This is a genomic window from Streptomyces bacillaris (assembly GCF_003268675.1).
GTDB lineage: Bacteria > Actinomycetota > Actinomycetes > Streptomycetales > Streptomycetaceae > Streptomyces > Streptomyces bacillaris.
Genome location: NZ_CP029378.1, coordinates 4,126,290 through 4,183,960, shown reverse-complemented (window position 1 = coordinate 4,183,960; position 57,671 = coordinate 4,126,290). Strand labels below are relative to the sequence as shown.

Annotated in this window: 44 protein-coding genes and 5 pseudogenes (2 of these 49 cut by a window edge); 25 read left to right on the top strand and 24 right to left on the bottom strand. The window is 72.5% G+C overall.

Annotated elements, in window-relative coordinates:
- A protein-coding gene (locus DJ476_RS18095; RefSeq protein WP_103419382.1) for a VanZ family protein crosses the window boundary here: on the top strand, window positions 1-517 show its 3' portion. Its footprint begins 47 nt before the window's first position; only the last 517 of its 564 coding nucleotides appear in the window; its start codon lies beyond the left edge, outside the window; its stop codon occupies window positions 515-517.
- Between the two features lie 7 nt (window positions 518-524).
- Here DJ476_RS18095 and DJ476_RS18090 read toward each other — a convergent pair whose 3' ends face one another.
- The 5 genes from DJ476_RS18090 to DJ476_RS18070 form a co-directional block, all read right to left on the bottom strand.
- Complete coding sequence (locus DJ476_RS18090; RefSeq protein ID WP_112491029.1) at window positions 525-1,172, bottom strand: hypothetical protein; 648 nt, start codon at window positions 1,170-1,172, stop codon at window positions 525-527.
- The gene (locus DJ476_RS18085; RefSeq protein ID WP_404827516.1) at window positions 1,162-2,742 is read right to left on the bottom strand and encodes an ATP-binding protein; all 1,581 of its coding nucleotides are present in this window, start codon (window positions 2,740-2,742) and stop codon (window positions 1,162-1,164) included. The genes DJ476_RS18090 and DJ476_RS18085 overlap by 11 nt, the downstream gene beginning before the upstream one ends.
- Before the next feature lie 104 nt (window positions 2,743-2,846).
- A complete protein-coding gene (locus DJ476_RS18080; RefSeq protein WP_070204259.1) occupies window positions 2,847-3,530 on the bottom strand; it encodes a response regulator transcription factor in 684 nt (227 codons plus the stop codon).
- Between the two features lie 32 nt (window positions 3,531-3,562).
- On the bottom strand, window positions 3,563-5,143 hold the full coding sequence (gene murJ / locus DJ476_RS18075; protein WP_112492555.1) for a murein biosynthesis integral membrane protein MurJ: 1,581 nt from the start codon (window positions 5,141-5,143) through the stop codon (window positions 3,563-3,565).
- Window positions 5,144-5,256: 113 nt separating this feature from the next.
- Complete coding sequence (locus DJ476_RS18070; RefSeq protein WP_112491027.1) at window positions 5,257-6,492, bottom strand: lipid II:glycine glycyltransferase FemX; 1,236 nt, start codon at window positions 6,490-6,492, stop codon at window positions 5,257-5,259.
- Between the two features lie 419 nt (window positions 6,493-6,911).
- Between DJ476_RS18070 and DJ476_RS18065 the strand changes: the two are divergent.
- Window positions 6,912-8,140 (top strand): annotated as a pseudogene (locus tag DJ476_RS18065) (Ig-like domain-containing protein).
- 65 nt (window positions 8,141-8,205) lie between these two features.
- Here the strand turns inward: DJ476_RS18065 and DJ476_RS18060 are convergent.
- On the bottom strand, window positions 8,206-9,738 hold the full coding sequence (locus DJ476_RS18060; protein WP_112491026.1) for a cryptochrome/photolyase family protein: 1,533 nt from the start codon (window positions 9,736-9,738) through the stop codon (window positions 8,206-8,208).
- A gap of 190 nt (window positions 9,739-9,928) precedes the next feature.
- On the opposite strand from DJ476_RS18060, the gene DJ476_RS18055 reads away from it, so the two are divergent.
- On the top strand, window positions 9,929-11,038 hold the full coding sequence (locus DJ476_RS18055; RefSeq protein ID WP_112491025.1) for a spore photoproduct lyase family protein: 1,110 nt from the start codon (window positions 9,929-9,931) through the stop codon (window positions 11,036-11,038).
- A 6-nt stretch (window positions 11,039-11,044) separates the two neighbouring features.
- Here the strand turns inward: DJ476_RS18055 and DJ476_RS18050 are convergent, their stop codons facing one another.
- Complete coding sequence (locus DJ476_RS18050) at window positions 11,045-11,647, bottom strand: GNAT family N-acetyltransferase (protein ID WP_112491024.1); 603 nt, start codon at window positions 11,645-11,647, stop codon at window positions 11,045-11,047.
- A 214-nt stretch (window positions 11,648-11,861) separates the two neighbouring features.
- On the opposite strand from DJ476_RS18050, the gene DJ476_RS18045 reads away from it, so the two are divergent.
- The 5 genes from DJ476_RS18045 to pcaB are packed head-to-tail and all read left to right on the top strand — an operon-like array spanning window position 11,862 to window position 18,603.
- Complete coding sequence (locus DJ476_RS18045) at window positions 11,862-12,866, top strand: NADPH:quinone reductase (protein ID WP_103419389.1); 1,005 nt, start codon at window positions 11,862-11,864, stop codon at window positions 12,864-12,866.
- A gap of 55 nt (window positions 12,867-12,921) precedes the next feature.
- Window positions 12,922-13,464 carry an SRPBCC family protein gene (locus tag DJ476_RS18040; RefSeq protein ID WP_112491023.1) on the top strand — a complete coding sequence of 181 codons (543 nt, stop codon included), beginning with the start codon at window positions 12,922-12,924 and terminating at the stop codon, window positions 13,462-13,464.
- A gap of 38 nt (window positions 13,465-13,502) precedes the next feature.
- Window positions 13,503-15,083: a class I adenylate-forming enzyme family protein gene (locus DJ476_RS18035; protein ID WP_070204253.1), complete on the top strand. Its 1,581-nt coding sequence runs from the start codon at window positions 13,503-13,505 to the stop codon at window positions 15,081-15,083.
- Window positions 15,080-17,068, top strand: coding sequence for an FAD/NAD(P)-binding protein (locus tag DJ476_RS18030; protein WP_112491022.1), 1,989 nt, complete (start codon window positions 15,080-15,082; stop codon window positions 17,066-17,068). Before DJ476_RS18035 ends, DJ476_RS18030 begins: the two co-directional genes overlap by 4 nt.
- Window positions 17,065-18,603, top strand: a complete 1,539-nt coding sequence (gene pcaB / locus DJ476_RS18025) for a nitrosuccinate lyase (protein WP_112491021.1) — start codon at window positions 17,065-17,067, stop codon at window positions 18,601-18,603. Before DJ476_RS18030 ends, pcaB begins: the two co-directional genes overlap by 4 nt.
- Before the next feature lie 458 nt (window positions 18,604-19,061).
- Here the strand turns inward: pcaB and DJ476_RS18015 are convergent, their stop codons facing one another.
- The 5 genes and pseudogenes from DJ476_RS18015 to DJ476_RS17995 all read right to left on the bottom strand — a co-directional run bounded on the left by DJ476_RS18015 (window position 19,062) and on the right by DJ476_RS17995 (window position 24,380).
- The gene (locus tag DJ476_RS18015; RefSeq protein WP_103419392.1) at window positions 19,062-19,787 is read right to left on the bottom strand and encodes a DsbA family oxidoreductase; all 726 of its coding nucleotides are present in this window, start codon (window positions 19,785-19,787) and stop codon (window positions 19,062-19,064) included.
- The gene (locus tag DJ476_RS18010; protein WP_112491020.1) at window positions 19,784-21,667 is read right to left on the bottom strand and encodes an anthranilate synthase family protein; all 1,884 of its coding nucleotides are present in this window, start codon (window positions 21,665-21,667) and stop codon (window positions 19,784-19,786) included. The genes DJ476_RS18015 and DJ476_RS18010 overlap by 4 nt, the downstream gene beginning before the upstream one ends.
- Window positions 21,667-22,290 carry an isochorismatase family protein gene (locus DJ476_RS18005; protein WP_019763954.1) on the bottom strand — a complete coding sequence of 208 codons (624 nt, stop codon included), beginning with the start codon at window positions 22,288-22,290 and terminating at the stop codon, window positions 21,667-21,669. Before DJ476_RS18005 ends, DJ476_RS18010 begins: the two co-directional genes overlap by 1 nt.
- 61 nt (window positions 22,291-22,351) lie before the next feature.
- Window positions 22,352-23,122, bottom strand: a complete 771-nt coding sequence (locus tag DJ476_RS18000; RefSeq protein WP_103419394.1) for a 2,3-dihydro-2,3-dihydroxybenzoate dehydrogenase — start codon at window positions 23,120-23,122, stop codon at window positions 22,352-22,354.
- Window positions 23,123-23,203: 81 nt separating this feature from the next.
- Window positions 23,204-24,380: pseudogene (locus tag DJ476_RS17995) on the bottom strand (3-deoxy-7-phosphoheptulonate synthase).
- A 576-nt stretch (window positions 24,381-24,956) separates the two neighbouring features.
- Here DJ476_RS17995 and DJ476_RS17990 point away from each other — a divergent pair.
- The 3 genes from DJ476_RS17990 (at window position 24,957) to DJ476_RS17980 (ending at window position 29,507) form a co-directional block, all read left to right on the top strand.
- The gene (locus tag DJ476_RS17990) at window positions 24,957-26,645 is read left to right on the top strand and encodes a carboxylesterase/lipase family protein (RefSeq protein WP_112491019.1); all 1,689 of its coding nucleotides are present in this window, start codon (window positions 24,957-24,959) and stop codon (window positions 26,643-26,645) included.
- A 68-nt stretch (window positions 26,646-26,713) separates the two neighbouring features.
- Window positions 26,714-28,570, top strand: a complete 1,857-nt coding sequence (gene asnB / locus DJ476_RS17985) for an asparagine synthase (glutamine-hydrolyzing) (RefSeq protein ID WP_112491018.1) — start codon at window positions 26,714-26,716, stop codon at window positions 28,568-28,570.
- A 52-nt stretch (window positions 28,571-28,622) separates the two neighbouring features.
- Window positions 28,623-29,507 carry an arylamine N-acetyltransferase family protein gene (locus DJ476_RS17980; RefSeq protein WP_019763959.1) on the top strand — a complete coding sequence of 295 codons (885 nt, stop codon included), beginning with the start codon at window positions 28,623-28,625 and terminating at the stop codon, window positions 29,505-29,507.
- Between the two features lie 66 nt (window positions 29,508-29,573).
- Here the strand turns inward: DJ476_RS17980 and DJ476_RS17975 are convergent, their stop codons facing one another.
- Both DJ476_RS17975 and DJ476_RS17970 read right to left on the bottom strand, forming a co-directional pair.
- Entirely contained in the window at window positions 29,574-30,797 is a 1,224-nt protein-coding gene (locus tag DJ476_RS17975) for an MFS transporter (RefSeq protein ID WP_112491017.1), read from the bottom strand.
- A 157-nt stretch (window positions 30,798-30,954) separates the two neighbouring features.
- The gene (locus DJ476_RS17970) at window positions 30,955-32,040 is read right to left on the bottom strand and encodes an alkene reductase (RefSeq protein WP_103419399.1); all 1,086 of its coding nucleotides are present in this window, start codon (window positions 32,038-32,040) and stop codon (window positions 30,955-30,957) included.
- Window positions 32,041-32,206: 166 nt separating this feature from the next.
- Here DJ476_RS17970 and DJ476_RS17965 point away from each other — a divergent pair, with 166 nt between their 5' ends.
- The 3 genes from DJ476_RS17965 to DJ476_RS17960 all read left to right on the top strand — a co-directional run bounded on the left by DJ476_RS17965 (window position 32,207) and on the right by DJ476_RS17960 (window position 37,232).
- Window positions 32,207-34,909 carry a helix-turn-helix transcriptional regulator gene (locus tag DJ476_RS17965; protein ID WP_103419400.1) on the top strand — a complete coding sequence of 901 codons (2,703 nt, stop codon included), beginning with the start codon at window positions 32,207-32,209 and terminating at the stop codon, window positions 34,907-34,909.
- Window positions 34,910-35,316: 407 nt separating this feature from the next.
- Window positions 35,317-35,976: a GAF domain-containing protein gene (locus tag DJ476_RS35645; protein ID WP_318294729.1), complete on the top strand. Its 660-nt coding sequence runs from the start codon at window positions 35,317-35,319 to the stop codon at window positions 35,974-35,976.
- Window positions 35,976-37,232, top strand: coding sequence for a PucR family transcriptional regulator (locus DJ476_RS17960; protein ID WP_318294728.1), 1,257 nt, complete (start codon window positions 35,976-35,978; stop codon window positions 37,230-37,232). Before DJ476_RS35645 ends, DJ476_RS17960 begins: the two co-directional genes overlap by 1 nt.
- A gap of 80 nt (window positions 37,233-37,312) precedes the next feature.
- Here DJ476_RS17960 and DJ476_RS17955 read toward each other — a convergent pair whose 3' ends face one another.
- The 6 genes from DJ476_RS17955 to DJ476_RS17930 all read right to left on the bottom strand — a co-directional run bounded on the left by DJ476_RS17955 (window position 37,313) and on the right by DJ476_RS17930 (window position 44,013).
- Complete coding sequence (locus tag DJ476_RS17955) at window positions 37,313-38,539, bottom strand: IS701 family transposase (protein ID WP_079167615.1); 1,227 nt, start codon at window positions 38,537-38,539, stop codon at window positions 37,313-37,315.
- A gap of 632 nt (window positions 38,540-39,171) precedes the next feature.
- Window positions 39,172-40,155 (bottom strand): D-alanyl-D-alanine carboxypeptidase family protein, encoded by a 984-nt coding sequence (locus tag DJ476_RS17950; RefSeq protein ID WP_112492554.1) that lies wholly within the window; start codon window positions 40,153-40,155, stop codon window positions 39,172-39,174.
- 180 nt (window positions 40,156-40,335) lie between these two features.
- Entirely contained in the window at window positions 40,336-41,610 is a 1,275-nt protein-coding gene (locus DJ476_RS17945) for an ATP-binding protein (RefSeq protein ID WP_112491016.1), read from the bottom strand.
- A 3-nt stretch (window positions 41,611-41,613) separates the two neighbouring features.
- Window positions 41,614-42,378, bottom strand: a complete 765-nt coding sequence (gene cseB / locus DJ476_RS17940) for a two-component system response regulator CseB (RefSeq protein ID WP_112491015.1) — start codon at window positions 42,376-42,378, stop codon at window positions 41,614-41,616.
- A 28-nt stretch (window positions 42,379-42,406) separates the two neighbouring features.
- Window positions 42,407-43,276 carry an endonuclease/exonuclease/phosphatase family protein gene (locus tag DJ476_RS17935; RefSeq protein WP_318294727.1) on the bottom strand — a complete coding sequence of 290 codons (870 nt, stop codon included), beginning with the start codon at window positions 43,274-43,276 and terminating at the stop codon, window positions 42,407-42,409.
- A 404-nt stretch (window positions 43,277-43,680) separates the two neighbouring features.
- Entirely contained in the window at window positions 43,681-44,013 is a 333-nt protein-coding gene (locus tag DJ476_RS17930; protein WP_318294726.1) for a hypothetical protein, read from the bottom strand.
- 93 nt (window positions 44,014-44,106) lie between these two features.
- Here DJ476_RS17930 and DJ476_RS36250 point away from each other — a divergent pair.
- Window positions 44,107-44,331: pseudogene (locus tag DJ476_RS36250) on the top strand (hypothetical protein); the annotation flags it as partial.
- Here the strand turns inward: DJ476_RS36250 and DJ476_RS17925 are convergent.
- Window positions 44,297-45,258 (bottom strand): annotated as a pseudogene (locus DJ476_RS17925) (carbon-nitrogen hydrolase). The pseudogenes DJ476_RS36250 and DJ476_RS17925 sit on opposite strands and share 35 nt — an antisense overlap.
- A 140-nt stretch (window positions 45,259-45,398) precedes the next feature.
- Here DJ476_RS17925 and DJ476_RS17920 point away from each other — a divergent pair.
- Entirely contained in the window at window positions 45,399-46,547 is a 1,149-nt protein-coding gene (locus DJ476_RS17920; RefSeq protein ID WP_103419652.1) for a LacI family DNA-binding transcriptional regulator, read from the top strand.
- 58 nt (window positions 46,548-46,605) lie between these two features.
- Here DJ476_RS17920 and DJ476_RS34560 read toward each other — a convergent pair whose 3' ends face one another.
- Together DJ476_RS34560 and DJ476_RS17910 are read right to left on the bottom strand one after the other, a co-directional pair.
- Window positions 46,606-47,145, bottom strand: coding sequence for a hypothetical protein (locus DJ476_RS34560; RefSeq protein ID WP_162638734.1), 540 nt, complete (start codon window positions 47,143-47,145; stop codon window positions 46,606-46,608).
- A 641-nt stretch (window positions 47,146-47,786) separates the two neighbouring features.
- Window positions 47,787-48,213, bottom strand: a pseudogene (locus DJ476_RS17910) (hypothetical protein).
- A 459-nt stretch (window positions 48,214-48,672) separates the two neighbouring features.
- Here DJ476_RS17910 and DJ476_RS17905 point away from each other — a divergent pair.
- From DJ476_RS17905 to DJ476_RS17870, 8 genes are all read left to right on the top strand, one after another.
- The gene (locus DJ476_RS17905) at window positions 48,673-49,956 is read left to right on the top strand and encodes an ATP-binding protein (protein WP_070200579.1); all 1,284 of its coding nucleotides are present in this window, start codon (window positions 48,673-48,675) and stop codon (window positions 49,954-49,956) included.
- Window positions 49,953-50,357 carry a roadblock/LC7 domain-containing protein gene (locus DJ476_RS17900; RefSeq protein ID WP_028415915.1) on the top strand — a complete coding sequence of 135 codons (405 nt, stop codon included), beginning with the start codon at window positions 49,953-49,955 and terminating at the stop codon, window positions 50,355-50,357. Before DJ476_RS17905 ends, DJ476_RS17900 begins: the two co-directional genes overlap by 4 nt.
- On the top strand, window positions 50,354-50,728 hold the full coding sequence (locus tag DJ476_RS17895; RefSeq protein ID WP_103419653.1) for a DUF742 domain-containing protein: 375 nt from the start codon (window positions 50,354-50,356) through the stop codon (window positions 50,726-50,728). Before DJ476_RS17900 ends, DJ476_RS17895 begins: the two co-directional genes overlap by 4 nt.
- Complete coding sequence (locus DJ476_RS17890; RefSeq protein ID WP_070200578.1) at window positions 50,703-51,293, top strand: GTP-binding protein; 591 nt, start codon at window positions 50,703-50,705, stop codon at window positions 51,291-51,293. Before DJ476_RS17895 ends, DJ476_RS17890 begins: the two co-directional genes overlap by 26 nt.
- Window positions 51,294-51,376: 83 nt before the next feature.
- Complete coding sequence (locus DJ476_RS17885) at window positions 51,377-52,804, top strand: cytochrome P450 family protein (protein ID WP_103419654.1); 1,428 nt, start codon at window positions 51,377-51,379, stop codon at window positions 52,802-52,804.
- Between the two features lie 289 nt (window positions 52,805-53,093).
- Complete coding sequence (locus tag DJ476_RS17880; protein WP_112491014.1) at window positions 53,094-54,224, top strand: cytochrome P450; 1,131 nt, start codon at window positions 53,094-53,096, stop codon at window positions 54,222-54,224.
- A gap of 137 nt (window positions 54,225-54,361) precedes the next feature.
- A complete protein-coding gene (locus DJ476_RS17875) occupies window positions 54,362-55,159 on the top strand; it encodes an enoyl-CoA hydratase/isomerase family protein (RefSeq protein WP_112492553.1) in 798 nt (265 codons plus the stop codon).
- A gap of 24 nt (window positions 55,160-55,183) precedes the next feature.
- Window positions 55,184-56,179: a TerC family protein gene (locus DJ476_RS17870; RefSeq protein ID WP_112491013.1), complete on the top strand. Its 996-nt coding sequence runs from the start codon at window positions 55,184-55,186 to the stop codon at window positions 56,177-56,179.
- 123 nt (window positions 56,180-56,302) lie between these two features.
- Here DJ476_RS17870 and DJ476_RS17865 read toward each other — a convergent pair whose 3' ends face one another.
- Window positions 56,303-56,929 (bottom strand): GNAT family N-acetyltransferase, encoded by a 627-nt coding sequence (locus DJ476_RS17865; RefSeq protein WP_103419658.1) that lies wholly within the window; start codon window positions 56,927-56,929, stop codon window positions 56,303-56,305.
- 178 nt (window positions 56,930-57,107) lie between these two features.
- On the opposite strand from DJ476_RS17865, the gene DJ476_RS17860 reads away from it, so the two are divergent.
- A protein-coding gene (locus tag DJ476_RS17860; RefSeq protein WP_112491012.1) for a VOC family protein crosses the window boundary here: on the top strand, window positions 57,108-57,671 show its 5' portion. 237 nt of this gene lie beyond the right edge of the window; 564 of the gene's 801 nt are visible here — the first part of the coding sequence; its start codon is at window positions 57,108-57,110; the stop codon falls past the right edge of the window.

The following is a 57,671-nucleotide window of genomic DNA, read 5'->3' as shown; positions in this document are numbered from 1 at the left end:
GCTGCTCGCCTTCGCCCTGGTGGCTCTCGTGCGCCACCGGCGCGACGCCCCCGGCTGGCGCGGCGGCCCGCTGCTGCTGCGGTCCGTCACCGCGCTCTACGCAACGGCGGTCGCCTCGCTCACCTTCTTCCCCCTCTGGATCTACGGCGGGGCGTACCGCAACGAGGCGGAGTGGATCGGACAGATCCAGCCGGTCCCGCTGCTCCTGGCGGACATCACCATGGTCCCCAACGTGATCATGTTCCTGCCGCTCGGCTTCCTCCTGCCGCTGCTGTTCCCCCGCATCACCCGGGGCCGCACCGTCCTGGCCTGCGCCCTCATCAGCCTGGGCATCGAGGTCACCCAGCTGCTCCAGTACATCGCCTTCGCCCACGGCCGCGCCGTCGACATCAACGACCTGATCGCCAACACCCTCGGCGGCCTCCTCGGCTACGCCACCCTGCGCGCCGCCCAGCGCGCGGCCACCACGCGCGCCGCGCTGGAGAGGGTCTCCTCGCCCGCACAGACGGTGGGCTGACCAGCCGTCACGGTGGTGCGGCCCCCGCCGGGTCCGGTGTCCGCGTAGGGGCGTTCCCGGGGGTGCCGGAGTCGGTGAAGACGACCGATGCGAGGGGGCAGGTGCTGGAGCGGGACGTGCCGTCCTGGCCCTCCAGCTCGACGACGAAACGGCCGGCCGGGTCCCGGCTGAAGGCGATCGTGCAGCTCAACTGGTCGATGGCCGTGGCGTCCAGGCCCTTCAGGGCGATCGGGAGGCGGACCACGACCCGGTCCGTCCCCAGGAACGTCACCCCGACCTCTCCGTCAGGGCGGGCGGCGGGGAGGGCGGTGGTCAGACCGGCGGCCCGGTCCGGCTGTCCGGGTCCGGCGAGCAGCGCCGCGACGACCTTCTCCGTCGGTATGAGCCCGGGGTCGACGGGGCCGGTGTACTCCTCCCCGAACTGCGCTGCGGGCCGGACCGTCCGGATCACCGGCCGCACCGCCCCGTCGGGGGCGCGGAAGAAGAGCATCATGTCGTCCTCGCGGTTGTAGAACGCCTCGACGGTCGCCGGGCCGCCCGCCTCGATGACGTCGGTCCCCCGGATCCCGCAGCCGCCCAGCAGCGGGACGACGGCCACCAGGATGGCCGCCGACGCCGCCCGACGCCCGCGCGCACGGCTTCTGTTACTCCTCATCGCCCGCCCCCTCCGCCCGGAGCGGGATCGCGACCGTGAAGACCGCCCCGCCCTCCGGTCCGTTCCCCGCGCGGATCGTTCCGCCGTGCAGCATCACGTTCTCCGAGGTGATCGCGAGGCCCAGCCCGCTGCCCGCCGAGCGGGTACGGGCCGCGTCGGCCTTGTAGAAGCGGTCGAAGATGTACGGGATCGCCTCGGGGCGGATGCCGGGTCCCCGGTCCGCCACCTCCACGATCAACACCGTTGCCCCGGAGGGGCGTTCCTCGGTGCGCAGCCGTACGGTCACCGGCGCCCCGCCGTGCCGGAGGGCGTTGCCGACCAGGTTGGCGATCACCACGTCGAAGCGGCGCGGGTCGAGCCGGGCGCGGATGCCGGCGGGGAGTTCGGCGCGGACACGGTCGTCCTCGTGCCAGCGCCGGTTCTGGAGGGTCTTGCGGATGGCCTCGGCCACATCGACCTCGTCGGCGTTCAGCTCGGCCGCGCGGGCGTCGAAGCGGGAGATCTCCATCAGGTCCTCGACGAGCACCGCGAGCTTCCCGGTCTCCGCGCTGACCAGCCGGACCGCGCGGGCGGTGTCGGCGTCCAGGTAGTCCGCGTCCGCGCCCTCGTCCAGCACCTCGGTGACGGCGAGCATCCCGGCGAGCGGGGTGCGCAGTTCGTGCGAGACGTCGGAGGCGAACCGGCGGGCCCGCGCTTCCGCCTCCCTCAACTCATGGACGGAGTCCTCCAGTTGACGGGCCGACTCGTTGAAGGTACGGGCCATGTCCGCCAGTTCGTCGTTGCCGCGTACTGGGATACGGGTGTCGAGCCGGCCGCTGCCCATGCTCCTGGCCGCCTGGCTCAGCTCCCGTACCGGACGCAGCACACTGCGCGCGGCGATCAGCCCGGGGACCAGCGCGACGGCGAGACCGGGCAGCGCGCCGTCGCGGGCGGCCGTGAGGAGGGCGTCGACGTTGATCTGCTCGTCGGTCATCCGCATGACGGCGTACAGCACGAGCCCGCTGGGCAGCACGCTGTACGGCCCGGTCTTGAAGACGGTCGGCATGGCGATCGTCAGATAGGGGACGCCGTCCTTGACGACCCGCTCGAAGTGGCCGTACGGGTTGGCCAGCGCGGCGCGGCGCAGCTCGGGGGTGATGACGGTCGAGACGGGGCTCTGACCCGAGGAGACGCGGATCGAACCGTACTCGGCGAACACCACCCACGGGCGCGGCTTGCCCTTGCGGGCGAGGTCGCGCAGGAACTGCTCCGTCCACTCCCGTTCCTCCCCCTCCACTCTCAGGGGCAGGGCGAAGCCCGTCTGCTGGACGTGCTCGCGGAAGGTCGAGACCGCCGTGTCCTGGGCGGTCTTCAGCAGCGCGCTGCGGGCCTCCCGGTAGGTCAGCGTGGCCGTCGTGCCCGCGCTGACGGCGGCGACCAGGAGGAAGGCGGCCAGCAGCCGGGTCCGCAGGCCGAACGCCCGCACCGGCGGGCGGGGCCGGGCCCCGGACCGGAATCGGAATCGCGGCCACCGGCCGCCGGGCGTACGGCCGTCGGGCGTACGGCCGTCGGGCGTACGAGCGCCGGACACGCGGGCGCCGGGCGTACGGGCGCCGGGCGCGCGACCGTCGGACGCGCGAGCGCCGTGCGTACCACCGCCCGCCGTACCACCGCCCGCCGTCCGGGCGGAGCTGCTCACAGCGGTCCGAAGCGGTAGCCGAAGCCCCGCAGCGTCTGGACGTACCGGGGGCTGCCCACCTCGTCCTCGATCTTGCCGCGCAGCCGGGCCACACAGGCGTCGACCAGCCGGGCGTCCGCGTGGTACGTGTGCTCCCAGACGTGTTCGAGCAGCTGCTGCCTGCTGAACACCTGCTCGGGGGCGGCGGTCAGGTGCAGCAGCAGCCGCAGCTCCGAGGGGGCGAGCGCCAGCGGGCGGCCCGCCTTGGAGACCGTCAACCCAACCCGGTCGATGGTGAGTTCGCCGTACACCTCGATGGCCGGGCGGCCCGGCCCGCTGTCGTCCATGCGGCGCAGCACGGCACGGATGCGGGCCTCGATCACCTCCGTACGGGCCGGTTTGACGATGTAGTCGTCGGCCCCGGCCTCCAGGCCGATGACCACGTCGAAGTCGTCGCCGCGTGCGGTGAGCATGATGATCGGCAGCTGGCTGCGCTCGCGGACCCGGCGGCAGACCTGGACGCCGTTCATGCCGGGCAGCATCAGGTCCAGCAGCAGCAGATCGGGGCGGAACTCGGCCAGCGCCGCGAGACCGGCCTCGCCGGTGGCGGTCGCCCGGACGTCGTGGCCGCGGCGGCGCAGCCCGAGTTCGACCCCTTCGCGTACGGAGGGGTCGTCCTCGATGAGGAGCACGCGGGACATCGGTGGTTCTCCCTGGGGGGTGGGGGTGGGGGTCAGGAGCGGGTACGGGTACGGACCCGGGCGACCCGTCGGCGTACACGCGTCAGCAGCGCGTCCAGTTCGGCGAGTCCCAGCGGGCGGGCGAGCAGGGCGAAGGTGACCACGACGACGGCCGCCCCCGCGGTTGCGGCGACCGGCGCCCCGGCCGGTGCCGCGCCCACGGCCGCGAGGTGGCCCAGCGCGGCGGCGGGGACGGCGGCGAGCAACAGCCGTCCGTGGGCACGCGCCGCCGCCGAAGCGCGCAGCGGGCGTACGACGGCGAGCCGGCGGCTCAGCACCCGCGCCGTCACCGCCCACCCCGCGCAGAGCGCCAGGGAGTACGCGGCCGCCATGCCGGTCACCGCCCAGCGGGCGGGCAGCAGCTGGGCGGCGGCCAGGGAGAGCCCGGCGTTGAGGGCGACGATCACCAGGTTGAGGAAGAACGGGGTGCGGGTGTCGGAGAGCGCGTAGAAGGCCCGGGAGAGCACGTACTGCCCGGAGAGGGCGACCAGCCCCGGCGCGAAGGCCATGAGGATGGCGGCCATCGCGGCCGTGTCGGCGGCGCTGGTCCTGCCGTACCCGAAGACGAGCGCCATCAGCGGGTGGGCGAGCGCGAGCAGCGCGCAGGCGGCGGGGACGACGGCCGCGGCGCTGACGCGCAGGGCGTGCGAGACGTCGTGCCGGACCGCGCCCGTGTCCCCGTCGGCGGCCGCCGCGCTCATCCGGGGCAGGAGGGCGGTCACCACGGAGACGGTGATGATGCCGTGCGGGACGACCCAGAGGACGTACGCGTTGGTGTACGCGCCGAAGCCGGGGCCGCCCGCGCTCCCGGCGGCCGTGGCGAGCCGGGTGGTGACCCAGTACGCGGCCTGGTTGGCCAGGACCAGCAGCACCAGCCACCCCGCCGAGCGCAGGGGGCGGGTCAGCCCGCTGCCGCGCCAGTCGAACCGGGGGCGCCAGCGGAACCGGGCCGCGCGCAGCGCCGGGACGAGGGCGAGGGCCTGGACGGCGATGCCCGCGGTGGTGCCCCAGCCGAGGAGGGCGGTCCCGGCGGCGGTGGGCGTGGCGCCCGGCCCCGTACCGAGGGCGAGCGCCAGATAGAGGCCGAAGACGGCCATGACGACCACGTTGTTGAGGACCGGCGCCCACATCATCGCGCCGAACCGGCCGCGCGCGTTGAGGACCTGGCCGAGCAGGGTGAACAGCCCGAGGAAGAAGATCTGGGGCAGGCAGTAGCGGGCGAACGCGACGGTCAGGGCCGCCTGGTGGCCGGTGTAGTCGGTGTAGGCGCCGACGATCGCGGGGGCGGCCCAGACGGCGGTCGCGGTGAGGGCGAGCAGCGCGAGGACGCAGACGGTGACCAGCCGGTCGGTGTAGGCGCGGCCTCCGTCGGCGTGCTCCTTGGCCGCCCGGACCAGCTCGGGCACGAAGACGGCGTTCAGCGCGCCGCCGATGAGCAGCATGTAGACGACGGTGGGCAGGGCGTTGCCGACCGCGTAGCCGTCGGCGGTCGGCCCGATGGTGCCGATCGCCGCCGCGACCACGGCGGAGCGGCCGAAGCCGGTGGCGCGGGCGACGACGGAACCGGCGGCCATGACGGCGCTGCCGCGCGGGGCCGACACCGTCCGCGCGGCCGCCGGCGGCGTCCCGCCCGGGGACGCTTCCGCCTCCTGCCCCTGCTTCAACTGCTTCAGTTGCTTGAGCTGCTTCATCGGCGCTTCAGATAGGCCTGGAAGGCACGGTGAAGCGCATGGTTGGCGCTGCCGCCCAACGGCTTCTCCCATTCCCCCAACGTCTCGACGACCCGTCCCCCGGTGCCGAGCTTCCAGCGCAGCAACCCGTACGCACGTTCGCCCGGATCGAGAGTGGAGGGTACCCCGCGCATGTCGTACATGTCGGCCCCGAGGGCGTGGGCGTCCAGCAGCATCCTCCACTGGAGCGCGTTGGAGGGCCGGACCTCGCGGCGGTGGTCGGCCGAGGCGCCCGTCTGGTACCAGGCCCGGCGGCCGACCGTGATCAGCGTGTGAGCGGCCAGGATCTCCCCCTGGTGGCGGGCGAGATACAGCTTCATCCGCCCCGGCTCCTCGGCGTTGAGCGCCGCGTACTGGCGTTCGTAGTACGCGAGCGAGCGGCCGAGCCGGAACCCGTCCCGGCGCTCGGTGACGGCGAGCAGCCGGCAGAACTCGGGCAGGTCCGCCGCGCTGCCCACGACCACCTCCACGCCCTCCTTCTGCGCCCGGCGCACATTGCGCCGCCACTCCTGGTTGAGCCCGGCCCACAGGTCGTCCGTGGTGCGTCCGGCGAGCGGCACGTGGAAGACGTACCGGGGCTGGGCGTCCCCGACCCCGTCGTCCCCGGTCCCGTCCCCGCCGCAGCGGCTCCACCCCCGGGCCCGCAGCCGCTCCGCGACGGCGGTGCCGAGCGGGTCGACCTCGCTGGCCAGGACGTCGCCCAGGCGTCGGCCCGGACCGGTGAGCGGCTTGAGCAGGGCGGCGTCCCAGCGCCGGTAGGCGGGCGAGGGCCCGATCCGTACGGCGAAGGCACCGGCCCGCCGCAGGTGCTCCAGCAGCGGTCCGAGCCAGCGGTCGACGTCGGGGTCGCGCCAGTCGGCCACGGGCCCTTCGGGGAGGTACGCGAAGTACTTGCGGGTGCCGGGGAACTGGCGCAGCAACACCATGGCCACGCCCGTCAGTTCGCCCGCCTCCGGGTCCGGCCCCCAGCCGAGCAGGAGGGGGCGCCAGCCCTCCTTGACGTCGGCCCAGGACGGGCACTGGAGGAACCCGGCGCCGAGGGCCGTGCCCCGGGGGGAGGCGAGGAAGGCGCGGTAGGTCCGCGCGGTGATGGCGCACAGGGTGACGGGGCGGTTCCCCACCGGGCGCACGGGGTCGGACGACGGCGACGACGACGACGGCGGTGGCGGTGGCGGCACGAGCAGCGCTGACACGGTCTGAGCCTCTCCTTCTCCCCGGACCTCTCGCGGGGCGGTTCCCCGGCTCTCCGGCGGGGCGGTTCCCCGGGCCTCCGGCGGGGGCGGCTCCCCGTGCTTTCACGGGGATGCGGAGGATGCTCACAGCGCTCCATGACCGCTCCGTCCGGCGAATGTGACCGGACCATGACCGTTCTTCACCAGTCGCCGTCACATCGCCCCAACCCCCTCTGACCTCGGGTTTCCCGGCTCTACAGTCACGGCATCGCCTGTACCGACCGCCTCTTCCGTGATGCCCGGAGGTCCCGTTGTCCCGTCCGCCACACACGTCCCTGTCACACACGTCCCAGTCACGTACGTCCCAGTCACGTACGTCCCAGTCACGTACGGACCGCTCCCGTACCGACCGCTCCCGTACGGACCACTCGCGTACGCCCCTGTCCCGCCCCGGCCGCTCCGCCGCCCGCCTCCCCGCCGCTCTCCTGGCCGCCGCCCTGCTGGCCCCGCTCGCCGCCTGCTCCCCCGGCGCCGCAGGAACCTCGGACACCACGGGCACCTCGGGCACCACGGCAGCCGCCAAGGCGTCGCCGGGCGCCGAGGACCGCCCCGTCACCGTCGCCGTGACGCCCACCGGAAAGAAGGTCCCGGCAGGCGAGCCGGTACGGGTCACGGCCACGGGCGGCACGCTCACCTCGGTGACCGTCACCGCCGCCGACGGCCGTACGCTCCCCGGCAAGGTCGCCGCCGACGGCCGGACCTGGACCTCCGACCGGAAGGCCGTCCCCGGGGCCGCGTACGAGGTGAAGACGGCGACCCGGAGCGCGGGCGGCACGGCGGGCAGCAGCACGGCCGCCTTCACCACCGCCCCGGCCACGAAGGTCAACAAGGTCGACTGGCGGCCGGGCGGCGCCACCACCGTGGGCATCGCCCAGCCGATCTCCCTGGTCTTCGACCACCCCGTCAAGAACCGGGCCGAGGTCGAGAAGCAGCTCAAGGTCACCACCTCGAACGACACCGAGGGCTCCTGGGGCTGGCTGCGCGACTGGTCGGGCCGGGACCGGGTGGACTGGCGCCCCCGGACGTACTGGAAGCCCGGCACCCGGGTCACGCTCGACGCCGAGCTGAACGGCACCGACTCGGGCGCGGACGGCGGCTGGTTCGTCCGCGACTACCGGACCGCCTTCACCGTCGGCGCCGGGCAGATCGTCAAGGTCGACCTGGACCGCCACCGGCTCTCCCTCGTACGGGAGGGGAAGACGCTCCGCCACATACCGGTCTCCGGCGGCACACCCGGCGGCGACAAGCGCTCCTGGCGCGGAACCGCCGTGCTCATGGCCAAGGAGGGCACGATCAACATGAACTCCGAGACGGTGGGTCTCGGCAACGCCTACGACAAGATGGTCGACCACTCCATGCGGCTGACCTGGTCGGGCATGTACGCCCACGCCGCCCGTGGAACGCCAGGTTCTTCGGCCGGTCCAACCAGAGCTCCGGGTGCATAGGGATGAGCGACGCGGACGCGGCCTGGTTCTACGCGCAGGTGCGGCCGGGCGACCCGTTCGAGATCACCGGCAAGGACACGAAGGGCGTGGTCGCCCCGGGGAACGGCTTCGGCGCGTGGAACCTCTCGTGGGCCGAGTGGCAGAAGAAGAGCGCACTGCGCTGAGCCCCGGTCGGGCGGTCAGGACCGAGGCCCGGTCGGCCGGTCAGCGCTGAGCCCCGGTCGACCGGTCACGGAGGCGTGTCGCCCCGGTCCGCCGCCGTCTCCAGCAGCTCCCGCAGGTCCTTGAGCCGGTCCAGGCCCTTCACCGCACGAGCCGTGCGGTGGTTGGCGGCGAGGCGGGTGCGGTGGCGGTGCAGGAAGGCCCAGTAGCCGGTGGTGTACGGGCATGCCTGCTCGCCGGTCCGGTCGGTGGGGCGGTAGGCGCAGGGGGCGCAGAAGTCGCTCATGCGGTGGATGTAGGCGCCGCCCGAGGTGTACGGCTTGGTCGTCATCCGGCCCCCGTCGGCGTACTGGGACATGCCGACCACGTTCGGGAGCATCACCCAGTCGTAGCCGTCGACGAAGCAGCGGTGGAACCAGTCGGTGACGGCCGCCGGGTCCCAGCCGTCCTGGAGGGCCCGGCTGCCGAGCACCATCAGCCGGGGGATGTGGTGGGTCCACCCGGTGTCCCGCACCTGGGCGAGGACGGTGGAGAGGCAGTGGGCGGTGACCGCGTCCGCATCCAGGTCGAGGAACCAGCCGGGCAGCGGGTCCGTGTGGCGCAGGGCGTTGCGGTGGCGGTACTCCTCCCCGAAGTGCCAGTAGAGGTGCCAGACGTACTCGCGCCACCCCGCGATCTGCCGGACGAACCCCTCGACGCTGTTGAGGGGCGCGTCGCCCTCCCGGTACGCCTCCTCGGCCAGCTCCACGCACTCGGCCGGGTCCAGGAGGCCCAGGTTCAGGGGTGCGGAGAGGAGGCTGTGGCTCAGCACCGGGTCGGCCGCGAGCATCGCGTCCTCGTGGGGGCCGAAGCCGGCCAGCCGGTGGGCGACGAAGTGGCGCAGCGCGGTACGGGCCTCGCGCCGGGTGGCGGGGAAGAGCCTCGGGCCGTCCCGGCCGACGAACGCGACCTCGCCGTCGCGCTCCCAGCGGTCCAGGTCGTGGCGGACCTCTTCGTCGATCTCGTCCTCGGACGGCCGCCAGGGGCCCCGGACGTCGAGGGTGTCCTGTCCCCGGGGCGGCGGTTCGCGGTTGTCGTGGTCCAGGTTCCACCGCCCGCCGACGGGCCGGTCGCCGTCCATCAGCAGCTCGTGGCGCTCGCGCACCCAGCGGTAGAAGCCCTCCAGCCGCAGGTTCCCGCCGCCTTTTCCCCTCCCTTCGGCTTCGCCCTTCCCCGCCCACGCCGCGAAGTCGTCGTGGCTCACCAGGAAGCCCTTGGCGGGGAGGATCTCCACGTCCTCCAGCCCGCGCACGAACTCCAGCGCCCGGCGGGAGGTGGGGTGGCAGACCGTCAGGGGCCCGCGCCCCCGGACGGCCTTCTCCAGCCCCTCCCCGTACGTCTCCGTCCGGACATACGTGACCCGGTCGCCGAGTTCCGCCGCGCGGTGCCGCATCGCGGAGAGGATCAGGTGCGCCTTGGCCCGGTGGAAGCGGCGTCGGCGCAGCACCGAACGCGCCTCGATCATGACCACCGGCGCCCGGTCGTCCGGGCCGCCGTGGCGCGGGTCGAGGAAGTGCGGACCGAGCTGGTCCCCGAACAGCCAGTGCGGGCGTGGTGCCATGGGGGGAGCCGCCTTCCGTGTCTGGGCCCGACGATCGTGGCAGCCCGCGCCCGTCCCCGTACGCCGACACTCCGGCACCGGCCTGCCGGGCCCTTCCCCGCCGTGGCCCCCGTAGGGTCGGGGCCGTGCACCAGCCCCCGACCGGCCCGAACAGCCGGAGCAGCAGGCCCTCTTCGGCTGGGAGGAGACCGTGCCCGCCGAACCGCCGGGCCGGGGCGGCGGGTTCCGGGACAGTGCGCGGGCCCGGCGGATGCTCGACGTACGGGAGGTGTACGCGGAGCCCGCCGCGGTCGCCTCGCCGCGCGGGCAGCAGATCCTGGCCCGGCTGCCCGGCGTCCCCGTCACCGAGATCGCCGGGCACTGGCGGGTCCCCTCCCTCCACGGCAATGAAGGCAACATCGCCCGCTGGACCCGGATCAAGACCGAGACCCTGGTCCTGGGCGTCCGGCAGAGCCTCACCACCCGGCCCAACGGCCGCTCGGCCGACTGGATCGCCCCCGGCGCCTCCAACGGCTGCGCGATGGCATGCGCGTACTGCTACGTGCCGCGCCGCAAGGGGTACGCCAACCCGATCACGCTCTTCACCAACATCGAGGCGATCACCGCCCACGTACGGCGGCACGTCCGGGCCCAGGGGCCCAAGCCCGAGCCCAACCAGTGCGATCCGCACGCCTGGGTCTACGACATCGGGGAGAACGGCGACTGTTCGGTCGACGCCCTGATCTGCGACAACACGGCCGATCTCATCGCCGCGTTCCGTGCTCTGCCCACCGCGAAGGCCTCGTTCGCCACGAAGTTCGTCAACCCCGATCTGCTCGCGCTGGATCCACAGGGACGCACCCGGGTGCGGTTCTCCGTGATGCCCCCGGACGACTCCCGGCTGCTGGACCTCCGTACCAGCCCGGTCCCGGAACGCATCGCGGCCGCCGCCGACTTCCTGGACGCGGGGTACGAGGTCCACTTCAACCTCTCCCCCGTGGTGCTGCGCCCCGGCTGGCAGCGCGACTGGGCCGCCCTGCTCGACCACCTCGACGACGTGCTGCCCGCCCGGGTGAAGGCGCAGGCGGGCGCCGAGATCATCATGCTGACCCACAACCAGCAGCTGCACGAGGTGAACCTCGGCTGGCACCCCAGGGCCGAGGAGGTCCTCTGGCAGCCCGCCGCGCAGGAGACCAAGCGCTCGGAGAACGGGGCGCTCAACGTCCGCTACGCCCGCGAGATCAAGCGGGACGCCCTGGCCCGGCTGCGGGAGCTGATCGCCGGGCACGCGCCGTGGCTGCGGATCAGATACGCGTTCTGAGCGCCGTCAGCGGCCTGCGGAGCCCCTGTCCGTGGCGGGGTCCGCATCCGTGCCGGGGTCCGCGTCCGTGCCGGAGCCACCGTCCGTGCCGAGGTCCGGCTCCAGCTCCCGGCCGAAGTGGAACGCGGCCACCGTCAGGCGGCGCGCGTGGTAGAAGCGGTGCGCGTCCACGTTGGTGGTGCCCGAGTCCAGCTCCAGCCGGGCGCACCCCTCCGCCCGCCCGCGCCGCTCCAGCTCGGCCATCAGGCGGGCGCCGACCCCCCGGCCCCGGGACCCGGCCGCCGTCACCAGGTCGTCGACGAACAGCAGCCGCCCCCGGCTGGTCGCCAGCACCCGGTGGGTGGCCGCGCCGAGGGCCCGGCCGGTGGCGGTGTCGTACGCGACGGTGAAGCGGAGCCCCTGGGCGTGCCCCTCCTCCGCGAAGGCGGTGAAGGCGTCGGCCGAGAGCCGCGGGCGCAACGCGCGGATCAGCGGCGCCACATCGGCGGCCATCCGGGGGTCGCCGGGGCCGAGATCGACGAGTACGAGGCCGGCGGGTGCGGGGTCGGCGGGTGCGGGCTCGGCGGGTGCGGGATCCGCGGGTACGAGGCCGACGCGTACGGAGTCCATGGGTTCCGAATCCGCGGGTTCAGGGTCGGTGCGTGTCAGGTCCACGACGTCCAGGCTAGGGCCGCGCCGCGTGTCCGCGGAGGTATCCGTCAGGTCGGATCGGGCGCCCCCGCGCAGGTGCCGCACGGTCCGCGCGGCCCGAGATCAACCGACCTGACAGAGAGTCCCTGCCGGTGGTGACGGGCCCTGTCCGCCGCTGCCAGACTCCGGCACCATGCTCGCCGCTTACATCGAACAGCTCGGTTCCCCCGACACCATCCGGTACGGCGAACTCCCCCAGCCTGTGGCACAGGCGGGCGAGGTCCTGGTGGACGTGAGTGTCGCCTCCGTCAACCACGTCGACACCTTCGTCCGGTCCGGAGCCTGGCGTACGCCCGTGACCTTTCCCTTCGTGATCGGCCGCGATCTGGCCGGCACCGTCGCCGCCGCCGCGCCCGGCACCGGCTTCGAGGTCGGCGAACGCGTCTGGTGCAACAGCATGGGCCACGCCGGCCGGCAGGGTGCCGCCGCCGAGCGCGTGGCCGTCCCCGCCGACCGGCTCTACCGGCTGCCCGACGGGGTCGACCCCGAGGACGCCGTGGCCCTGGCCCACCCCGCCGCCACCGCCTACCTCGCCCTGCACCCGCACGGCCGGGTGCAGGCGGGTGAGACCGTCGTCGTCCTGGGCGGCGGCGGCAACGTGGGCAGCGCCCTCGTCGTCCTCGCCGTGCACGCCGGGGCGCGGGTCGTCGCCACCGCGTCGGCCCGGGACATCGAACGGCTCCGGGGCCTCGGCGCCGACGAGGTCATCGACTACCGCGACCCGGACGTGGTGGGACGGCTCAAGGCCGCCTGCCCCCAGGGCGTCGACGTGTGGATCGACACCTCGGCCCGCAACGACCTGGAGACGGCCGTCGACCTGCTCGCCTGGCGCGGGCGGGTGGTGGTGCTCGCCGGGCTCACCACGCGGCCGGTGCTGCCCGCGGGACCGCTCTATCTGAAGGACTGCTCGGTCGTCGGCTTCGCCATCTCGCAGGCGACGACCGCCGAACTCGCCGCCGCCGCCGAGACCATCGGCACGCTGCTGGCCGCCGGGAAGCTGCTGCCCCCGGCGACGGTGCCGATGCCGCTGAGCGCCGCGGCGGACGCGCACGGCCGGCTGGAGCGCGGCGAGGTCCGCGGAAAGATCCTGCTGAGGGTCGGCGGGGCCGACGCGGAAGTCGCACCGGAAAGAACTTGACGGACCATCGCGGGGTTTGTTGACCCGCGTTCGGCGCGCCACCAGAGTTCTCCTTATGAGCGAATCAGTCATCGACAATTCTCCCCTGTTCGAACTGCGCGCGGACATTGCGGTTTCCGCGACCCCGAAAGAGGTCTACGCGGTCGTCAGCGATTTGCCGCGCAGTGCCGAATGGAGCCCCGAATGCCGGGGCGGTGAATGGATCGGTGGAGAGCCCGCGGCGGTGGGCACCATCTTCCGCGGCGAGAACCTCCGCAGCGAGGAGGTCGTGGCCTGGGCCCCGCTCGTGCGCGGGACCTGGTACACCGAGGCCCGGGTCACGGCGGCCGAGCCGGGTGTGACCTTCCGCTGGATGATGCTCTCGCACGCCCAGGACGACCAGGAATCCGTCTGGGGCTTCGACATCGAGCCGCTCGCCGAAGGCAGCCGGCTGGTCCACCATTTCCGCATGGGAAAGGCGACCGCCGGAATTCACAAGATCGTCTCCGAGCTCGACGAGGATGCTCGTAAGCGATTCGTCGCGGACTGGACCGCCAAGCTGGAACGGGACCTCGACGACACCCTCAAGCGAATCAAGGACGTCATCGAATCCGCATGACGGGTTCCTTCCCGCGTACGTGAAACGGAGTGGGCGAGATGTTTCTGCAACGAATAGGGAACAAGGGCATCCGGCTCGGGACGCTCTTCGACCGGGCGGCCGCCCGGCACCCCGGCAACATGGTGATCCTGGACCACGACCTGGATGTCGCGCCCGAACTGGGCCGCCGCCTGGCCCTGCCCGAGGTGGCCGAGCTGGTCGCCGAGCTGGCGTCGCGGCTGTGGGCCGCCGGGGTCCGCACCGGTGAGAAGATCGTCGTCCACAAGACCGACGGCTTCGACATTTCGCTGATGGCCTGCGCCGCCGCGCGGATCGGCGCCGTACCGGTGCTGCTCTCCCCCAAGCTGGACGGCGAGACCGTCGTCGAGCTGGTGCGCCGGGCCCAGCAGCCCTACCTCTTCACCGACGAGGCCAAGCTCACCGACAGCCTTCCGGCCGAGGTCTTCGAGGTCGCCAAGAAGGTCCTGCTCGCCTCCGGCACCTTCGAGGGCGCCACCCCGCTGGCCTCGTACGCCGGTACCGCACGGGTCGAGCCGATCACCATGCCGCCGGACCACCCGACGCTGATCACCCACACCTCGGGCACCACGGGCACCCCGAAGCTGGCCGTCCACACCGGCCACACCTTCCAGGCCCGCTACCGCCCGCAGGCCACCGTGGTCTCGGCGGTCCGCAGCCGCGAACCGATCGCCATCCACGTCTCGTTCGTGCACTCGCGGATGTTCACCGCCATGCCGATCGCGATCCTCCAGGGCCACCCGCTGATCATCCTGAAGGACGACGAGCCGGAGTCGGTCGCCAAGCTCTTCTCGCAGGTCCCGCCGGGGCTCATCGAGGCCCACCCCAACACCTTCCTGCGCTGGGAGGTGCTGGCGAAGGACCCGCGCGGCCCGCTGAGCAACGTCAAGTACTTCAGCTCCACCTTCGACGCCATCCACCCGCGCACCGTGCACACGCTGCTGGGCGCCTCGCGCCGGAAGCTGCCGCTCTTCGCCCAGGCGTACGGGCAGAGCGAGGTCGGCCCGATCGCGGCCCGTACGTACTCCCGCAAGCGCGGCGCCGAGGCCGACGGCCGCTGTGTCGGCTCGCCGTTCCACGGGATGACCAACGTCCGCGTGGTCAGCCGCGACGGCCGCCCGCCGACGAAGTCCTCGCCGGGCTTCATCGAGGTCCGCAGCGACGGCCGGATCGTCACCTACCTCGGTGAGCACGAGCGGTGGGAGAAGCAGGTCAACGACGGCTGGTGGCGCATGGGCGACGTCGGCTACCGCACCAAGTGGGGCTGTCTGCACCTGCTGGACCGCGAGGTCGACGAGATCCCCGGCGTGGAGTCCACCCTGGAGATCGAGGACAAGCTCTTCGCCCGGATCGAGGACCTGATCGAGGTCATCATCATCCCCGGCCCCGACGGCCGCCCCGTCCCCGTCGTCTCCACTCGTGACGACAAGCCGCTGGACGAGCGGGTCTGGAAGGACGCCGTCGTCGGGCTGCCCCCGATGGCGGACCCGGTCCGGTGGAAGCTGGAGGACCTCCCGCAGACCGCCACCACCAAGATCAAGCGACTCGAACTGGCCCGGCTGCTGGCGGCCGGCTCCAACGGGAACGGCGAACTGTCATGACCAAGGCTCTCCTTGAGATCTGTGTCGTGGGTGCCGGGCCCCGCGGCCTGTCGGTGATCGAACGGCTCTGCGCCAACGAGAGAGCCGAGCCCAGCCACGCCGGGGTCACCATCCACGTGGTGGACCCCTCCCCGCCGGGGGCCGGTACGGTCTGGCGGCCCGAGCAGTCCCGCCATCTGCTGATGAACACGGTGGCCTCGCAGATCACCGTCTTCACCGACGACAGTGCCCGGCTGGAGGGCCCCATCGAGGCGGGGCCCAGCCTGTACGAGTGGGCCCGCGCCCTGGTCGCCCGGGTCGAGGCGGGCCACGGCGAGGCCGACGAGGACGTGCTCTCCGAGGCCCGTTCGCTCGGCCCGGACTCGTACCCCACCCGCTCCTTCTACGGCCGCTACCTGCGCAGCTGCTTCCAGGAGGTGGTGGACCGCGCCCCGGCGCACGTGGCGGTCAAGGTGCACCGCTCCCGCGCGGTGGCCATCGCCGATGTGCACGGGGTCACCGACGGGACCCAGGGCGTCCGGCTGGAGGACGGCACCCGGCTCAACGAGCTGGACGCCATCATCCTGGCCCAGGGCCACCTGCCGACCCGGCTGACCCCGCGCGAGGCGCGGACGGCGGGCCTCGCCCGGATCCACCACCTCACCTATGTGGCCCCGGCCAACCCGGCCGACCTGGACCTCAGCGGCATCAAGCCCGGCCAGCCGGTGCTGCTGCGCGGCCTGGGGCTCAACTTCTTCGACCACATGGCCCTGTTCAGCGCGGGCCGGGGCGGCACCTTCGAGCGCGGCGAGGACGGCAAGCTCGTCTACCACGCTTCGGGCCGCGAGCCGAGAATGTACGCGTTCTCCCGGCGCGGGGTGCCCTACCACTCGCGCGGCGAGAACCAGAAGGGCGCCTACGGCCGCTACTTCCCCCGGCTCCTCACCGTCGAGTACATCGAGAAGCTGCGCGCCCGCTCCGCCGACGGCCAGCAGATCCGGTTCAAGACCGACCTGTGGCCGCTGATCTCCCGGGAGGTCGAGAGCGTCTACTACGAGACCCTGCTCACCGCCCGGGACCGCGCGGCGGACGGCGCCGAGCTGGCCGAGCGCTTCCTGAAGCGGCCGGCCGACGACGACGGGGCGCAGCTGCTCACCGAGTTCGGCATCCAGCCGGAGGACCACTGGTCCTGGGAGCGGCTCTCCAAGCCGTACGAGAACCGGGAGTTCACCAGCCGGGAGAGCTTCCGGGCCTGGCTGCTGGAGTATCTGGCCGCCGATGTGGTCGCCGCCCGCAGCGGCAACGTCAGCGGTCCGGTCAAGGCCGCGCTGGACGTGCTGCGGGACCTCCGCAACGAGATCCGGCTCGCGGTCGACCACGGCGGACTGGCCGGTGACTCCTACCGGGACGAGCTGGAGGCCTGGTACACCCCGCTCAACGCCTTCCTCTCCATCGGCCCGCCGGCCTCCCGCATCGAGGAGATGATCGCCCTCATCGAGGCAGGCCTGCTGGAGGTGACCGGACCGGGCACGAAGATCGCCGTGGACACCGGCGCACCGCAGTACGTCGCGATGTCCACCGAGGTGCCCGGGCCGCCGATCCACTCGACGGTCCTGATCGAGGCCCGGCTGCCCGAGCCCGATCTGCGGCGCACCGACGACCCGTTGATGCGCCATCTGCTGGACACCGGGCAGGCCCAGCCGTACTCCATGGCCGCCTCCCAGGGCCGCAGCTACCAGACCGGCGGGCTCGCCGTCACCGAGCGGCCCTACCGGCTGCTGGACGGCAACGGCGAGGTGCACCCCCGGCGCTTCGCCTACGGCGTGCCGACGGAGTCGGTGCACTGGGTCACGGCCGCGGGCATCCGCCCCGGCGTCGACTCGGTGACGCTCGGCGACTCGGACGCCATCGCCCGGGCGGCCCTGGCGGTGACCCCCGTCGCCAACCGCCCCTGGTCCGCCCAGGTCCAGACCTCGGAAGAGGGTCTCGTCGGGGTGATCGTGTGACCGCCGGAACCCCCGGCCCCGTCGCCGCCCCCGGTGCTCCGGCGCCGGGGGCGGCGGCCCGTACGGCCGACAGGGGCAGGGACACGCCCGCCACGTCCCGTACGGACACCGCCCCGGGCCCGCTCGCCACAGGCACCACGGGCCCCGGCATCGACTCCGGAATCCTCTCCCCCGTCCGCGCGGGCACGCCCGGTGAAGCGGCGACGAGCGACGAGGCGTGGCTGCAGGCCATGCTGGACGCCGAGGCGGCGCTGACCCGGGCCCAGGCCGGGATCGGCACCGTACCGAAGGAGGCCGCCGAGACGGTCACCCGTACCGCCCGGGCGGACGCGCTGGACCTGCGGGCCCTCGCGGTCGCCTCCCGGGAGACGGCCAACCCGGTGGTCTCCCTGGTCGCCGCGCTGACCCGGGCGGTGGCAGAGGTCTCGCCGGAGGCCGCCGAGTACGTCCACCGGGGCTCGACCAGCCAGGACATCCTGGACACCGGGGCGATGCTCGTCGCCGCCCGGACCCTGGAGCTGATCGCGGCGGACCTGGAAGCGGCCGCCGAGTCGCTGGCGGGGCTGGCCCGGGAGCACCGGGACACCGTGCTCCCCGGCCGCACCCTCGCCCTCCAGGCCGTACCGACCACCTTCGGGCTGAAGGCGGCCGGCTGGCGGCGGCTGCTGCTCGACGCCCACCGCCGGATCACCGCCGTCCTCGACGGCGGGCTGCCCGTCTCGCTCGGCGGGGCGGCCGGAACGCTCGCCGGCTACCTGGAGTACGCCCAGGTCGACGGCGACGCCCGGGCCCAGGACGTCGACGGCTACCTGGAGCTGCTGCTCGACGGCTTCGCCGCCGAGACCGGCCTGGCCAGGCCGCCCCTCCCCTGGCACTCCCTGCGGACGCCGATCGCGGACCTCGGCGCCGCGCTCGCCTTCACCACCGGCGCACTCGGCAAGATCGCCATCGATGTCCAGTCACTGACGCGGACCGAGGTAGGCGAGGTGGCCGAACCGTCCGTGGCCGGGCGCGGGGCCTCCTCCGCCATGCCGCACAAACGGAACCCGGTACTGGCCACCCTCATCCGCAGCGCATCGCTCCAAGTGCCGCTGCTGGCCGCCGGTCTGGCGCAGTGCCTGGTCTCCGAGGACGAGCGGTCGGCGGGCGTCTGGCACGCCGAGTGGTCGCCCCTCCGCGAATGCCTGCGGCTGACGGCCGGGGCCACCCACACCGCGGTCGAGCTGTGCGCGGGCTTGGAGGTCCGCCCGGACCGGATGCGGGAGAACCTGGGCCTCACGGGCGACCAGGTGGTGACCGAACGGATCGCCGCCCACCTCACCCCGCACCTGGGCCGCGCGGAGGCCAAACGGCTGCTGGGCGAAGCAGCGGACGAGGTCCGGATGAGCCGCCGCTCCCTCGCCCAGGTGCTGGCCTCCCTCCCCCAGGCGGCGGAACTGCTCCCGGTGGGATCGGAGTTGGAGCGCCTGTGCGACCCGGCCGGCTACACGGGCGCCGCGGGCGCCCTGGTCGACCGGGAGGTGGGGCGGGGCTAGTCCTGCCCGTCCTCCGGATGTACGGATGCGCGGTGGTCTCCCGGAAGGGGGGCCACCGCGCATCCATGTGTCCAGCTCTGATCGCCAACGGCCTCGGGAAAGCGCTGCCGGAGAGGGAGCAGCATGAGGTCATGATGCTCCCCGACGGGTTCAGGCGGTGGAGAGGCGGGCGAGGGTGTCCTGGAGCCGAAGGATCGCCTCTTCGGCTTCCGCGCATTGCTGGAGGGGCGGCTTCCTTCGCCAGTTCTTCGACGTCCTCCCGAATGCCCATGTCCGCGATGCTGTGCCCGTGCCCATCAGCCACAGAGCGCAGGCAGCCCGCCTGCGGTCCAGCCCCATGACGCGCAAGCTCCGGCGCTCCGTCATCGCTCGCAGGGGCGTGACGAACGCACCGGGGGGTGCGCGGCCACGGTCACCGACCGCCCCCGCACACCCCCACGTTCAGAGTCCCTGAGGGCTCACCCCGCCCCGTGCACCCGCCGCAGCAGCTCCTCCGCCCAGGACTCGTCGTACGCCTCGAAGAGCGGGAAGCCGCCGTTCTCCGGGGAGTCCGTCCAGCGGCAGGTCACCCCGGGGTTGTGCACCGTGTAGCCGCCGGGGGCGAACAGGTGCGGGCTGCCCTGGACGTGGGGGCCCTGGGCGATGTCCCACTGGCCGTACACCTCGGAGCGGCCCTCGCCCGCGCGCAGCGCCTTCGCCAGGGCGTCGGCGTCCAGGTGCTCGCAGCTCTCGGCCAGCTCCAGGATCACCGCGTGCACGCCCACCGAGCGGCTCTCGGTGTAGAAGGCGCGGCGCAGGGCGATGTCCAGCTCGTCGGAGGCGCGCAGGCCGCCCACGGCCGGGGACTTGGCGGCCTGGACGGCCTCCAGGGCGGGCAGCATGCTGGAGGGGTAGGTCCACTCGGGGGCCGACCAGCGGCGCCAGTTCACCTCGGGGCGGCGGGCGGCGATGGCGGCCAGTTCCACATCCACGATGAACTTCGGGGTGGGCTCCCGGTTGAACAGCTCCAGCGGGAAGGCCCGGTGGTCGATGAGGACCGGCAGCTCCAGCCGGGCGGAGGCGGCCCGCAGGGTGTGCAGGGCCAGCGCTGCCCAGGGGCAGCCGATGTCCGACCAGATGGTGATGACCGGCCAGTCACCCTCGGTACTGGCGGTGTTGACCAGTTTCGGGTCGTCGCTCGTCATCGGACCGCTCCCTCCGTGCGTCGCAGCAGTTCGGTCAGCAGGTTACGGGTGATGTGCACCCCGTCGCGGGTGAGGACCGACTCCGCGTGGAACTGGGTGGAGGCGAACCACGGGCCGCGCAGCCCGTGCACCTCGCCGGTCTCGGGCGAGCGGCTGACCTCGATGGGGCCGATGCCCGGGCAGTCGGTCTTGGCCTCCTCGGAGACGGCGGCGAAGGTGTTGTAGAAGCCCACCTGTTCGCGGCGGCCGAAGAGGTCGATCTCGCGCTGCACGCCCTGGTTGGGGACATCGCGGCGGATCAGCGGGAGTCCGAGCCGGCCGCTCAGCACCTGGTGGCTGAGGCAGACGGCGAGGAACGGGGTGCGGTTCTCCAGCAACCGGCCCACGGCCGTGTCGAGATGGGCGATCTTCGGGTCGGTGAGGTCGCGCGGATCGCCGGGGCCGGGGCCCATGACCGTCAGGTCGTGGTCGTCGGGGTCGTACGGTTCGTCGAAGCGGCGGACTGTCACTGACAGGCCGATGGCGCTCAGTTGCTGGGCGATCATCGACGTGAAGGTGTCCTCGGCGTCGACCACCAGCACCCGCCGTCCGGCGAGGTACGGGTCGGGAGCGTGCCGGTCCCCGGCGTGGGCGAGCCAGAAGTCCGCGAGGGAGGAGTTCCGTTCGGCCAGGGCAGCCCGGACCTCGGGGTTGGTGGAGAGCCGGGTCTGCCCGCCGGACTCCAGGGCCGCCAGCAGCCCGGCCGCCTTGGCCCGGGTCTCGGCCGCCTCGGACATCGGGTCGGAGTGGCGTACGAGGGTGGCGCCGACGCCGATCCGCAGGCGTCCGGCGGCCGAGATGTCGGCGGTACGGATGAGGATCGAGGAGTCCAGGGCGTGGCCGCCCTCCTCGTCGCGGCCGAGGAGGGCCACGACCCCGCTGTAGTAGCCGCGCCCCTCGGGCTCGTACTGGTTGATGACGCGGCAGGCGCTCTCCAGCGGGCTGCCGGTGACGGTCGGCGCGAACATCGTCTCGCGCAGGATGTCGCGCGGGTCGCGGTCGCTGTGCCCCTCGATGAAGTACTCGGTGTGGGCGAGCCGGGCCATCTCCTTGAGGAACGGTCCGATGACCCGCCCGCCCTCCGGGCAGATCCGGGACATCATCTTCAGCTCCTCGTCGACGACCATGTACAGCTCGTCGATCTCCTTGCGGTCCGCGAGGAACTCCATCATGGCGGGCAGGCTCGGGCCGCTGGGCGCGTACCGGTAGGTGCCGCTGATGGGGTTCATCACCGCGAGGCCGCGGGTGAGGCTGACATGGCGCTCGGGGGTTGCGCCGACGAAGGTGCGCTCCCCGGTGTGGACGACGAACGTCCAGTAGGCGCCGGTCTCCCGCTCCAGCAGCCGCCGGAAGAAGGTGAGCGCGGCCGCGGGGGTGTAGCCGGTGATGTCGGCCGAGTAGGAGCGTTTGATGACGAAGTTGGCGCCCTTGCCGGTGCCGATCTCGTCGGTGACGACCCGGCGCACGGTCTCGGCGTACGTCTCGTCGTCGGTGTCGAAGCCGCCGTCGGTGAGCGCGATCGGGGTGTCCGGGATGCGGCGCAGCGCCTCCGCGACGCTCCGGACCTCCTGGTCGGTGACGGTCATCGCGAGCAGCGGGGAGCCGTCCTCGGCGCCGACGAAGCCGCGCTCGGCGATCTGCCGGTACGGGACGAGGACCAGGGCGTCGTGCCGGGCCTCGCCGTGGGGGCCCGGGGTGAGGGGGACGTCGGCGAGGGTGTCGTACGCGCGCACGTCCCCGACGAGCACGTCGAGCGTGCCGTCGCCGGTGGCCTCCGGGCGGTGGAGCAGGGCGAAGGGGGGCGGGTCGGCCGCGAGTATCCGCCCGAGCAGATCGGTCATCAGCCCACCGCCTCCTTGGTCGTGAGCACGACGGCGCAGCGGTGTGCGGCGTACTCCATGGTCATCCGGTGCCGTTCCAGGGAGAAGTCCCCGACGGCGTCCGCGATCAGGAAGGTCTCGATGTCCTGGGTGAAGGACTCGACGGCCGTCGCCAGGATGCCGACGTGCCCGTAGACACCGCAGATGACGAGCTGGTCCCGGCCGGCCGCGCGCATCCGCTCCAGCAGGTCGGTGCGGAAGAAGGCGCTGTAGCGCCACTTGGTGAGCATCCAGGAGCCGGGCGCGGGCGTCAGCTCGTCGACCACCTCGCGGTCGGCGGGCTCGGCGCGCATGCCCGGCCCCCAGAAGTCCTTGAGCAGCCCGCGCTCCTCGGGGGTCATGCTGCCGGGCTGGGCGGTGTACGCCACCGGCATCCCGGTCGCCAGCGCGTGGGCGCGCAGCCGGGCGGCGTTCGCGAGCAGCGGGTCGCGCAGCTCGGGGGCGAACGGCTGGAGGAAGTAGCGCTGCATGTCGTGGACGAGCAGGACGGCCCGGTCGGGGTCGATGCTCCACCGGGCGGTGTTGTCGGGAAGGTCGCCGCGCTCGGGGAGCGGGTACGGCGGGATGGGGGCGATGCCGGCCATGGGTGGTCCTGGTTCCTTTCGTGGGTGGTCGCGTTCCGGTCGCCGGGCACCGCCCGGGGGATCAGGCGCCCAGGGAGGCGCCGCCGTCCACGGTCAGGTCGTGCAGGGTGATCTGGGCGGCCCGGTCGGAGAGCAGGAACGCCACCGCCTCCGCGACGTCGTCGGGGCGGCCGATCCGGCGCAGCGGGATGCCGACGCGGTACGCGGAGGGGGAGCCGTCCAGGGTGTGCTGCTCGGCCTCCCGGTCGTGCCACATGGAGCGGAGCATCGGGGTGTCGGTGGAGCCGGGGGCCACGGTGTTGCAGCGGATGCCGTACTGGGCGACCTCCAGGCCGAGCGACTTGACGAGCTGGGTCGCGGCGGCCTTGGAGGCGGCGTAGGCGGCCATCCCGGCCCGGGGGGTGACGGCCGCGTTGGAGGTGACGGTGACGATGGCGCCCCGGGCGCGCGGGATCATCCGGTTGACGACCGCGCGCGTCACGTTGAGCACCCCGGTGACGTTGACGTCGAGCATGGCCCGCAGGTCCTCGTCGGTGATGTCCTTGACCGGGCCCAGGCGCAGCACCCCGGCGGCGTTGACCAGCTGGTCGATGGGGCCGATCTGCTCCTCGGCGGCCGCGACCATGGCCTCCACCGCCGCGCTGTCGGAGACGTCGACCGGGAAGTCCGCCACCTGGAGGGACTCCGCGCGGAGCTTGGCGACCTCCTCGGCCAGCCGGGCGGCGTCGCGGTCGACCGCGACCACCGTGGTGCCCTGCTCGGCGAGGAGCCGGACCACGGCCGCGCCGATGCCTCCGGCCGCCCCGGTGACCAGCGCTGTCTGCTCTTCCACCTGAACTCTCCTTCGTACGAGGGTGGTACGGGTGTGCTCACGGGGTGCTGCGTGGGGGGTGGGGCCCGGTGGACCCGCCGGTCAGCCGCGCCAGGCGGCGATGACCGAGACCGCCTGGGAGGCGGTGAGGCGGGGGTCGCAGAAGCTGGTGTACTTCTCCCCGACCTGGTGGGCGCGGGCCTCGTTGCGCACGCACTCGGTGACGTCGTCGGGGGTGGTCTCCAGATGGACGCCGCCGGCGATGCCGCCTGCGCAGCGGACGGCGGTGAGGAAGCCGCGCACCTCCCGCTCCACGTGGTCCAGGTAGCGGGTCTTGAGCCCCTCGGGGTGGTCACGGTGTTGCCGTGCATCGGGTCGCAGAGCCAGCTCACCGGGTGCCCGGCCTCCCGTACGGCCGCCACCAGCGCGGGCAGCCGCTCCCCGACGGTGTCCGCGCCCATCCGGGAGATGAGGGTGAGGCGGCCGGGCGAGCGGGTGGGGTCGAGCCGCTCGCAGAGGGCGAGCAGGTCGGAGACAGTCATCGAGGGGCCGACCTTGCAGGCCACCGGGTTGGCGATGGAGGAGAACAGCTCCACGTGGGCCCCGTCCAGCGAACGGGTGCGCTCACCGATCCACGGCAGGTGGGTGGAGGAGAGCCAGAGGGCGCCCGAGCCGTCCCGCCGGAGCATCGGCAGCTCGTAGTCGAGCAGCAGCGCCTCGTGGCTCGTCCACACCAACGGGTCGATGGCACGGGCCTGTTCGCGCGGGGTGCCGTCCCAGCCGAGGTGGCCCATCATCTCGTCGGCCGCCTCGTAGCCGGTGAGCAGCCGGGCCGGGTCGGGGATGCGGCCCTTGGGGGCGGGTTCGGGGCTGTTGACCATGTGGCCCCGGTAGACGGGGAGTTCGACCCCGTTGACCCGCTCCGTCGGGTTGGAGCGGGGCTTGGCGAACTGCCCGGCGATCCGGCCGATCCGGACGACGGGCCGGTGCGAGGCCAGCTTCATGGCCCGGCCATCAGGTCGAGCACGGCGGCCTTGCGGGCGACGTACCCCGCGCTGGACTCCATGGGGTCCTCGGCGCAGTCGCCCGCCTGGACCACCTGGGCCTCGCCCCGCGCCACCTGCGCGAGGACCGACCGTAAGGCCTGGACGTCCTCGTACCGGACGAGGGCCCGGCGGCCGGACAGCTCTCTGCGCACGTTCTCCAGGTGTTCGGCATCGGGCCACTCCGGCTGCTGGAGTGCGGGCCTGAGCCGGATCTCGGACACGACGTTGTCCACTGGTGCCTCCACGGTCGCATGGCGCGAGCGGGGAACGCTCGCTGTCGGGTGTGAGTCGGTGCGGCGTCGGCGAACCCGTCGCGGGCGTCGTCGGCGACGAGGCGGCGTACGGGACGTGCCCGCGCCACTCGGTTCCGGTGTGACCCGAGCCCGCGGGTCGGAGGGGGCGGCCGTCCCGCCCTGGTCCGGCTGCCGATCCTGGGCCGGACTCCGGTCAAGAGCCAACCAACGGATCAGCAGTTCGTCAGGTGACGCGGATTCCATCAGGTCTACCCGCGTCCAGCGGCCCGGACCTGACGGACTACCCGGGCCGAACTGGGCCACCAAGGAAGAAACGTTGCACCATGAGCCCGCTCCCGACCCCTGCTCTGCGCCCGTTCCGGCGCGAGGGAGTGCCTTGCCGATCAGGGCCGGACGGGCCCGCGCACCCGGTGCGGTGCGTCGCGGGGCACCGCCGCCGTCCCTGTCGCCCGATGCGACGCGGAGGCGCGGCACCACCGCGAGGCGCCCGCCCGGGCGCCCTGGAATCCCGGCCCGATCGGCGCGACACCTCTAGGCCCCTGGAGATCTCTCGTCATGACATCACGCAACAGCTCCGGCCTCGCCCGGCGCACGTTCGTCGTCACCGCTGCCGCCGCCGCGGCCGCCGCGGCGACCGCCGGCTCGGTGGTTCCGGCCGCGGCCGCCACCCCCTCCCACCGGGCCCCCCGGCCCCGCAGCGGTTCGGTGGTCGTCCGTACCACCGAGGGCCGCATCGCCGGTGAGCGCCAGGGCGACGTCACCGTCTTCCGCGGTGTCCCCTACGCGGCCCCGCCGGTGGGTCCGCTCCGCTTCGCCTCCCCGCGCCCGGCCGAGCCGTGGAACGGGGTCCGGGACGCCACGGCCTTCGGGGCGCCCGCGCTCCAGACCGACTACCTGCCGGACAGCAGCGAGGACTGTCTCTACGCCAACGTCTGGACCCCGGGCACCACCGGCCGTCGGCCGGTGGTCGTCTACATCCACGGCGGCGGCTGGTTCCTCGGGGCGGGCAGCGAGCCCGACTACGACGGCGCCAAGCCCGCCGCGCGCGGCGACATGGTCGTCATCAACTTCAACTACCGCCTGGGGCTGCTCGGCTGGGGGCTCCACGAGGAGTTCACCGACCCCCGTACGCAGTCCTTCGCCAACTGGGGGCTCCAGGACCAGGCGGCGCTGCTGCGCTGGGTCCAGGCCAACGCGGCGGCCTTCGGCGGCGACCCGGGCAACATCACCCTGGCGGGCACCTCGGCGGGCGGGTCGAGCACCTGGCAGCTGAGCCTGCTCCCGCAGCTGCGCGGGGTGATCAGACGGGCGGTGCCGATCAGCGTCAAGCACGTCTGGAACCCGGCCAGTTCGACCACCCCGCAGGAGTCGCGCGAGGTCTACGCGCTGCTCGCCTCCCGGCTCGGCACCACCGTCGCCGGACTGCGCACCGTACCGGGTCTCGACCTCAAGGCCGCCTGGGAGGAGCTGTACTCCGGCGACCCGGCCGACCGGCCGGTGACCGGCTGGCGCGAGTACCGGGGCCCGGTGCCCGACGGGCAGTGGATGCGCGGCTTCGACCACGAGCTGCCCACCCCGCAGATACCGATCATGCCGATCTACGCCCGTACCGAGGGTTCCTTCTTCACCGGCGGACCCGGCTACCCCTACCCCGGCCCCCACCCCACCAACGACGCCGAGCTGCGCGAGGCCGTCTTCATGGTTCTGCGCAAGGGCAGCGCCCGGGTCGGCTACCGCGATGTGGACCAGGCCATCGCCTTCTACCGCAAGGCGGCCGTCCGGGGCGGGCTCCCGCAGGACCCGATGTCGATCTGGACCGAGATCTGGGGCGACGGCCTCTTCCGCTACCAGATCGTCCGGCTGGCCGAGCGCCACGCCCGCGAGGGCCGCTCCCCGCAGTACCTGATGGAGTTCGCCCACCCGGTGCGCGCCCCCTTCTCCGGCACCCCGCACGAGGCGACGTCGAAGTTCCTCTTCGGCTCGCACGCGCTGCCCGCCAACGAGCCCGCCTACGGCGACGGCCCGCTGGAACGCCAGGTCTCCGACACCCTGATCGACCTGATCGCCTCCTTCGCCCGCACCGGCCGCCCGTCCGCCCCGAACGCGCCGGTGTGGCCGGAGTTCGCCCCGCTGCGGCCCACCACGATGGTGGTCGGCGGCCCGGACGTCGCCCGTCTCTCCACCACCTTCAAGGCGGACCAGCTCCGCTACTGGGACCGGGCCGGCTGGGTGCCCCGTACCTGATTCGCGCGGCCCGACTTCTCCACAGCGCTGTTGACACGGCTGAACACGAGGAAAGGAACCGAGGCACTATGTGTGGACTCGCAGGCTGGGTCGGCTACGACCGCGATCTGACCCGACTGGGCGCCACCGCCCAGGCCATGACCGCCACGATGGCCTGCCGGGGCCCGGACGACGAGGGCGTGTGGACCGACCCGCACGTGGCCCTCGGCCACTGCCGGCTCTCGGTCATCGACCTGGAGGGCGGCCGCCAGCCGATGCACGTGACCGCGCCCGACGACGGCCTGCCGACCGTCGTCTACACCGGTGAGGTCTACAACTTCCTTGAGCTGAAAGAGGAGTTGAGCGGGCTCGGCCATGAGTTCCGCACCTCCAGCGACACCGAGGTGGTGCTCCACGCCTACCTCCAGTGGGGCGAGGAGTTCGCGGAGCGGCTCAACGGGATGTACGCGCTGGCCATCTGGGACCCGCGCAACGAGGAACTCCTCCTGGTCCGGGACCGGATGGGCGTGAAGCCGCTCTTCTACTACCCGACCCGCGACGGCGTCCTCTTCGGCTCCGAGGCCAAGGCGATCCTGGCCCACCCCGAGGCCGAGGCGGTCGTCGACCGCGAGGGACTGGCCGAGATCTTCGCCATCATCAACACCCCCGGCCACGCCGTCTTCAAGGGCATGCACGAGGTGGTGCCCGGCACCATCGTGCGCTTCACCAAGGCGGGCCACTCGGTCCGCACCTACTGGGAGCTGACCGCCCACCCGCACGGCGACGACCTCGACACCACCATCGCCCGGGTCCGGGAGCTGCTGGACGACATCGTCCGCCGCCAGCTCATCGCGGACGTCCCCGTCGGCACCCTGCTCTCCGGCGGACTGGACTCCAGCGCCCTGACCGCCCTGGCCGCCAAGGCCTTCCGGGACCAGGGGCGCACCGAGCGCGTCAAGGCGTTCTCGATCGACTTCAAGGGCAACGACGAGGCCTTCGCCGGGAACGGCATCTGGCAGGACCCCGACACCCCGTACGCCGTCGAGGTCGCCGAGAAGTGCGGCGCCGAGCACATCATCGTCGAGCTGGAGAACGCCGACGTCCTGGACGAGTCCATCCGCTCCCGGGTGCTGCGCTGCCAGGACCTGCCCATCTCCACCGGCGACATGGAGCACTCACTGCTCCACCTGTGCACCGCGCTCAAGCGCCAGGTGACCGTCGCCCTCTCCGGGGAGACCGCGGACGAACTCTTCGGCGGCTACAACTGGTTCTTCGACCAGGAGGCCGTCGAGGGCGACACCTTCCCCTGGTACGACGCCTGGCGGCGGCTCGGCGGGCTCGACACCATGAAGGAGATCGGCCTCTGGGACCGGCTCGGCCTGGAGGAGTACGTCAAGACGCGCTACGCCGAGGCGCTGGCCGAAGTCCCCCGGCTGGAGGGCGAGTCCGGCCGTGAGGAGCGCATGCGCGAGCTGCTCTACCTCAACATCTCCCGCTGGGAGAACTTCCTGCTCGACCGCAAGGACCGGATCAGCATGGCCGCCAGCCTGGAGGTCCGGGTCCCCTTCACCGACCACCGGCTCGTGGAGTACGTCTTCAACGTGCCGTGGGAGATGAAGACCTTCGACGGCCGGGAGAAGAGCCTGCTGCGCGCGGCGACCGCCGACGTGCTCCCGGAGTCGGTGCTGACCCGCAAGAAGAGCCCGTACCCCTCCACCCAGGACCACGAGTACGTACGGGCGCTGCGCGACAAGGTCGCCGCCCTGCTCCACGAGGGTTCACCGGTGCTGGAGCTGGTGCCGGCCGAGGGCATCCAGCGGCTGCTGGACAAGCCGCTGGAGTCGTACGCCGGGCTCGGCGGGCTCTGGGGGACCCGGGCGGTGATGGAACGGCTCGTCGAGTTCAACACCTGGGTCACCGAGTACGGGGTCCGGGTCGAGGCCTGACATGTCTCCCGACCCGATGCTGTCCGTGCCCCCCGGAAGGAGTGCCGACCTGATGTACGCCATCGCGCCCACGTTCGACATCGACCACTCACCCGAGTGGGGTTCGGACAGGCTCGATCTGGACGCCTATCTGCGGCGGATCGGATACGAGGGTGTCCGGGACAACTCGCTGAAGACCCTTCAGCAGGTGCACCGGGCCCATATGAGCACCATCTCCTTCGAGAACGTCGACATCGCGGTCGGCCGCACGGTCTCGCTGGACATCGCCGAACTGGAGCGGAAACTGGTCCGCTCCGGGCGCGGCGGCTACTGCTACGAGACCAATCTGCTCTTCGCCGCCGCGCTGGACCGCCTCGGTTTCCCGGTGATGCGGATGCTGTCGCGGATCCGGGAGGGCGACACCAGGCGCCGGTTCCGCTCGCACACCTCCCTGCTGGTCAGGACGGCGGACGAGCCGGACACGGTGTGGCTGGCCGACCCCGGCTACGGCTACGCGGGGCTGATCGAGCCGATGCCGCTGCGCGACGGCGCCCGCGCGACCGTGGGGGCCTGGAGCTGGGAACTGGGCGTGGACGACGGCCACTGGGTGCTGCGGTCGCAGGACGGGGAGGGCCGCTGGAGCGACCTCTACGTCTTCCGGCCCGAGCGCCAGTACGAGGTCGACTACCGGGCGGCGCACTACGTCAGCTCCACCCGTCCGGGCTCCCCGTTCGTCAACCGGCTGGTGGCGCAGCGCGGTTCGGAGACCGTACGGCACCGGCTGCGCAACGACGTGCTGGTCACCGACCACCCCGACGGGCGCACCGAGCGTGCCGTGCTCGCCCCGGACGAGGTGGTGGCCGCCCTGCGGGAGAAGTTCGGTCTCACCCTGACCGACGAGGACGTCTCGCTGCTCCTGGGGTTCCTGCAGCGCGGGGAGAGCGCCGCCGCCTGCTGACGGACCCCGCACACGAAGAGAGCCCCGGCACCTGGTGCCGGGGCTCTCGCCGTACCCGCCGGGGTCCTAGAGGAGCGAGACGATGGCCGGTCCGAAGGCCGCGCCGAGCAGGTAGAAGAGGTTGAACAGACCGATGGCTGCGGGCCGTTCCTCGTCGGGCACCGCCTTGGTGGAGTGCACCGCGAAGACGCCCTGGCCGGAGGCGGCCGCGATCGAGGCGAGGGCCTGGGCGAGGAGCAGCAGGATCGCCACGGTGCTCACCGAGGCCAGCAGCACGCCGACGGCGCTGAGGGCGAGGAGGGTGAAGATGACCGGCTGCCGGCCCACCTTCGCCGAGAGGGCCACCACCAGCCAGGAGAGCGCGCCACCGAGCAGCAGCGGCCACACCATGGCCCCGCCGATCGTCCCGCTCGACCAGGAGGTGTGGTCCGAGAGGGAGTTGGGCACCGCGAACATCAGCCCGAAGTTGACCGCCGCGAGCAGGAAGGCCAGCACCGAGGAGATCAGGAAGATCGGGCTGCGGACCACGACGGCCGGGACGAACCCCTGCGGCTTGACCCGCAGGTGCCACACCAGGGCGGCGATCGTCAGCACCGAGAGCACCCCGGCGATCGCCGGGTAGTGCGGGACGAAGACCAGAGCCGTGACCACGGCGGTGAGCAGCACCGCGCCCAGCCCGTCGAAGGCGGCGGTCGAGGTCGGCCGGGTGGAGGCCCGCCCGATGATGACGAGCAGGGCGATCAGGCTGAGCGCCGGCAGGGCCAGGGTCGCCTGCCAGTTGATCGCGTCGTTGACCAGGGAGCCGACCAGCGGCGCGGTGGAACCGACCACCGCGAGCGAGGCGGTGACGAAGCCCATCGAGCGGGCGGAGTTCGTCAGGCTCATCGCGATGGAGGTGAGGCCCGCGGTGCCGAGCGCCTGGAGCGCGCAGCCGATGATGACGGCCGGGAGCGCCGGGACGGCGAGGACCAGCAGGGCGCCCAGCAGGACCAGCGCCCCGCAGCCGGCGAGCGCGGCGCGCGCGCCCCGGTGCCGCAGCAGCCCGGTCATCAGCGGGGTGCCCACCGCGATGCCCCAGCCGAAGGCGGTCACGCCCCAGGTGACGGTGCCGGTGGTGGTGGACAGGTCGCGGGCGATGTCGTCGAGGACCAGCGCGGGTCCGGCGATGCCGAACGAGAGCGGTCCGGCCATCAGCCCCAGCCAGTAGGTGGGGATGCGGGGGGTGTCGGGTGCCGGGTGGTCCGCGCCCTCGGGGCGCGCGGTGCCCGGACCCGCGAGAGATTCACTCACGGTTCCTCCAGGGGTGAGGTAAGGGGCGTCGGCTCCGCCTGCGCGGGGCCCGGCACCGGAATCGCCCGGCGGACCGGGCGTCGTACGGTCGAGCGGTCAGTGGCCGGGCGGGGGCCCGGCCACGGAGCCGTGCGGTGCGGGTGGTGCGGTGGTGCGCTCAGGCGTCGAGCGTCGGGTAGTCCGTGTAGCCCTTGTGGTCGCCGCCGTAGAAGGTGGAGGCGTCCGGCGAGTTGAACGGGCCGCCGACCCGGATGCGGCGCTGCAGGTCGGGGTTGGCGAGCCAGAGCGAGCCGAGGCTGACCGCGTCGGCCAGGTCGTCCTGGAGGACCTCCAGCGCGATCTCGGGGGTCACGGAGGCCTCGGTGCCCGTCTTGTGCGGGTTGAGGATCAGCGTGCCCGGCCACTCGGCCCGGATCAGCTCGGTGACCTCGCGGTGGCCGAACTCCATGACGTGCACGTAGGCGAGGTTGTACGGGGCCAGCGTGCGGATCAGCGTGCGGTACAGCTCGGCCGGGTCGCTCTCGCTGACGCCCTCGCTGGTGGAGCCGGGGGAGATGCGGATGCCCACGCGCTCGGGGCCGATGGCGTCGCTGACGGCCCGCGCGACCTCGTCGGCGAACCGGACCCGGTTCTCCACCGAACCGCCGTAGACGTCGGTGCGCTGGTTGGAGCCGTCGGCCAGGAACTGCTGGATCAGGTAGCCGTTGGCGCCGTGCAGCTCCACCCCGTCGAACCCGGCGTCCACCGCGTGCTTGGCGGCGGAGACGAAGTCCTCCACGGTCTGCGCGATGTCCTCGAGGGTCATCTCGCGCGGGACCGGGTGGTCGACCATGCCGTCGGGGGTGTACATCTGCCCGCCGGTGGCGATGGCCGAGGGCGCCACCGGAAGGGCGCCGTCCGGGTAGAGGCTGGGGTGGCCGACCCGGCCCGAGTGCATGAGCTGGACGAAGATCCGGCCGCCGGCGGCGTGCACGGCGTCGGTCACCCGGCGCCAGGCCTCGGCCTGCTCGGCGGAGTGCAGCCCCGGGGTGTCGATGTAACCCTGACCGATCACGCTCGGCTGGGTACCCTCGGTGATGATCAGCCCGGCCCCGGCCCGCTGGGCGTAGTAGTCGGCGGTCAGGGCGTTCACGGAACGGTCGACGGAACGGCTGCGGGTCATCGGGGCCATCACCAGGCGGTTCGGCAGGGTCATCTTGCCCACGCGCAGGGGGGCGAACAGCTCGTCCATGGTCTCCTCCATCGGGTTGTGATCATCGGGGGATGTCCTGATCACAACGGTAGGAGCGGCGCCCTCGCGCGGAATCCGTAGTCTCTACTGCTCCCGGTACGTATTCACGGGTAAGTAACATGGGACCGTATACCGATGGCATGCGGGCGGGTCTGGTAGCGGGTGGAGGGGGACGTCGGTGCTGTACGGGCGAACCACCGAACAGGAGCGGCTGACGCAACTGGTGGCCGCGGCACGTGCCGGGTGCAGCGGTGCACTTCTGGTACGCGGTGAGGCGGGGATCGGCAAGACGGCACTGCTCGACTGGCTCGCCGAGACGGCGGCCCAGCCGGACCCGGAGCACGGGGACGACGGACGAGAGCTGCGTATCTTACGGGTCACCGGCATCGAACCGGAAGCGGATCTGGCCTTCGGGGGCCTCGTCCAGCTGCTCTGGCCCGTCCAGAGCCGCCTGGACGCCCTCCCCGAGCCGCAGGCCGCGGCCCTGCGGGCGGTCCTGGGCACCGGCGCCGAGCAGCGCGGCCCCGACCGCTTCCTCACCGGTCTCGCGGTCCTCACCGTCCTGGCGGATCTCGCCGAGGACGGCCCTCTTCTCTGTCTGGTCGACGACGCCCAGTGGCTGGACCAGGCCACGGCCGAGGCCCTGCTCTTCGCCGCCCGCCGGCTGGCCGCCGAGGGCGTGGCGATGGTGCTGGCCGGCCGGGACGACGGTTTCTCCGCCCCGGGCATCCCCGAACTGCGGCTGAACCGGCTGGGCTTCGAGGACTCCTCGCGGCTGCTGGCCGACCGGGGCCGGGCCCCGGCCCTGCGCTCCCAGATCATCACCGAGTCCGCGGGCAACCCGCTCGCCCTCATCGAATTCGACTCCGCGCGGCGCGATCAGCCGCACCAGCATGCCCCGTTGCCCGTCGCGGACCGTGTGTTCTCGGCCTTTCGATCACAGATCGGCAGACTGCCGGAGCGCACCCGGCTGATGATGCTCATCGCGGCCGCCGAGGCGCGCGGCGATCTGCCCCTGCTGCTGCGCGCGTCGGAGCTGCTGGGCGTGGACCTGGGTGATCTGGAGGAGGCCGAGCGGTCCGGGCTGATGTACGTCATGGACGGCACGGTCACCTTCCGTCACCCGCTGATCGCCTCCGCCACCTACCAGGGCTCCGTGCTCGCCCGCCGGATCGCCGTGCACCGGGCGCTGGCCGAGGCCGCCGTCGACCCCGACTGCCGGGCCCGCCATCTGCTGGCGATCACCACCGCCCCCGACCAGGACGTGGCGCTGGAGCTCGCCGAGGCGGCCGCCCGCGCCCGGGGCCGTACGGCGTACGCGGCGGCCTCCGGCCTCTTCCGGCACGCCGCCCGGATCAGCACGGAGCAGGAGACGCGGGCCGCCTGGCTGACCGAGGCGGCGACCCTCGCCCTCGCCGGGGGTCATGCCGCACAGGCGGACCGGCTGGCCGAGGAGGCGGACCCGCTCCAGGACGACCCGGCCGTCGGGGCCACGATCGCCTCGGTGCGGGCGGCCGTCGTCTTCGAGCTGGGCGACCAGAGCGAGGCGGCCCACGGGCTGCTGGCCCGCGTCGGGGAGGCCGCGACCCCGGAGACCTCCGGGATGCTCCGTACGGCGGCGGCCTACGGCTGGCTGGCCGGGGACGAGGACACCGTGCGCGCCGCCGGGGCCCGGCTCGCGGCGGGCGGCTGTACGGATCCGCTGGTGGAGGGGCTGGAGCGGCTCTGCGAGGACGACGCCGAGCACGGACTGCCGCTGCTCGCCGGGTTCCTGGAGCGCCGGCTCGACGCGCCCGACACCCGGGACGTGGACGAGCAGGCCGTCCGGATGCTCGCGCTCACCTGCGGCACGATCCTCGGTGACGACGAGGCCGCGCTCGACCTGGCCTCCACGGAGGTGCGGTGGTGCCGCTCCCAGGGCATCATCGGTGAACTCCCGTACGCGCTAGACGTCCTGGCCCAGAACCAGGTTCTGGCGGGCCGCCACCGGGACGCCGAGGCGTCGGTGACGGAGGCGGAGGAGATCGCCCGGGACACCGGGATGCGCCAGCGGCTGGCCCGGCTGGCGGCGGTGCGCGCGCGGATCGCCGCCATCGAGGGGGACGCCCAGCGGGTACGGGAGCTGGCCGAGGCGACCCCCGAGGCGCTGTGCACCGGGGTGGACTGCGCGGGCGTCCTGCTCGACCTGGGGCTCGGGGACTTCGACTCGGCCCTCAACCGGCTGACCCCGCCGCCGCCCGGCCCCGACCGGTACATCTGGCTCTCCCTCTCCACCGCCGCCGACCAGGTGGAGGCGGCGGTCCGGCTCGGGCAGCCGGAGCGCGCCGAGGAGGCGCTGCGCCACTTCGAGAACTGGGCCGCTGCCGGGGCCCGCCCCCGCACCTCCGCCACCATCGCGCCCTGGGCGCAGGCGGTGGTCCTGCGGTGCAAGGCCCTCCTCACCGACCAGCCGGAGCACTACGCCCAGGCGCTGCACCTGCACGAGAAGGGCGGCCGCCCCTTCGAGCGGGCCCGCACCGAGCTGCTGTACGGGGAGTGGCTGCGCCGGGCCCGCCGCCGCAACGAGGCCCGGGAGATGCTGCGTTCGGCGCTGACCACCTTCGAGCGGCTCCAGGCGGAGCCCTGGATGCGCCGGGCCCGGGCCGAACTCCAGGCGTCCGGCGACCACTTGGTGACGGCCCGGATGCTGGCGGACAACCTGATCGACCGGCTGACCCCGCAGGAGCTCCAGGTGGTGCGGCTCGCCAAGGACGGCAGCAGCAGCCGGGAGATCGCCGCGCAGCTGTTCCTGAGCCCGCGCACGGTGGAGCACCACCTCTACAAGGCGTATCCGAAGCTGGGTGTGGGCTCCCGGCAGGAGCTCGTCCTGCTCGACCTCTGAGGCGCCCGCGCGGCCGGGAGAAGGCCGTGAGCAGACCGCGGCCGCACCACGGCGCCACCCGCGACAGAAGCAGACGGAAACGGACGGAAGATGTTCACCTTCCCGTCCGTTTCCGTCGCCGACCGCTGCTCCGGCCCCCTGCCCCACGCTCCGCACGGGTGCCCGGCCACCCCATGGGCCGTCGGCCGATATGGCGAAAAGTGCGCTCCCTACCGCCCCGGGCCGTTCTACGGTGCCCGGACCACCTCCCCCTGAAGATCAGGGCATATTACGCTTCCAAGCGGTGCCGGTGGCGGAGTGGCGACGCGACCGCGTGGGCCGCACCGGGCCGCTGACCAGAGCTGTTGCCGGGCCGCACAACGGGGGATCACGTGTTAAGACACGAAGCCGAGGCAAACGTCGATGCTGTGGCCATACTGGAGCTGCTGGCCTCCGACGCACCGCCTGACCGATTCGAATCGCTCCTCACCCGGGCGCGTTCCTCGGGCATGCCCGGACCGCAGCTGGACCGCCTGGAGAACGCGCGGAAACTCGGCCTGCACATCTACTCCCAGCTCGACCGCCGCCAGCAGCGCGAGGCCAGCCTCTCGGCCCTGGTGGACATCGCCCGCGAGCTGTCCGCCCCGTACGACCTGAAGACCCTGCTCAAGGTGACCACCCGCCGGGCCCGCATGCTGCTCGGCGCGGACATCTCCTACATCACCCTGCTCACCTCGGAGAAGGGCACCGCCCGGGTCGAGGCCAGCGACGGGCACGTCTCGTCGTTCCACGTCGGGATGCAGATCCCGCAGGGGGCTGGCAGCAGCGACGTCCTGACCACCTCGGCGCCCTTCTGGAGCGCGGACTATCTCAGCGACGCCCGTTTCCCCCACCACGAGCGGCTGGACGAGATGGTGCGGGCGGAGGAACTGCGCGGCATCATGGCGGTCCCGCTCTCCCACGGCAGCGGACCGTTCGGCGTGCTGCACGTCGCGGACCGCGAGCCGCGCCACTTCTCGGCGGACGAGGTGTCCCTGATGAGTTCGCTGGGCGATCTCGCGGGGCCGTCATCGAGAAGGCCTGGCTGATGGACCGGACCGCGGCCGAGGTGGAGATGCTCCAGCGCCGCACCGAGGAGGCGGAGGCGGGACACCGCCAGTGGCAGGAGGTCGGTGACCTCCACGAGTTCCTGATGTCCCAGGTGCTCTCCGGCTGCGATCTGCAGACCCTGGCCGAGGCGGCGGCCGACGGGCTCGGGGGCGTCCTCACCATCTGCGCGGGGGACGGCACCGTGCTGGCCTCCACCGCCGGGGAGCAGCCCGACGACGAGCTGATGATCCCCCGGGCGATGATGGACGCCCACGCCGCGGGCAAGGCGGTCCGGGTCAAGAACAGCCTGTGGGCCGCCCCGGTCATGATGGGCGACGAGAACCTGGGCGCGGTCCTCCTGCGCACCGAACGGCCCCTGTGGGACTCGGGCGTCCGGCTGCTGGGCCTGGTGGCGCAGGCCACCGCCGTCCTGCTGCTGCGGCAGAACAGCCACGGCATCGTGATGGAGAGCCAGGCCCGCGACGGCTTCCTGGACGACCTCGTCAACCGTACGCGGTCCACACGGGAGTTGGACCGGCGCGCCCGCAAACTGGGCGTCGCCCTGGAGGAGTCGTACGTCGTCGTGGTGGCCAGCCCGGTCGGCGACGCCCGGCGCAAGGCGATGATCTGGGCCTCCTCCTACGCGCACCGCAACGACGGGCTGAAGTCGGAGCAGGCGGGCCGGGTGGTCTTCCTGCTCCCCGGCACCGACGCGGCGGAGGTCGCCCGCGAGGTGCACAACGACCTCTCGCCGCTGCTCCGGCACCTGGTCACGGTCAGCGCCGCCGGCCCGGTCTCCGGCGCGGGCCCCATCCACCGCAGCTATCTGGAGGCGCTGAGGTGCCTGGAGGTGATGGGCGCGCTGGGGCTCTCGGGCCGGTCGGCAGCCGCCTCCGAGCTGGGCTTCCTCGGCCTGCTGGTCTCCGACGACCACGACGTGGACGGCTTCATCGAGTCGGTGATCGGCCCGGTGGCCCGCTACGACGACCAGCGGCTCACCCAGCTCACCGACACGCTGGAGGCCTTCTTCCACGCCTCCGGCTCACCCACCCACGCGGCGAAGGCCCTCCATGTGCACCCGAACACCGTCGCGCGCCGGCTGGAGCGGGTCAGTGAACTGCTGGGCGAGGGCTGGCACCGGCCCGACCGCGCCCTGGAAGTCCAACTGGCCCTGAAACTCAGGCGGATGAGGTCGGCCCTGATGGGCCGGGAACCGCTCGCCGGAGGACACCGGACCGGCGCCGACGGAGAGTGAGGCGAAGGTCCGCCCACCCGGCCCGGACCGCCACAGGCACCGCACCGGCGCCGAGGGGAAGCAGGCCGGGGTGACTGCCCTCAGCACAGGGCGCGGGCCTCGTCGCCCACCCGGCTGAGGGCGACCACGGTGTGGGCGGCCGAGGCCAGGGTGACGTGCCGGTGCCAGCCGGCGAAGGAGCGGCCCGTGTAGTCGCGGATGCCCACCCGCTCCGCGATCTCCCGGAAGTCGTGGTCCACCCGGTCGACGAGCCGGGTGAGCCGCAGGAGTTCGGCGGCCGGGGTGTCCGTCATATTGGTCAGCCACAGCTCTCCGGGCCACCCCCGCCCGTGCTCGCCCACGCCGAGCAGCACCAGGTCCCCGCGGCGGCGCGTCACCCGCATGGGGCTCGCTATCCGGGTCCGGACCGCCGCGACGAGGCTTCGGCGGGCCGGGCGACCCGGCCGGTGGGCGCGCCAGGCCACCGGCCGGCGCAGGTCCCGGGCGGCGGCCATGATCTGGTGCGCCGTCGACGTACCGCTGCGGCCGCGCAGCAGCGGGTCGGTGACCTCCAGGCGGGTGCTGCCCGGCACCCGGGCCAGCACCTGGACGCCCGCCGCGTGGTACGAGCGCACGGTGGCCGCCGCCTCCGCCGCGTCGGTGGCGTGCCCGTCGAGCACCACCGGGCGGTCCGGCAGCCCCCAGGACCGCATCATGCCCAGGTACGCCTCATGGGCGCAGTCGGCGAGCGACTCCGACGCCACGGCGTCCGGTATCGAGGCCTGGAGCCGGCGGGCCCCGTCCTCCAGCCAGGCGTCCGAGAGGTGCAGCCGCCAGTTGACGGGGAAGCTGCCGGTCTCGGACGCGGCCCACACCCCCACCGCGTACTGGGCGTTGAGGACCTGGCCGGTATACGGAAGGAACTGCCGCTCCACCCCCACCGAGTTCTCCCCGGCCTTCGGGATGACCATGGACCGGACGACCCACGCCTGGGGTGGTGCTACGCGCACCACGTGTTCGGCCAGGGCCCGGCGTACCGGCTTCCACCCCCAGGTGGAGCTGGCGACGAAGTGGTGCAGACTCTGCTCGGTCGCGCTGCCGCCCAGCACGGCGGCGATGTTCCGGATCGACTTGCGGCCCTCGGCCGCGATCAGCGCCTGCAGATAGTTCATGCCCCTGCGCCGCTGGTCACTGCGGGGCAGGGAGAGGAACAGGCGTGAGCCCAGCTCCCCGAGAACGATGTCCTCGACTCCGGAGACATCGAGTGGCAGGCGGTGCTGCTCGTCCGATAAACGGTTGTCTGTATGAAGAGCAGCAGCGGAACTCATCCCTGTACCTTCCCTCTCGGCGATGCTTCTGGGACCTTCGTTCCCTACGGTGCGTGCCGGGCGGGTGGCATGCCTAGGTGCTCCGGACACCGGCTTGGCCGCCGATCCGGTGTCCGATCCACCGACTCCATAATTCGGCTGGGACGACTGCGACCTGGGTCACGTCGGGGATGGTGGCGAGGCACCATGCAACGGATGTGTAACGCACGGATACACGCGCGGATACATGGGGTCCGAGGGGCATCAGCGCACCACAACCCGCTGCCCCGCCGGGTGTGGCCGGACCCCAGCCACAGAGCGTGACACGAAGGCGAGCGCCGCTCACCTTCCGTGCACCCCCGCATCGCGGAACGGCCGGCGACCAGGGGAACGCGGCGTACGGGGGTTCGTCCGCCGCATTTCGACGATGGAGCCGCGCGTCCGGGCGGGACAAGGGCGCACGGGGATATGCCATGGTCGCGACATAGCGCGTGACGCTGCGTCAATTTGCCTTACATACAAGGCGATACGCCCGTGGCGCGTCTCGGGATGCCAGACGCACCAGGGGAGGGGCCTCACGGAAGGCGCCCCACGGAAGGCCTCCCACGTGACGGCGAACGCTTCGCGCACGTCACGCCTCCCGTGCGGGCTCCTCAGGTCCGGGAGGCATGGGACAGCGCGTCCGGGAGGGTGGCGCGGATTTCGGTGATCAGGGCGCGGCTGGCCTCGTGGGCGGCCGCGCTGCCCTCGGTCGGGGTGGTACCGGCGCGCTGGTGGAGGACGACGCCGAGGATCAGGCGCGGGGTGCCGGCGATCTTCTGGGTCGACGCCCACACCAGGTTGCCGCCCGCCGGGGTGGACGAGCCGGTCTTCAGGCCGATGACGCCGTCCCGGCCCAGCAGTTTGTTGGTGTTGCGGAAGGTGACGTCGGCGCCGGGGGCATCGACCGTGCGGGTGGCGACGATCTCGCGGAACGCCGGGTCCTTCATCGCGGCCCGGGCCAGCTTCAGTTGGTCGGTGGCGGTGCTCCGCGTACTCGTCTCCATGCCGCTCACCCCGGTGTACGTGGTGCGGTCCATCCCGAGGGTGGCGGCGGTCTCGTTCATCTTCGCCACGAACGCCTGCTCACCGCCCGCGTCCCAACGGGCCAGCAGCCGGGCGATGTTGTTGCCCGACGGCACCATCATCAGCTCCAGCAACAGGCGTTGGGTGTAGGTGCGGCCCGCGAGGACCGGGGCGGTCGTCTCGACCGAGGAGTACGACTCGTTCGCCGCCTGCTCGTCGCCGGTGATGGCCGCACCGGGGGCACCTGGCCGCATCGGGTGGGCCCGGAGGATCACGTACGCCGTCATGACCTTGGTGACGCTGGCGATCGGGACCGGCCGCTGCTCGCCCCGGGTGCCGAGGCTGCCGATCCCCTCGACCTCCACGCTCGCCTGGCCCTCGGTGGGCCAGGGCAGGTGCAGCGACTTCGCCGCGGCGACGGAGCCGGGCGCGGGGTTCGGGGCCGGGGCGGTCAGGTGGTCGCCGCCGGCCAGCGCGTACCAGGTGCCCATCCCGGTCGCGAGCGCGAGGGCGGCGGAGAGCGGGACGAGGAAGGACCTCCGGCGAGGGGTGGGGACAGGGGCGTGGGGCATGGGCACCTCCGGGGAGAACGTGTGCGTCTTCCGCACGGTCCTCACCCTCCGCGAGCCGCTCTTCCGGGCCGGTGCGGTGCCGTTTCCGCTGCCGCGAGAGTGCGTTGCGGTTCGGTTTCAGTCCACCGCCCCAGGCCGCCTCGGCGCCTCCGGTCGCCCCGGCCGCTCCGGTCACTCCGGTCACTCCGGTCTCGTCGGCCCTTCCGGCCCCTCCGGCGCCAGGTCCAGCGTGGCGATCGCGCCGCCGTCCGGGGCGTTCGCGAAGGTCAGGCGGGCGCCGAGGACCCCGGCCTGGCCCTGGGCGACGGTGAGGCCGAGGCCGTGGCCCCGGCCGCGCTCGCTGGCGCCCGTACGGAAGCGCTGCGGGCCCTGGTCGAGCAGGGCGGGCGGGAAGCCGGGGCCGTGGTCGCGGACCGCGATGCGGGGGCCGGTGACGGTGACCTCGACGGGGGTTCCGCCGTGCCGGTGCGCGTTGGTGACCAGGTTGACCACGATCCGCTCCACCCGGCGCGGGTCGGTCTCCACCAAAGCCGCTTCCCCGGCGGTGACCCGGGTCTCCGTCCCCGTACGCCGGACCACGTCCGTCACCAGCTCGCCCAGCGGCACCGTGTCGAGCCGGGCCCGTTCGGCGCCCGCGTCGAGGCGGGAGATCTCCAACAGGTCCTCGATCAGGGTGTGCAGGGCCCGCACCCGGTCCCGTACGAGCACCGTCGCCTCGTCGTCCTCCGGGAGCAGCCCGGCGGCGGTGACCAGGCCCATCAGCGGGGTGCGCAGCTCGTGGGCGACGTCGGCGGTGAAGCGCTGCTCGTTCTCCAGCTTGCGCTGGAGGGCGGTGGCCATGTCGTCGACGGCGGCCGACATCTCGGTGATCTCGTCCCGGGCCCGCCCGGCGGAGCCGATCCGCGCGTCCAGTTCCCCGTCCGCGATCCTGCGTGCGGTACGGGCTCCGTGGCGCAGCCGCCGGTTGACCGGCTCGGTGGCGAGGGCGGCGAGCGGGACGACGAAGAGGAGCGCGGCGAGGACGGCCTTCACGATGGCGCGGTCCAGGAGCTGGAGGCTGCGGACCTCGGTGCTCATGTCCTCCCGTACGACCAGGAACTCACCGTCCCCGGCCGCCACGGCACCCCACATCCAGTACCAGTTGGGGTCCTTGGCGTCGTACCAGGTGGCGTAGCCCGTGCTGGGGTCCGGCTGGTCGGCCAGGTCCCGCGCCAGCGGCCCGGGCAGCTCGTCCCGGGGCCGTACGTCGATGTCGGGCGGCGCCTGCCCCGTACGGCCCAGCTCCCGCTCGGCCGCGATCAGGCGGGTGATCGTGCGCTCGTGCCCCAGCCGCAGCCCGCGCTCCCGGGTCGCGTCGTGGACCAGGAAGCCGACCACCGCCGCCACCGCGCAGCAGGCGGCAGCGGTGAGCGCGGCGATCTTCCAGCGCAGGGCGCGGGGGTTGAGGAGGCCCATGCGTCAGCTGCGGACGAGTTTGTAGCCGAAGCCGCGTACGGTCTCGATCCTGCCGCTGCCGATCTTCTTCCGCAGCCGCAGCACACACAGGTCCACGACCCGGGTGTCCCCCTCCCAGCCGTAGTCCCAGACCTCGCGCAGCAGCCGGCGGCGGTCCAGCACCGAGCCGGGCGCGGCGGCGAACTCCAGCAGCAGACGCAGTTCGGTCGGGGTCAGCGGTACGGGGCGGCCGTCCCGGTGCACCTCCATGCCGAGGGTGTCCACGGTCAGGTCGCCGAAGACCAGGACGTGGTCGGGGGCCTCCGGCGGCGCGCTCCGGTCCGGGTCGAAGGTGGCGCGGCGCAGCAGCGCCCGGATGCGGGCCACCAGGACGGCGGTGTCCACCGGCTTGACCACATAGTCGTCGGCACCCGCCTCCAGGCCCGCCACCACGTCCAGCGCGTCGCCGCGCGCCGACATCATCAGGACCGGCACGAGGCTCTCCTCGCGGATGCGGTGGCAGAGGCCGATGCCGTCCAGCGCGGGCAGCATCACATCCAGGATCAGCAGGTCGTGCGTGCCCGCGCGGAACGCCTCCAGGCCGTCGAGCCCGTCGGCGGCCACGTCGACGCGGTAGCCGTAGCGCTCCAGGGCGAGTTGGACGGCGCGCCGGATCGTGGCGTCGTCCTCGACGACGAGCACGCTGACGGGGTCGGGGACCCGGGGTTCCGGCACGATTCCTGCCTGGTCGTGGGGGTGGGAGGGGGAGGTGAGGGGTGCTTTGTGCATCGTAGGCGGGCGGGGCGGTGGCGACGGTTCAGAACCGCAGCCTGGCCGCCACCGGGCGGTGGTCGCTGCCGGTGGCGGGCAGGGTCCAGGAGGCGAGCGGGGTCACCCCCTTCACCAGCACGTCGTCGATCCGCACCACCGGGAACGCGGCCGGATACGTGAACCCGAAGCCCTTCCCCGCCTCCCGCTGGGCCGAGCGGAGCTGCGAGGTGACCGGGGCCAGGGCCGCGTCCTGGTACGTGCCGTTGAAGTCGCCCAGCACCACGACACGGGGCGCGGCCTCGGCCCGGAGCGCGGCGGCCAGCTTCCGGGCCGCCTCGTTGCGGCGGGCGGTCGTGAAGCCCGCACCCGATACGCGTACGGAGGCGAGGTGGGCCGCGTAGACGGCGACGGGCCCCTCGGGGGTCTCCGCCGTGGCCCGCAGCGCCCGCGTCCACGGCATGATCTCCACCTCCGCGACCGCCGTGAGCCGGTGCCTGCTCCAGAGGCCGACGCCGCCGAGCACCGCGTGGTGCGGGTGGGTGGCGGCCAGCTCGCGCGCGTAGACGGGCGTGGACTCCTCGGAGAGTTCCACCAGGGCCAGGACGTCCGCGTCGGCCCGGGCGAGGGCGCGGGCGGTGCCGGCCGGATCGGGGTTGGCCTCGTCCACGTTGTGGCCGAGAACGGTGAGGCCGGTGGTGCCGGGGGCTTCTGCGGACCGTTTGTCGGTGAGGGCGGGGCCGAAGAGGGTCGCCCAGACCAGGGCGGGCGCGAGTACGGCGACGGCGGCGAGCCGGGAGCGGCGTACGGCGGCCAGGGCGAGGAGGAGGGGGACGGCGAGACCGGTCCAGGGCAGCACGGTCTGGAAGAGGCTGCCGATGTTGAGGGCGGTGTTGGGGACCAGGGAGTGCAGGGCCATCAGGGCGGCGCAGAACAGCGCGAGGAGCGCCCGGCGGCGGCCTCGGGGGCGGGGGTGGAGGTGGGGACCTGGGGCGCGGTCCTGGTGGAGGGCGGCTCGCTCCCGGGCCCTGTTTCTGTGGTGGTCCCTGTTCCGCTTCCAGTTCCGGTTCTGGTTCCGGTTGCAGTTCCGGTTGCAGTTCCGGTTCCGGTTCCGGTTGCGGTCTTGGCTTCGGCTTCGGCGGGGGTCGTCCGGGCGCTCGGGGGCCGCTCGGGGCTCAGGCGCTCCTCGGTGCTCGGCACGGATCTCCCAACGTCGCGTGCGCCGGGGATCGGCGTACGCCCCCCAGCCTCCGGGAGCCGTGCTTCCGGGCGGTCAGTGCCGTGCTTCGGGGACCGCGCGGGTCTGTTTCAGCCGCGTATCGGTCAGGCCGGTTCCGTACGGGCCAGGTGGGCCGCCTCCTCCGGGGTCAGCCGGGCACCCTCCGCGTACGCCTCCGAGAACGCCGCCGCCCCCAGGGCCGCCCGTGCCGAGGCGGTGACCCGGTCGACGTCGGCGCGTTCGGCGGGCGGCAGCGGGGCCCCGGCCGCGCGACGGGCGGCCGCCGCGGCGCCCAGGAGGACGGCCGCCCGGGTGGCGGAGGGGGCGTCGGCGGTGAGGGCCGCCGCCCCGGCGAGGCCCTCCAGGGAGAGGGCCAGGGCGCGGGGTTCCGCGAGGGCGCGGGCGATCTCCAGGCCCTGGAGGTGGTGGGCCGCCACCGTGTCCGCGTCGCCCGAGCGGCGACGGGTTCCGGATCGCGGACGGCAACCGGATCGCAATCGACGTGAAGAGCCACGGGGTCGCCTTCGAGTCTCACCCCCGGCGGGCTGGACGACTTCGTGCACCGGGTGGTGCCGATCCTCCAGGAGAAGGGCGTCCACCGCGACGACTACCGCCCGGCGGCCCCCCGGGCCATGGGGATATCCCGCCGATGCCCCCTGAGGCTCCCCCGCCCCCGTAACCCGCCCCCCATACCCACCCTCGGCCCCGTCACTCCACCGTTCAGTCCGTGGCGACCGTGCGGTCCGTGGCGGTGAGCGGACCGTACGCGTCCGGGCGGCGGGTGGTCAGGAACGGGAACAGCTCCAGCCAGTCGCGGCGGGCGTCGAGGTCGAGGTCCGCGACCAGTACGGCGGGCTCGTCGCGCGGGGCCTGGGCGAGGACGCGGCCGTACGGGTCGACGATGAAGGAGCTGCCGTAGAAGGTGAGGCCGTTCTCGGCACCGATGCGGTTGGGCACGACCATGAAGGTGGCGTTGGCGATGGCGTTGCCGGTGATCACCTTCTGCCAGAGCGGCTGGGAGTCGAAGCCGGGGAAGCCGGGCTCGGAGCCGATGGCGGTGGGGTAGACGAGGACGTCGGCCCCGGCGAGCGAGTAGGCGCGGGCCAGCTCGGGGAACCACTGGTCCCAGCAGGTCGGCAGGCCGAAGCGGGCCTCGTCCACCGTGACCAGCGGGAAGGCGTCGTCGCCCGCCGGGCCGGCCCGGAACCAGTCGTCCTCGTAGTACCCCTCGGTGACCGGGATGTGGGTCTTGCGGGTGCGCTGGGCGAGGGTGCCGTCGGGGGCGACGAGGATCGCGGTGTTGTAGCCGAGGCCGTCGTCCTGGCCGCCGGGCGCCGGGGCCTTCTCGTACAGGGAGGCGTGGACGTACACCCCCTGCTCACGGGCCGCCTCGGCGGCGAAGGTGAAGGTGGGGCCGGTCAGCAGCTCCTCCGGCTCGGCCGGCGCGGGGTGGTCGGCGCGGCGGACGACCGCGAAGTACGGCGAGAGCGTCAGCTCCTGGAGGCAGACCACCCGGGCCCCCTCGGCGGCGGCGAGGCGGATGCCCTCCAGCAGGGCGGCGCGGTGCTCGGCGGGGTCGCGGTGCCACCGCTGCTGGACGGCCGCGACGCGCAGGGGGCGCGGTCGGCGGGGCGGGTCCGGGTCGGGGAGGCGGGCGGGTTGTACGCGGTGATCAGACGCATGACCAGTTCCAGGGGCCGGGGTGCGGGAAGGAGGGGACGGACACTGCCGGAACGTTCCGGCACGGCCCGAATCTAACGCTGCCGGAACGTTCCGGCAACCCCCCGCACCGTGCCTCCCCGAACGTCTAGACTTCACCCCCGTGACCTCCCGGACCGTGACCCTGCTCGACGTGGCCCGCGCCGCCGGGGTCTCCAAGAGCACCGTCTCCGACGCCCTCCAGGGCTCCGGCCGCGTCGCGGCGGCCACCCGGGACCGGGTCCGCGCGGTGGCGGAGGAGCTGGGCTACCGCCCCAACAGCGCGGCCCGGCGGCTGCGGCGCTCCAGCACCGGCGCCATCGGGCTGCACCTGCCGCGGACGGCGACCCGGCTCGACTACTACATGAACCTCGCCTTCGGGGCCGTGGAACGCGCCCAGGAGGAGGGGTTCGACGTCATGCTGCTGGCCCCGACGAGCATCGCGGGCGGCGGGGACTCCAGGGGCTCCGGCGACTCCGCAGGCCCCACAAGCCCCGCAAGCCCTACGAGCCCCGCAGGCACCCCGAGCCCCTCAGGCCCCACGAGCGGCCCGATCGCCTCACGGGTCGACGGCCTGCTGGTGATCGACCCCGAGGTGGACGACAGCGCGGTCCCCGGCCTGCTGGACGCGGGCGTTCCGGTGGTGACCGGGGAGCGCTACCTCGGCCCCACCGCCGCCCCCACCGGGGCCGTGATCTGCGACAACGCCGCCTCGCTGACCGCACTCCTGGACCATGTGACCGAACGCGGCGCCCGCCACCCCGCCGTCCTGGCCCCCGCGGGCACCTCCGCCTGGGCCACTGCCCTGCGGGCCACCGCCGACTCTTGGGCGCGGGAGCGCGGGGTGGCCGTGGCGCTGCGGACCGTACCGTTCGCCGCCACACCCGGCGAGGCCGAGGAGACGACGCTGGCCCTGCTGCGGACGGACCCGTCGGTGGACGCGGTGATCTGCGCCCCGGACGGAGCGGCTCCGGGCGTGCTGCGGGCGGCGGCGACCCTGGGCCGCCCGGTGGGGCCCGGTTCACTACCGGCGGCGGCGCCTCACGCCCGTACGGCCACCGCCACCCACCCCCGTATCCCCCTCCTCATCGCCTCCTGCGTCGACGGCACCGCCACCCGCTCCGCCGAGCCGCCCGTCACGGCGGTCGACCTGCGCCCCGCCGCGTACGGGCGCGCCTGCGCCGAGCTGCTCTGCGACATCCTGGCGGGCCGGACCACCCCCGACACGGTCCGCCGCCACGCCTGGGCCCTCGAGACCCGCGCCTCCACCTGACCGCTCCGGTGAGAAAGCCCGCGGAACATCGTCAGAGCCAGAGCGCCCGTTCGAGCAGCTATGTGCTGCACGAAACCGCCTTCTGGACCGCCTTCGTGTACCCCTTGGCGAATCGGTCGATCTTCTCGCGACGCCTATCCGTGTCCTCATCCAGGCTTTCACCCACGGTGAACTCGACAATGACGTAGCGGGACGCATCCGACTCGCATTCGGCGGCAATCATGGCGTTCGTGTCGCCTACCGCCCCCTTGCCATCGAACGGCAGGTCTTTCATCTCCTTACGGTTCCGGAAAGGCTGCTTCTCCCTTTCGCCCATCGGGTCGGAGAACTCCCCGATCTGGCTGATGGAGACGAACAGGACACGGCGCTTGTCCACCAGAACGCGGCAGGAACTCACCGGGGGTTCGAGTGGTTCGGCCTGCTGCTCGACGGTCTTTCCCGGCGGGAAGAGCGGGTCGACCAGTTCCTTGTCCACGGGGACTCCGCAGAGGTTCTCCGGAAGGCTGTAATCGCGCTTCTCCTCCGTGGCACACCCGGCTGCCGTCCCCACGAACAGGAGGGTGAGAACCGCCGCGGCGGCCCTGTGGACTCTCTTCACTACTTCTCTCCCCCGACCCCGTTGACCTTGTCGTTCCCGTGATCCGCCGCGTCCCTGATCTGGGTGTAGACGCCCCGGTCCGGGGAGAAGTCCTTCTCCTCCTCGGCCCATTCGGTGTTCTCCGCGTACCATTGATCGGCGATGGCGCGGAGCTGGAGGTTGCGTTCCTCGTGATTGGCCTTGCGGTCTTCGGTGGCCTTCTCGCCGATGCGGTTCCCCTACTCCTCGGCCCAGGCAGCCGTGATCGCGTCGACACCCCGTTGCGCGATGTCGCCACCGAACTGGTTGGCGATCGCGCCCACCAGGTGATACCCCCAACGTGATGTTCTTCCTGCGGCCCCGCTCCAGCACCTGGTCGAGTTCGGCTTTGTACTCGACGAGTTCATCGGGGGTGTCCTTGAGGATGTTGTGGATCGTCGTCGCCTGGGTGTGGGCGTCGCCGAACTCCCCCACCGTCTTCGTGATGAACTCCCGGGAGACCGCGGCGTTCAGCCCGGCCCAGTTCGCCTTGTCCGCCCTCGCCTTGAGGTCGTCGCGGGCATCGGTGTTCAGCGCCTTGAGCTTCTTCACCACCCCGCTCCAGGCGGTGACAGCCTCGTTGAGCTGGGCGAAGCTGCCATGGCGCAGAGTTTCGAGGTCCATCAGCGCTGGGGCATCTCGGTGAATCCCTCGTCCAGGGTGGAGATGCTGCTGATGGTCGAGTAGATGTGGTACTCGTCCCCGGCATGGGCGTTCTTGGTGTAGTCCATGTGGTTGGAGATGTGCGCGCAGGCATCCAGCAGCGAGGTGAGCTGCTTCTCAGCGCTTCTGGACGTGGTCGAGCCCTCCGCCGAGCGCGAAGCCCTGGGTCGTCAGGTCCTTGGCAGCGGTCTGGCTGGCGGACCAGGCGTCGCGTCCGCCCTTGCCCAGCCTCTCGAAGAGCTTGAAGGCGCTGTCCCCCACGGCCGCCGGATCCTTCTGGCTGACCTTGAGGTCACCGCCCGGCGCCGACCCGCCGCCCTCGTCCGGCACGCCGTTGAGCTGCATGGCTGCCTGGCTCTTCAGCTGCTCCCACTCGTCCCATGCAATGAAGGCGTCCTCCCCCGTCGGCCCTGCGTCGTACGCTCCGATTTTCTCAACGTATCAACAGGGCTTCCGCAGGGATCGGGCCATTGTCCAGGGGTGACCGTGCGCAAGCCCTCCGGCGGGCCGCGCTCCCGGTCCGCCCCTGCCGGGGGTGCCCGGGGCTCGCCCGGAGGCAACGGAGTCGGAACAGCCTCCTCCGCGTCTCCGCAATGTGAACGTTCTGCGTCAAGTGGCCACCGGCACGCCGCGCTTGACATGTCAGCGTGCGGCCGATGATAAGATCATCTTACTTCCAGTGGGCTGATGGCGTATGGGGGCATTCCGGGAGGAATGGATTCCTCGGCCCCACCTTCGGAGGGGCACCTCCCGAAGCGGCGCACGGTCGTGGCGAACGAGCCCTGGTCGCGTGCCGTATGACGGGGTGTCAAGCCGTTTCCAGCCATGGCACTTGAAGTGAGTCTCATGACATTTCCACAGGGCCCCGTCATCTGGGCGCTGGTTGTCGTAGCACTGGTAGCCGTGGGTGCCGTCCTGCGGGCTCGCGCGACCAACATCAAACTGCGCAGGGGCAACGCCGAGCTGAGCGCCGAGCGGGACGAGCTCCTGCGGCAGCGGGACGAGCTCCACGTCGTCCACAACGGGCTCCTCCAGCGGCAGGCCTCCGAGCTGGCCGAGGTCCGCAAGGACGCGGAGGAGGAGACCAAAGCCGTCCTCAAGGCCGCCGTCCGTACCCTTCAGGGCCTCGCCGACGAGCAGCAGGTCGTGATCGAGAAGGCCCAGCGCAAGTACGGCGACGACCCCGGCATCCTCGCCGACCTGATGGCCATGGACCACGCCAACAGCCAGTTCGGGCGGCGCGCCCAGGGCATCGCCGTCCTCTGCGGCGGCTGGCTCGGCCGGCGCGAGACCGTGGCCTCCGTCTTCGACGTGGCCCGCAGCGCCCAGGGCCGTATCCGCCATTTCGACCGGGTCCGGGTCAACGGCCAGGTGAACTTCTCGGTCGTCAGCCGGGCCGTCGAACCGGTCGCCGTGGTCCTCGCGGAGCTGCTCGCCAACGCCACCAACTACTCCGCCCCCGGCACCCCGGTGGAGATCAACATCCAGGCCGTGCCGACGGGCGTCTGCCTGATCGTCGACGACGCCGGTCTCGGCATGGGCCAGGAGGAGAAGGACCGCGCCGCGGCCCTCCTCTCCCCCCAGGCGGCGATCAGCGTCTCCAGCCTGGGCATTCCGCCGCAGTTCGGGTTCGCCGTCTCCGGGATGCTCGCCGCCCGCTACGGGTTCCGGGTCTCGGTGGACTCCGTTTCCCCCTATGGAGGCGTACGCGCGGTGGTACTGATCCCCGACGAACTGCTCACCACAGAGGTCCCGCAGCCCGCCCCGGCCGCCGCCGAGATCCCCCAGGACCCGGAGGCGTACGGGAACCGGCAGCAGCAGCCCCACATCCATCAGCCCGCTCAGTGGCAGCAGCAGGCGTCCGCCCCCGCGCCGAACCCGCCCACCCCGCTCTTCCCCCCGGCGGACCGGCGCCCGGACACCGCCACCCAGCAGCTCGCCCAGATCACCACCACCTCCGGCGGCCTGCCGAAGCGTCGTCGCAAGAGCCCCGTCTCCGCGGTGCCCCCGGCCGAGCCCCAGCCGCTGCGCAGCAACGAGGAGACCGCCTCCCGCCTGGGCGCCTTCCAGCGCGGCACCCGCTCCGGGCGGTCCACGACGACGACCACGGAAGGATCCGAGATCCAGTGAACCCCGATCTGTCCTGGGTACTCAACGATGTGCTCCAGGTACCCGGAGCCCGGCACGCGATCCTCGTCTCCGCCGACGGGCTGCTGCTCGCCAACTCCAGCGAGATCGGCCGGGACGACGCGGAGACCGTCGCCGCGGCCATGAGCTCCATGCAGTCCCTCAGCCGCGCCGTCGCCCCCTTCATCGGCACCCGCAACCCGGGCCGCTGGCGCCAGACGCTCCTGGAGTACGAGGACGGCTGGATCTTCCTCATCGCCGCGGGCTCCGGCGCCTACCTCGCCGCCACCGCCGCCGCCGATGTGGACATGGAGGCGATGTCCTTCCGGATGCAGCAGCAGGTCACCGCGCTGGGGAAGGCGATGACGACGCCGCCCCGCCAGAACGTGAGCAGCGAGATATGACGGCGCCGGGCGAAGAGGCCAGCGTCAGCAGCGGGTTCGTCCGCTCCTACGTCATCACCGGGGGACGAGGGCTGCCCGACGCGGACGAACTCTCCCTCGTCACCCTGGTCACCATCGCCCCCGACCGGCAGCCGCCGCCCAACCCCAGCCCCGAGATCAGGGCGATCTGGGAGCTGTGCTCCGGCGGCTACCTCTCGGTGGCCGAGGTCGCCGGCCACCTCGGGCTGCCGGTCGGGGTGGCCCGGCTGCTGCTCCAGGATTTAAACCAGCAGGGACACCTGCTGCGCCGCAAGGCGCCGCCACCGGCCCAGCTCGTCGACAGGAAGATCCTCGAAGAGGTGTTGCATGGACTCCAAGTCCGGTTCGGCTGAGAGCATCTATGTGCCGGACGCGGTGCGGCGCGCGGCGAAGATCCTCGTCGTCGGGCACTTCGCCGTGGGCAAGACGACGCTGATCGGCACGCTCTCCGAGATCACCCCGCTGCGCACCGAGGAGCGGATGACGCAGGCCGCCGCGCAGGTCGACGATCTGCGCGGGGCGCCCGACAAGACGACGACCACGGTCGCCCTGGACTTCGGACGCCTCACCCTCAGCGACGAGTTGGTGCTCTACCTGTTCGGTACGCCGGGGCAGCAGCGGTTCGTCGAGCTGTGGGAGGACATGGCGCGCGGTTCGCTCGGCGCGCTGCTGCTCGTCGACCCGGCGCGGCTGGCCGACACGTTCCCGGTGATCGACCTGGTGGAGACGTACGGGCTGGAGTACGCGGTCGCCGTCAACAGCTTCGACCCGTACTCCCAGCACGCCGAGGACGAGTTGCGCGAGGCCCTCGACCTGCTGCCGGACACCCCCGTCGTCTTCTGCGACGCCCGGGACCAGAAGTCCTCCGCGCAGGCCCTGATCACCCTCGTACGTCACCTTCTCGCGCACGCGGCCTGATCCTCCGAGAACACCGCCCCCCACCCCCACCCATTCCGAAGCCGGGGACCACCCGCCCCGCGATCACCCCGAGGAAGCCGAACATGGACCCGTCGCCGGGAGCCACCCCGTACAGCGCCCCCGCCGGGTGCCCGATGCACCAGCAGCAGACCTCGCTGTACGGGCCGGAGTTCGCCGCCGATCCGCACCGCGTGTACGACACCTTCCGCGCGCACGGCCCCGCCGCCCCGATCGAGCTGGCGCCCGGGGTGGACGCCACGCTGATCGTCCAGCACGAGGCGGCGCTGCGGGTGCTCCAGAACCCGGCGCTCTTCGCCCGGGACTCACGGCGCTGGGCGGCGCTGCGCGAGGGCGCGATCCCGATGGACAGCCCGGTGCTGCCGATGATGATGTACCGGCCCAACTGCCTCTTCACCGACGGCGCCGAGCATCTGCGGCTGCGCAAGGCGGTCACCGAGTCGCTGGCGCGGCTCAACAGCAGCCGGGTCAGCCGGGACGTCGAGCGGATCGCGGACTATCTGATCGACCAGTTCATCGAGCGCGGCTCCGCCGATCTGCTCAACGAGTACGCCAAGCTGCTGCCGCTGCTGCTGTTCAACCAGCTCTTCGGCTGCCCCGGCGACATCGGTGACCGGCTGACCCGCTCGATGTCCGCCATCTTCGACGGCGAGGACGTGCTGCGCGCCAACGCGGAGCTGACGGAGTGCCTGATGGAGCTGGTCGCGCTCAAGCGGCGCCAGCCCGGCGACGACATCACCTCCTGGCTGATCCAGCACCCGGCGGGGCTGCGGGACGAGGAGCTGAAGGACCAGCTGGTGATGCTGATGGGCGCCGGGGTCGAGCCGGAGCGCAATCTCATCGCCAACGCGCTGCTGCTGATGCTCTCCGGCGACCAGCCGGGCGGACACGACCGCCGCGGCGGGCACGAGCGGCGCGGTTCGGGGATGCTCGTCGAGGACGCGCTCGACGACGTGCTGTGGAACAACCCGCCGATCGCCAACTACGCCACCCACTACCCGGTCCGGGACATCGAGCTGGACGGGGTGGTGCTCAAGGCGGAGACCCCGGTCCTCATCAGCTTCGCCGCCGCGAACAGCGACCCGTCCCTCACCGACGCCCGCCAGACCCTCAGCAAGGGCGCCCACCTGGCCTGGGGCGCGGGCCCGCACGTCTGCCCGGCCAAGTCGCCCGCCACCCTCATCGCGCTGACCGCGATCGAGAAGATCCTCAACACCGTGCCCGACCTCTCGCTGGCCGTCCCCGCCTCGGGCGTCGCCTGGCGCCCCGGCCCCTTCCACCGGGCCCTGGTCGCCCTGCCCGTACGGTTCACGCCCACCGCCGCCCGCCGTGCCCCGGCCGCCGCCCAACCGCCGGCCCCGACCTCGGCGCAGCTGCCCGACCCGTACCGGAACGCTCCTCCCCAGCCGGCCGCCGCCGCCCGTCACGCTGCGGAACCGGCCAAGAAGCAGAAGGGGTGGTGGAGTTCGTTCCTCGACGTCTTCCGTGTCTGAAGACTGGTTTTCACGTAAGGCTCACAGGCCGACAATTCGCAAGTGACAACGGGCATTTGTGACGATTGCATGTGACGGGGGCAACAAAGTCCGATGCTTGGCGCAGCTATCCGGAGGGGTAGGTTCTGGTCGGTAACCCCGGGCCTAGTCCAAGGAACTCTGCGTGAGCATCACAGGTGGTACATCCAGGACCCCCGATGGTCGGCGCGCGGTCATCGGCCTGCTCCGCAGACTCAATTCGCCCGAGGGACAGGCCGAGCCGTACGGAATACTCGCGGAGCTGCGGACGATGGGTGACGTCGTCCGCGCTCCGTGGAACGGATACTTCGTCACCGGATTCGACGCCTGCAGCCAGGTGTTGCGCGGCCGCAACTGGCAGGCCCCCGACTTCGCCTGGCAGGAGCGGCAGGACGACGCCAAGCGGTGGGACGCCCTCGCCACCCGGGAGATGACGAGCACCCTGGCCCGGCTCAACGCTCCCGAACACACCTGCCAGCGCCGCTCGCTGAGCAACCTCTTCGACCGCTCCACCATCGAACGCCTCACCCCCGACGTCGAGCGCCACGCCGACCGGCTCCTGGACGAGCTGGCCGACAAGCTCCGCTGGGGTGAGGCCGACTTCGTCTCCACGGTCAGCGAACAGCTGCCGATCCACACCATCGGCTCCTGGCTGGGGCTGCCGCCCGAGGACTACCCGCACATCCTGGAGATCACCCACAACCAGGTGTACGCGCAGGAGCTGCTGCCCACCAGCAGCGATCTGGCGGTCTCCGCCGAGGCGACCGTGCAGTTGCGCGCCTACTTCACCGACCTGGTCGCCCGCCGCCGCGCCGAGCCCCGCCACGACGTGCTGACCGGCTGGATCCACACCTGGGACGCGCTGGAGCCGGACCGCGAGCAGGCGGACGAGATCCTCTACCGGCTCACCATGTTCGTCACCATCGCCTCGCTGGAGACCACCGCGACGCTGCTGACGTCGATGGTCTCCCTGCTGTCGGCCGAGCCCGGCCGCTGGGAGTGGCTGCGCTCCTGGCCCGAGCACATCGACGCGGCCGTGGACGAGGTGCTGCGCTACGACCCGCCGATCCACATCAACACCCGGATCGCCGCCGAGGACACCGTCCTGGCCGGCGTCCCCATCGAGAAGGACAGCATGGTCCACGTCCTGTACGGCGCCGCCAACCACGACCCGCGCCGCAACCCCGACCCCGGCACCTTCGACATCCTGCGCGGCGGCAGCCACCTCACCTTCGGCGGCGGGGTCCACTACTGCCTGGGCGCGGCGCTGGCGAAGCTGGAGGCGCGGACGCTGCTGGCCCGGATGCTGGATCGTTTCCCCGCCCTGCGGACGGTCTCCCCGCCGGTCTACGCCCCCCGGATGGTCTTCCGGCGCATCACCTCGCTGGGCGTGGCACTGTGAAGCTCTCGCTGCCCGGTTTCCTGAACCCCTCCCCGGACGGGACGCCCTCGCCCTCGCCCTCGCCCTCGCCCTCGCCCTCGCCCTCGCACGAGAGTGCCGCCGCCACCTCGCACGAGAGTGCCCCCACCCCGAACCAGGTGCCCGCGACTCCGTACGAGACGCCCGCGACGGTACGGAGCCGGCGCGAAGGTGCCGTCCTGTACGTGGAGCTGAACGCCCCCGACACCGGGAACGCGGTCACCGAGGCGATGCTCGACGAGCTGCTGGCCGTCGTCGCCGTGCCGGACCCCGAGGTGCGGGTGCTGGTGCTCAGCGCCGCCGGGGACGACTTCTGCCTGGGCGGCGACCGCGCCGAGTTCGCGGACTGGCTGGCGGAGGATTCGGGCGGGCGGGGCATCCGGGTCGCCGGTGAGAAGGCCCGCCGGGTCTGCGAGGCGCTCTCCGGCAGCCGGGCCGTCACCATCGCCCGGGTGCAGGGCAAGGCGGTCGGCGCGGGGTTCGCGCTCGCCCTCGCCTGCGATCTGCGGGTGGGCGCGGAGAACGCCTCCTTCCGGCTGCCGGAGCTGGCGCTCGGACTGCCGACGGCGTGGGGCGGGCTGCTGCCCCGGCTGATCCATGAGGTGGGCGCGGCCCGGGTCCGTGAACTCATACTGACCGGAAGGGCGTTCGACGCGGCCGAGGCGCAAGCGCTCTCCGTCCTCCAGCGAGTGGTTCCGGAGAACGAATTGGATCAGGCTGTGCGGGCCTGGGCGAAGCCCGTCGCACGCCGTCCCGAAGCCGCCCTCCGGGTGACGAAAGCCCTGCTCAACTCCTATGCGGCCGCCACCCGGATGGCCGATCCATCGTTCCTGGACGCGGAGCTGATGGCGTCGGTGGCGGCAGCCGGTCGGCGCACACCCCCTCGCACTCCTGCGCCCGACACGTCACACTCGTAACAATCGACAGGGGAGGTCTCGGGCGTGGATGTACCGGTGTGGCTCTGGGTGGCGTTCGCCGTAACGGTGGTCGTCTCCCTCACAGTCGACTTGCTTGCCCACCGAAAAGCGCATGTCATCGGCTTCAAGGAAGCGGCCTGGTGGAGCGTGCTGTGGGTGAGCCTCGCGCTCGTCTTCGGCGGTGTGGTCTTCTTCGTCCTCGGGACGACCGCGGGGACGGAATACACGACGGCCTGGCTGCTGGAGAAGAGCCTTTCGGTCGACAACCTCTTCGTCTTCGCGCTGATCTTCGCCTACTTCAAGGTGCCCCGCGAATATCAGCACCGGGTGCTGTTCTTCGGTGTCATCGGCGCCCTGGTGTTCCGCGCGATCTTCCTGACGGCGGGCGTCGCGGTGGTGAACCGCTTCACCTTCGTGCTCTTCCTCTTCGCGGCGATCCTGTTCTACAGCGCCTACAAGATCCTCAAGGGCGAGGAGGACAGCTTCGACCCGGGCAAGAGTTTCGCGGTGCGGATGCTGCGGAAGATCATGCCGGTCCGGGACGAGTACGCGGGAACGCACTTCGTCATCAAGGAGGAGGGGAAGCGGGTCGCCACACCGCTGCTCGCGGTGGTCGCCGCGATCGAGGCGGCCGACCTGCTCTTCGCCGTCGACAGCGTGCCCGCCGTGCTGGCGGTCAGCGACGACGCGTTCATCGTCTACACCAGCAACGCGTTCGCCATCCTCGGGCTGCGGGCGCTCTACTTCCTGCTGGCGGGGCTGCTGGACCGCTTCCACTACCTGAGCACGGGTCTGGCCATCATTCTGGCCTTCATCGCGGTCAAGCTCCTGCTCCAGGCCTCGCACAAGATGATCAGCACCTCCATCCCGGAGATTCCCTCGCCGATCAGCCTGGCGGTGATCGTGGTCATCCTGACGATCTCGATCGTGCTCAGTATCCGGCGCCCGCCGCCGAACGCCGATTCCGACGAGAGTGCGGAGAGTTCGGAGAAGCCATCTGACGGTAAGCCGGCCGGGTAACCGGGCGGGCAATGGCCGGGCAAAGCCACGGGAAAGGATCTCCCAACGGCGGTGCCCGGCCTTTTGCCGCGCCCGTGCCGGGCCCGGCCTGCCGTGGTTCGGCCCGGCTCGGGCCGTGGCGGTTCAGCCCGCAGCGAGGCGTTCCGTGGGCCCGGCCTCGAGCCGGGCCGTGAGCCGGGCCTTCGCGGCCGGCCACTCGTCGGCGAGCAGCGAGAAGTAGACGCTGTCCCGCCAGCTCCCGTCGGGCCGCCGCCGGTGGCGCCGGAGCACCCCCTCACGGACCGCCCCGAGCCGCGCGATCGCCGCCTGGGAGCGCTCGTTGCGGTGGTCGGTCTTCAGCTGCACCCGTCCCATGCCCAGCTCCTCGAAGGCGTGGCCGAGCAGCAGCAGCTTCGTCTCGGTGTTGACCTCGGAGCGCCAGTACGCCCGCCCGTACCAGGTCCAGCCGATCTCCAGCCGCTCGTCGTCCACCGAGATGTCCAGGTACGTGGTCCAGCCGACGGCCCGCCCGCTCGCGCGGTGGAGCACGGCGAACGGGACGTACGTACCGCGCCCGGCCTCGGTGAGCACGCCCTCCAGCCGGGTCAGCAGCTCCTCGCGGGTCTGCGGCGCCGGACCGCCCTGCCAGCGCCACACCTCCTCGTCCCGGCCGCCCGCCTCGAAGAGGTCGTCGAGATGGCCGGTGGTCAGCGGGACGAGGGTCACGTACTGCCCGGTCAGGGTCACGGGCCGAGGGGGAAGCGCAGGCATGACGGGACCCTAACCCCTTTACGTACTAGCACACAACAGATATGTACTAGTGCATAAATCGCCCGGCTTCTCCCGGCGCGCGCGTACGCGGACCGCTGACTAGCGTGACGAGAGGGGGTGGCCAAGGAGCAGCAGCAAAGGACCACGAGAGGTCCAGGACCGGAAGAGGGCCAGTGCCATGGCTGTACAACCCGAAGGCACCCCGTGTTGGGCGGACGCCATGTTCGCCGACCTGGAGGGCGCCAAGAGCTTCTACGGTGATGTGCTCGGCTGGACGTTCGGCGAGAGTTCGTCGGAGTTCGGTGACTACACGACGGCGTACGCGAACGGCAAGGCGGCGGCCGCCGTGGTCCCGCCCATGCCGGGCACCGACGCCCCGTCCGCGTGGTGCCTGTATCTGGCCTCGCCGGATGCCGCCGCCACCGGCGAGAAGATCCGCGCCAACGGCGGCGAGGTGCTGATGGAGCCCATGCAGGTGGGCGAGTTCGGCACGATGCTGCTGGCCCGCGACCCCGGCGGCGCGGTCTTCGGCGTCTGGCAGGCAGACGTGCATGAGGGGTTCGAGACGGAGATGGGCTCACCCGGCGGCTACTGCTGGGGCGAGGTCTTCACCCGGGACCCCAAGGCCGCGGACACGTTCTTCCCCGCCGTCTTCGGCTACACGGTACGGAAGTTCGACGACGAGTCGATGGACTTCACCATGTACGACGTCCAGGGGCAGACCGTGCTCGGCCGGATGGCG

Bases quoted from the DNA above. Each gene is read 5' to 3' on its own strand.
- DJ476_RS18090 (WP_112491029.1), bottom strand. From the start codon at position 1,172: ATGAGGAGTAACAGAAGCCGTGCGCGCGGGCGTCGGGCGGCGTCGGCG.
- DJ476_RS18080 (WP_070204259.1), bottom strand. From the start codon at position 3,530: ATGTCCCGCGTGCTCCTCATCGAGGACGACCCCTCCGTACGCGAAGGG.
- murJ (WP_112492555.1), bottom strand. From the start codon at position 5,143: ATGGCCGCCGGTTCCGTCGTCGCCCGCGCCACCGGCTTCGGCCGCTCC.
- DJ476_RS18060 (WP_112491026.1), bottom strand. From the start codon at position 9,738: ATGGCACCACGCCCGCACTGGCTGTTCGGGGACCAGCTCGGTCCGCAC.
- DJ476_RS18050 (WP_112491024.1), bottom strand. From the start codon at position 11,647: ATGGACTCCGTACGCGTCGGCCTCGTACCCGCGGATCCCGCACCCGCC.
- DJ476_RS18045 (WP_103419389.1), top strand. From the start codon at position 11,862: ATGCTCGCCGCTTACATCGAACAGCTCGGTTCCCCCGACACCATCCGG.
- DJ476_RS18040 (WP_112491023.1), top strand. From the start codon at position 12,922: ATGAGCGAATCAGTCATCGACAATTCTCCCCTGTTCGAACTGCGCGCG.
- DJ476_RS18035 (WP_070204253.1), top strand. From the start codon at position 13,503: ATGTTTCTGCAACGAATAGGGAACAAGGGCATCCGGCTCGGGACGCTC.
- DJ476_RS18030 (WP_112491022.1), top strand. From the start codon at position 15,080: ATGACCAAGGCTCTCCTTGAGATCTGTGTCGTGGGTGCCGGGCCCCGC.
- DJ476_RS18015 (WP_103419392.1), bottom strand. From the start codon at position 19,787: ATGACGAGCGACGACCCGAAACTGGTCAACACCGCCAGTACCGAGGGT.
- DJ476_RS18010 (WP_112491020.1), bottom strand. From the start codon at position 21,667: ATGACCGATCTGCTCGGGCGGATACTCGCGGCCGACCCGCCCCCCTTC.
- DJ476_RS18005 (WP_019763954.1), bottom strand. From the start codon at position 22,290: ATGGCCGGCATCGCCCCCATCCCGCCGTACCCGCTCCCCGAGCGCGGC.
- DJ476_RS17990 (WP_112491019.1), top strand. From the start codon at position 24,957: ATGACATCACGCAACAGCTCCGGCCTCGCCCGGCGCACGTTCGTCGTC.
- asnB (WP_112491018.1), top strand. From the start codon at position 26,714: ATGTGTGGACTCGCAGGCTGGGTCGGCTACGACCGCGATCTGACCCGA.
- DJ476_RS17980 (WP_019763959.1), top strand. From the start codon at position 28,623: ATGTACGCCATCGCGCCCACGTTCGACATCGACCACTCACCCGAGTGG.
- DJ476_RS17970 (WP_103419399.1), bottom strand. From the start codon at position 32,040: ATGGAGGAGACCATGGACGAGCTGTTCGCCCCCCTGCGCGTGGGCAAG.
- DJ476_RS17960 (WP_318294728.1), top strand. From the start codon at position 35,976: ATGGACCGGACCGCGGCCGAGGTGGAGATGCTCCAGCGCCGCACCGAG.
- DJ476_RS17955 (WP_079167615.1), bottom strand. From the start codon at position 38,539: ATGAGTTCCGCTGCTGCTCTTCATACAGACAACCGTTTATCGGACGAG.
- DJ476_RS17950 (WP_112492554.1), bottom strand. From the start codon at position 40,155: ATGCCCCACGCCCCTGTCCCCACCCCTCGCCGGAGGTCCTTCCTCGTC.
- DJ476_RS17945 (WP_112491016.1), bottom strand. From the start codon at position 41,610: ATGGGCCTCCTCAACCCCCGCGCCCTGCGCTGGAAGATCGCCGCGCTC.
- cseB (WP_112491015.1), bottom strand. From the start codon at position 42,378: ATGCACAAAGCACCCCTCACCTCCCCCTCCCACCCCCACGACCAGGCA.
- DJ476_RS17935 (WP_318294727.1), bottom strand. From the start codon at position 43,276: ATGGCCCTGCACTCCCTGGTCCCCAACACCGCCCTCAACATCGGCAGC.
- DJ476_RS17905 (WP_070200579.1), top strand. From the start codon at position 48,673: ATGACATTTCCACAGGGCCCCGTCATCTGGGCGCTGGTTGTCGTAGCA.
- DJ476_RS17895 (WP_103419653.1), top strand. From the start codon at position 50,354: ATGACGGCGCCGGGCGAAGAGGCCAGCGTCAGCAGCGGGTTCGTCCGC.
- DJ476_RS17890 (WP_070200578.1), top strand. From the start codon at position 50,703: ATGGACTCCAAGTCCGGTTCGGCTGAGAGCATCTATGTGCCGGACGCG.
- DJ476_RS17885 (WP_103419654.1), top strand. From the start codon at position 51,377: ATGGACCCGTCGCCGGGAGCCACCCCGTACAGCGCCCCCGCCGGGTGC.
- DJ476_RS17880 (WP_112491014.1), top strand. From the start codon at position 53,094: ATGGGTGACGTCGTCCGCGCTCCGTGGAACGGATACTTCGTCACCGGA.
- DJ476_RS17865 (WP_103419658.1), bottom strand. From the start codon at position 56,929: ATGCCTGCGCTTCCCCCTCGGCCCGTGACCCTGACCGGGCAGTACGTG.